We start from the raw sequence: 57,671 nt of genomic DNA on the forward strand, positions 1-57,671 counted from the left end.
TCTTCCGCTTTTCGACTTGCTTCAGGTTTTCGGTATCGGGCAATCCAATCATGCATACTTTTGTAACTAACGCCAAGTCGCTCAACCACTTAAGCGATCTTATAGCCGCGCTCAGTGAATTGTTTAACGGCTTTAATTTTGAAATCATCGGTATAGCGTTTTCCACTCATAATTCACCTCATTTTTACCTATTATTATATAGCTGTGAGATGTCTACAAAACTGGGTCCATACCAATTTATTACCAGTTCTATTCGAGCCAAATTTCCAAGTGCAAACAGTACGGCGAGCTTATTGTCATTCTTTGATAGCCCTTTATAAACCGCTTTTCGGAATCCGAACTGACATTTCAGTATCCGAAACGGATGCTCTACTTTCGCTCTGATACTGGCCTTTATGTACTCCGTGTTAATGGGCTGTTTGTTTATTCGTGGGTGCTTTTTCCATTCTCGTACTTTGCTTGGCATCTCTGCAACCAACCAATCCAACTTTTTATCTTTGTTTTCCTCACGCTTTTCTACGCCACGGTAGCCAGAGTCCATTTATGTTAGCTGTGGACAAAAAATTAACCTGATGTTAACTGGCTCTATAGCAAAAGTATGGGTTCAGTCTGAGTTGATGCCTTATATAAATGTTACCAACACAGCAAGTGGTGGAAGTGTGCGAGAGCTCTAGTCACTGCTTATATATAGACAAAGTCACAGCAAGAGGGGACAGCAAAGCAGGGTATCGGTGTACCGTTGTCGCGAGTGAAGAGGTTTGGCAGGAAACTTTTTTTAATTTTACCTTGAAAATTTGTGGCTGAATGCTGGTCAAAAAAAAAGCCCGCTATTTACGGGCTCTTTGACTCAAAAATAAATTAGATGAATTAATCTTTTGTGAAAATTAATGCAGCGCCTACTTTGAGTAATTCTCTTACTTGTTCTGCTGCTTTATCTCCATCATATCCAATTATAAAGTCTGTTCCGCTATTACGTTTAACAAGTTTGAATTTTGTACCTGATGCAAACATATACGTAAAGCCGAACCCAATTGCCGAGGATAGAGCTATTCTACCGTAAATAAAAGGTGAAGCGACATCTTGAGAAAGTGCTTTATCTTGCTTCTTAGGTTTAAAAGGGTATTCAACACCATCTGAGCGAGACTTTTCTTTATCTTCAACAGTCAAGTCAGTAATTAAAGATGCTTCAGCGATTAAACTAATAAGTTGAGCGTGGCTTTTACTAAGGTAATTGTGAGACTCTATCATTTGAATCAATTGATCGTTAACAGTTAATGGTCTGCCTTTAGTGACTGTCCATTCACCGTTTTCTAAAGTAACAGTACATTCCAGCTTAGTATCAAAATCATTTTCAGTGACTTCTGCACTATCGGTTGAAATACTGCTCATATCGAGTAGTTGATTACTTTCCCAGCTTCCAGTTGCTATGTAAAACTTCACTTTAGGTTTGATTTTATATGTTTCTCCGGGTTCTGGAGACCAGGAATACCCCATGAAACCTTGCTGACTTTGTACACCAAAGGTGAGGCTAGGATACCACGAGTATTTTTCTTCGTCGTTTTGTGCAAATGGATCCACTTCTACTTCCACTTTTCCAGGATCTGCCGTTCCTGATACTGGGCTCGATAGATCTGGGCCTAAGTGTTCATCTGAGATGGTAAATGCTGCAGTAAGACCATCTGTGAGATCTACTTTTTCTGTTATTGAGGATTCTATTACTGTATTTAGTCCTACAGCATTATTTGAACATCCAGCTTCAGTTGAGTATTGAAGTGGGATGGTAAAGCTATTTAATTGTTTGGTGTTATTCGGTTTGATTGTTATGTAGGCTGATGAGTTCAAATATAAGTCTGAAGAAAATGTATCTTCTGGTTCGCTTAAAAAAGCCCAGAATTGTTTTTTTGAGGAGGTTTTGTTAACGATAAAAATTTTATAATTATCCATGATTATATCCTTTAAATTCATTAATTATTATGGAGTGAATTCCAGTTTTTCTTTACCTCAGTATTGAGGAGATTTGATTATTGTATTTTTTTCAATTAAATAATTGTTTATATGTGGGTGTTTTTTGTGATTTTCTATATTTTAAAGGTGTTGTTCCCATTTGTTTTTTAAAACTATGATTGAATGCACTTTGGTCGTTGTATCCAATACGTAGTGCAACTTCAGAAATAGGAATGTCAGTATTGGATAATAACCAAATGCTATGATTGATTTTCAGCTTTCGGATATAATCCGATGCTGAACATTGGTGTTCAAATTTGAAGTATTTATCAATATGTGTAACGCTAACAGACAGGAAAGAAGCTATTGACTCTACTGTGATTGATCTGTCCATGTTTTGAGTTACATACATCGATACATGAGAGGAGAGACTGCTATTAATATCCCATAGATCAAGATAGCTTGTAATAGATAGTTGTTGAAGTGTTTGATTCAATTCTTCGTAATTTATCGGCAAAATTAGAGCTGTAACATTTTTATAATAATATGCTTCTTTTCGCTCATTGTTGTTTGATAAATACAGTATCCACCAAGTATTCGGAGAGCTCTCTTTTTTTTTAAAATATTCTAGTGTTGATATTATTATGGTTTTACCATCATGTTCTTTTTTTGATACTGCCTCTAGGTTTTCTTTAATGCATGTTTTTTTGATGTCATTGATTTTATAAATTATTTTCATGTTTTTAGCGTCCGTATCTTTTTTAAACAAAATATTTTATCAACTAAAACTTACCATATAATAATTCAATTCAATTTTTATTTAATTAACCTCATTTTTCTTTTATTAATTAATGTATGGTTTGCTTTTTTTTTATTTTTATATTGTGAAAAACATCATTTTTTTTGTGTTTTTTTCATAACACATAAAGAATGCTGCTAATAATTTTAGAGATTAATTTGCCAATTGACTCTATCCGCATCTGGGCTAGCATTCTTCATGGAGAACTTGGAGTCAAAACTTGGAGGCAAAACTTGGAGTCAAAACTTGGGGTCAGATGAAAAATAGCTCTGAATCTTCATCGGCTCCAAATAACTACGCCAAAGCTATGCCACTGCCCAACAAGCCTGCCAAGACGACCTCATCAAAAGCCAACGTCAAGGTACCAGCGTCACACACGACGCTCTTATTGACTAGATACGGGCAACCCAAACCTCCTCGCCAAGGGCATCCTTACCCTAAACGACACCTTCCCACCCGAAATGAAAGGCAACTGGTCCATCGACAAAATCACCGCAAGAGGCGACAGCAAAGCAGGGTACAGGTGTTCGGTTGTCGCGAGTGAGGTTGTTTGAGTTTGTGGGGATTGATGAAAATTTATGTATGCATATACAGTTTATTTTTTGAAGTGATCTCATTTTTGCGCGTTTAGCCATTTAAATGATTGTGCTATACGTTTTTTGTACTAATCTTGATTGATAAAAATATTTAGTGTTAATGGGTGAATGAAATAACGCACACGCTTTTTTTCCCAGTTTTAATTTCTTTGAATTGCTTTATATGATTTTTATTATTCAATGATTTATAAGGTTTTTGTGAAGGTCTTGAAACTTTCTAAACACGCATGCGCATTATTAAAATACTAGTGTTGTAATCAAACTATGGAGTGTAAAATGGAATTAGGTGCATTTTCAGTAAGTTTATCGGTTAATAATATCGAAGAGTCGAAAGTTTTTTATCAAAAGTTGGGTTTCGAGATAGTTGGTGGAGATCAATCTAAAAACTGGTTAATACTTCGAAATGGCGATCACATAATAGGATTATTTCAGGATAAGTTTGAAGGTAATATCATGACTTTCAATCCAGGCTGGAGTAGCAAATGTAAGCCATTAGAATCTTATACTGATGTTAGAGAACTTTTAAAAGAGTTTGAAGCTCAAGGTGTCAATATAATACAAGAATCTATTTCGGGTGAAAGTGGTCCTTCGAGTTTCTCTATTAAAGATCCTGATGGCAATTCAATCCTGATAGACCAGCATGTATAAACAACACTAACAAGCACTTCAAACGGAAGCAGCCACGGTTTATTTTCTCCATTGACCCGCCCCCAATCTTGATCTAGTATTTCTCTTGCACTGGCAAAATCCAGTGCCGGGATTCGAACCCCGTTTATACCGAAGCGGCCTAAAACACGCACCGCGTGTTTTTTTGTGGCCGGAGTCCGCCTGTTATGGTGGGTCTTTGTTGGGCAACCTTCGGGTTGGCCGTTCCTTCGGGCGGTAGTTCGAACCTGATTTAGACTCACCACCTTATTGAGATTCGAACCTCACGAGGTGGTCAAAACTTTGACCGAAGGAGGCCATCGATGGCTATGCAACTTATTCCGCTTCATACTCGCTCTATCAACGATCAAACCCTTGATACCGTAAACGCCCGTGAACTTCACGCCTTTTTAGAAGTAGGCAGATATTTTGCTAACTGGATTAAAGTTCGTATAGATAAATATGGCTTTGTAGAAGGCGAAGATTTTACGGTTATTTCCCGCTTGCCAAATTCGGCAAGCGGGAATCGTGGCGCTACAAAAGAGTATTTCGTCACCCTAGACATGGCCAAAGAACTTGCCATGGTCGAACGCAACGACAAGGGCAAACAAGCCCGCCGCTACTTCATCGACTGCGAAAAACAACTCCACGAGCAAAAACAACTTCCCGCCACCACGCCCAACACGGCAACCCTCGAAACCAGCTTCCAAGAAACAGAAAAGTACCAACTCCTCAACGACATGGTGAAAGCCATGAAACTGCAAAGCAACCCCGTCGTCATCCCCTCTAAAGAACTCGTCGACTTAATCCAAGCCGTCCGCATGTACCAAACCCAAATCGCCCAGCTACGCACACCAGACTGGGTAAACGACAACATCACCCGCGTCAAAGACCTCGCCCAACGCAACTTCACAGATTTCTAAACGACAGGCACAAAAAAGCCCACTTATGTGGGCTTTAGTTGTTGTTTTTAAATGCTTTTGACGTTATTTTCACTAACTTAAGTTGATGGTAATAGCCATTATTAAAAGTAACTATTTATGTTAATTAATTTAGAGGGACGTTATGTTTGAACAGCTTAGGGAAAAGTATCAGGAGCATGCAGATAGACTTGAAGCTTCATATATAAAATCAAATGAACTTGGGCTTTCGCCTTCATATCTCCCTTATAAAGAGTTTGATAAATCCGTTTTAGAGAATTTATATCAAATCGTTGATATGGTTAATCCTTTCTTAAACTATGACAATGTGCCTGGTGCCTGCTTGTATGCCCATTTTGAGTTAAAAAAAGCTTTTGCACATTACGGGTATCATTCTGAGTTGGTTTTTGGGGATGTTCTTGTAAATGGGGCTCCGCACATGGGGTGTGATATTGAAGATCTAGAATCCCAGTTAATCGAAGGTATCACTAATAAAGGTCAAAAGGTGCATTGCTGGCTGTTAATGGATAGCGGTTTATTTTTTGACGCTACACTAATTAGAGATGTTATTGGCGGAGAGCATGCGGGCGAATCCTTGGGTTTTGGTTTTTCGCGTTATGATGAGGGCATTGTTTTTGAGCATAAAGCGATGTTGGTAGGTGAAGAATTTATTCGAAGAACGAATCCATTGGTTTATAAATAGAGCCAATACAAGTGAATTTGCTCATTTCAGGCACAGAGAATAATAAAATGAGCACTTGTGCAAAAAGCTCAATAGTATGGGCTTTTTGTACAGACAGTGATTTCTTATGAGCACTTGTTAGCCTATATCTCATCCACAAATTCTGTGAGTTTGGGGCCAGATGAAAATTAGCGATACATCTTCATCTGACTTCTATTATCAGATATTACAGACACTCATTCGACCATATCGCTTCCACAAACTCAGGGTGATCGATAAACGGATTACTAAGAATTTGGGGTCAGATGAAAAATAGCACTGAACCTTCATTGATCCCAAATAACTACGCCAAAGCTACGACAACACAACCACCGCCCAACAAGCCTGCCAAGACGACCTCATCAAAAGCCAACGCCAAGGCACGCTAGATACGGGCAACCCAACTCGTCGCAGAAGGCATCCTCACCCTAAACGACCCCTTCCCACCGGAAATGAAAGGCAAATGGTCCATCGACAAAGTCACCGCACGCGGCGACAGCAAAGCAGGGTATCGGTGTACTGTGGTCGCGAGTGAGGTTGTTTGAGGTGTTTTGGTGCCAGAATGGCACCATGTTGACAGCTTTGTGCTTTTGGTGTCATAATGGCACCAAGTAGTATTCTTCTGCTTATTTTGTAATTTCTTTAACTAACTAGGAGTAATAAAAATGAATAGATTGAAAATGAAAGCCGTAACTTAGCGATTTTAGGAGTTGATACGAAACAGAAAACACACAGAAATTTTGGCTGAACTATGAGTAAGCCAAGGAGTAAGCGATGACTATATCTCATGTACAAGAAAATGTGCGACTCGTTGCTCGAGCGCCAAAAGATGTTCAAGAGATCATTACTAATGCGGCGGAATTGTCCGGTGCTTCAATGTCTCAGTTTATGATTGATGCAGCCTTAGATAAGGCAAAGGAAGTGGTAGAACGAAGTAGACTACTAATGCTGTCTATGGAAGGGGCTAACCGATTTTTTGAAGCATTAGACAATCCGCCAGAGATTAAACATCTTGATGACGCTTATGAAGCGCTAAAGGGTTATGAGAATGGCAGTGTCACCTTTAAAAGAAAGCCACAATCGTAAACGATTCGATTGTGGTAATGAACGAATTAACAAGTTTTTAAAAGAATCTGCGAACAGTGCAGCAAAGCGCAATCTGTCTAGGACGTTTGTTCTGGAAGGAAGCGATGAAACAGACATTGCGGGCTTCTACTCGCTCAGCAATATTGAGGTCAAAGTTCCTGTTCCTCATAAACTTTACAAGAAATACCCTAACCCATTGCCCGGCGTGACATTAGCGAGAATGGGCGTGGATGAAGATTACCAAGGGCAGGGCATCGCCAAGATAATGGTAATCGATGCAATGAGGCGAACATTGCTGATAAACGAGAACATGGGCGTCGTAGGGCTATTTGTTGACGCTAAAGACGATGACCTCGTTAAATTTTATCAACATCGCGGCTTTATCTTCCTTCAGAAGGAAGAACACACCTCCAAACTTTGGATGCCGATCAACGCCATTGTGACTTTCTTCAAAGATCGAAAATAACCTATTAAGGCATTAATCCATTGCGGGTTGCTGCCTTAACTATTTCCTATTAAAAGCCTACCTAAACGACACCTTACTGATAGATTAAGTCTGGCATGTTTTCTGGTGAGCATTGTTGCCAGCTTCATAGTGGAGCTTTAGGCAAAAAACGGTGCGTGTGATTTGGTCTTTAGAATTGAATTCTCTGATCGGGTGTCATTCGTTGAGTTTGTTATTTTTTACATACTCGAAAGCAATAAGCTGGTTTCACTGTTTAAGATGCCATTGACTTCTCGAACTCGGCGCAGTACGCGGTCGAATTCTCCTAGGCTGGTGGTTTGCAATTCGGCAATCAAATCCCAAGCGCCGTTGGTGGTATGTAGCGTCACGAGTTCAGGTATGCCGCGTAGTTTTTTGATGACTTGCGAGGTCGATTGTCCTGCAACTTCGATCATCATCATGGCGCGCACGGTTTCTTTTTCCACTTCCTTATGCACTCGCACCGTAAAGCCCAATATCACGCCGCTGGAAACCAGTCGATCAAGGCGGTTCTGTACGGTGGCTCGGGACACTTTCAAGATTTGAGAAAGATAGGAAATAGAGGCGCGGCCATCTTTGCGTAATTCGGCGATCAAGGCGCTGTCGAGGGAGTCATAAATATAGGGTGTCATGATTACCACTGAGCAAAAAGTTGGGTTAGCAATAAAATTGTACAATTCGATAATTGCGACATATCAAAGTGCAATAAATGCTGTCTAATTTTATAAATTACTGACATTTTAAACAACACTAGCACTCTTTAAGATGAGCATCCACTCCACTGATGCTATGAGAGATGTGTTACATGACAAACATTATTGTTCATTCCCAGCCACCAGAAGCCATTGTGATGGTCCGGCCTCACTGTTTCGTTTCCAACCCTGAAACCATGGCGGACAACGCTTTTCAGCGAATGAGTTATGCCGAGTCTGCCTCGCTTTCCGCTTATGACGAAGTAACTCAAGCGGTGGAAACTTTGAAAGCAGAAGGGGTGACGGTGCATTTGTTTGAAGATACAAGTAACGCCACACCAGACTCGGTGTTTCCTAACAATTGGTTTTCTACACATCATCACGGCACCTTGGTTAAGTACCCAATGTACGCACCCAATCGTCGTAAAGAATACCGCCAAGACGTCATGGATTATTTAATCGAAGCGTATGATTATTCCAGCATAATTGACCTTCGCGATGCGGCTGACCAACAGGCTTTTTTAGAAGGTACGGGGTCGATTGTGTTTGATCACCGGAATAAGGTTGCGTACGCCGCGGCGTCGAAACGCACACACGAACGTTTGTTTTATGAATTATGCGAGTCAATCGGCTATCACGGCGTGTTGTTTGATGCGTCGGATGAAAACGGTATTCCTGTGTATCACAGTAATGTGTTGATGTGCATTAGCAGTCAGTTTGTCATGATCGGCATGGACATGGTGGCGTCAAAAGATCGCGAAAGGCTTTATCAGTTATTTGAGTTGGGCGGTTTGTCTGTGATCGAATTGAGTCATCAGCAAATACGGCAATTCTGTGGTAACGCGATTGAGTTAAAAGGCAAAGCAGGGCGTTTACTGGCGCTGTCTTTAACAGCATTTAATGCGCTGACGGATTCACAAAAAAAGCAGATTCAGCAATCGAACACATTGGTGCCATTGGCGGTACCCACTATTGAATCGGCTGGTGGTTCGGTGCGTTGCATGATCGCCGGTGTGCATCGTCTTGTTGGTTAAATGAAATTTTTATAAGACGTGCTGCAAAGAATCCGTGAAAAGAAGCAGTAAAACAGCCAAAGCAACCGCGCCGAAGGTGGGGGTGATTTGCTTTGGCGGATCTATCAATCGTTGGTTTTGAACTTCATGGAAATGGAGTTCACGCAATGACGGATATTGTTTTCGGTGAGTCTTTCGCCTTCAAATACATGGCCAAGGTGGCCTTCGCAGTTCGCACAAACGATCTCGACACGACGACCATCTGCGTCTGGAACACGCTTGACGGCGTCTTTGATTTCATCGTCAAAACTCGGCCAACCGCAATGGGAAACAAACTTATGTTCAGAGGTATAGAGTGGCGCGTCACATTGGCGACAAACGTATAAACCGCCTTCCATTGTGTCTGTGTATTCTCCAGTAAACGGGCGTTCTGTGCCTTTATCAAGAATGACGCTGGCTTCGGCTGGCGTCAGTTGGTTGTAGGGTTTACTCATATCAATTCACTCTCTTGCCACGATGGCGGGACTTTATTAACGTAAATTATGGCATGCCTTATCTTAGGATACTAAGACAATAAAATGGACGATGAGTTCTATCCGGCAATAAAAAAGGAGCGCTCCCTCCTTCGATTGTACTTTGCCTATTTCGATTACACGGCAGGGCGTTCATCGTACTGTGGCTTGTCGTCGCAGATGTCGTACCATTCGGCTTTTGAACCGACAAAAATATGCGACGACGGTTTTCCTTCAATTTTGGTATCCAGCGTACCAATGCGTAAACGCAGTAATTCTGGCATGTGAGGTCGACGGCTATACAGTGGAGAGGCGCATTGTTTGCAAAAAACACGGAAAACATTTGGCGTTGACTCGTATTCTGCCAATAGCTCTTTGCCTTTCAAAAGTACAAATGCCGTGGTTGGAATGGCGGCATTGGCCGCAAAAGCAGAACCATTGGCTTTGCGGCATTTTTGACAATGGCACTGCATGATATCACCGAGTTCGCCACGAATTTCGTATTGAATACCATTGCATAAACAGCTTCCTGATAACATAAGGTTCTCCTGATGATTGCTGTGTTTCGTGTATTTTAAGGTGTGCTTTTATGGCTAAAGTAACATTGATTATTACGTTGGAACAACCGTACTTTGCATGATGTGGATTGCATAAAACCGTGTTTGTTACGTGTTTGTGACGCGCCTGTTCAGCTCGCTTGATTTCGCCATTGTTGACGAAACTTCAAAGGTGAAAGGCGTTTGAAGTTTTTAAACTGGCGGTTGAAGTTAGATTGATTTAAAAAGCCGCTTTTTTCTGCGATCAGTGCGACAGGCAGTTCGCTGCTGATCAATAAAGAGCAAGCGTGGCCGATCCTGACTTCATTAAGGTATTGATTAAAACTCTGCTGCATATTGGTTTTGAAAAAACGCACAAAATGACTGGTGCTCATGGCGCTCACTTTTGCAGCGTCGGCTAATTGAATGTCGTCTGCGAAGTGGTCATGTAACCAACGCAATACTTGGCTGAGTCTGTGTTGTTGGTTGGCGTTGGTTTGTTGAGTATGAAATTTAGAGCTAGCGAGTTTCTTGTGCGGCTCCTTTTGTAAACAGGCCAATATTTCAAGTAAAAGCGTGAGTTTTCGAGCGTCGTCCGCTTGAATCATGTCGATAAATCGAGGGCGAAGCTGGCGAGCAATGTTGTCTGAAAATTGGATACCCTGATGTGCTTGATTGAGCTTTTCTTTTAGCAAATTCAATTCTGGAAATAACGTCACCACATTGTCGATCCAAGCATGACTGAACCATAAAACGATCACGCTAATGGGTTTGTTGCTGTCGAGTTTGCGTTGAGAATGCCAAGTGTGTGGCAGGTTTGGACCGATCAGCGTTAAGTCGTTGTCCGCGTATTCTTCAATATTGTCTCCAATATAGCGCTTTCCTGCGCTGTTTATAGAAAACGTCAGCTCATATTCTGGATGAAAATGCCACTCGAACGGGATTTCGTCTAACTCCCTAAGCAAAAATTGCCAAGAAGTTTGCGCTTTGGATAAGAATTCTAAATGGGCTTTCATGACATTATTGGCACTTATCAATCATTGGTATCGATAATAATGATCAGATAGTACTTAAATGCAAGCGTATTTTGTCAAAATGACGGCTCAATCTCATTACACTTAACGTAAGAAGCACAGCATCAAAAATAAAAGGTAAATGCGATGTCAGATAACGTTAACACACCGGGGAATCGATCAGCGGGTCGTCATGTTGGCGCCGCGCTTAGCGATATTCAAAAACAAATGCCGTTGCGCGTTTTGTCTGAAGCACAATTCCGCCACTGGCAAGAAAAAGGCTATGTGGTTATTTCCAATGCGATTAGCGCATCCGATGTGCAAGCCACCGTCGACTTTCTTTGGGCGTTTCAGGAAATGTCTTCGTCCGATCCAGACAGTTGGTATGCACCTCAACGGTTAGATCACGCCATGACAGAACTGAACAACTCAGGAATGGTTGAAGCGTATCACCATCAAACATTGTGGAATAACCGCCAAGCACAACGTGTGTATGATAGCTTTGTGGATATTTGGGACAAAGAAGCCTTGTGGGTCACAATTGACAGAGCCAATTTGAATCCACCCAATCGAGCGGGTCGTGAGTTTTCGGGCTTTATTCATTGGGACAGCGACACGTCACAAACGCCGTTGCCGATTAGTGTGCAGGGTGTCTTGGCACTTTCTGATACCGATGACGAAACGGGCGGTTTTCAATGCGTACCAGAATTGTATCGGGATCTGACGGTTTGGCGAGAAAGCCAGCCGCTGGATCGTGACCCTTTTAAACCGGACTTAACCGGCTACCAAGCCGAGTCTGTTGCCATGAAGGCAGGTGATTTACTAATTTTTAATGGTTTGCTGCCTCATGGTATTCGCCCGAATACGTCTGACCGAGTGCGCCTCGCGCAATATATTTCGATGAGTCCCGCCTCGGATGATGAATCCGTTCGTGAGTGGCGATTGGACTGCTTCGAACAAAAATCGCCCCCAATAGGCTACGCGTTTCCTGGTGACCCACGACAATGGGAAAAAACGGCCTATCCCAGTGCGACATTGTCGCCTTTGGGTGAAAAACTGCTGGGGCAAAAGGCGTGGTAAATACTATTGAAGTTACCGAATAGAGGAAAGGGTCGGGTAATTCAAATACTAGGAGACTTAAAGCGCCGTTGAATGAGGTTGAGCGCGGATTTCGGTAATTACATTGATTTCACTAAGTTGTGCTGGTTACACTGGATGAAGACATTAGATTATCCAATATGATTCTAAGGAGCCACGTGTGAGCCAGACATTTGATTCAATATTTAAACAAGACGTTAAGCGGATTCATTATCAAATTGATGTATTAGATTCGAATAAAAGCCATATTCACGTTGTCATTTGGCCGACATTTTCTGGTTTGAGTGATTTTGAAAAAAGCGTCGCGGATCAGATCGCAGCGTTTGGCTTCTCAGTGACCGCGATTGACTTATACGGTCAAGACAAGAACCCTGTGGCGCTGGATGAAAAACGGGCAAAAATGGGAGCGTTGCTGGCAGAAGCAGAGCCTTTGCATGCGCTGCAACATGAACTCACACAGTCTGCTTGCGATGGCATACAGACTAAAACCATCGTTCATGTCGGGTTTTGTTTAGGCGGTCGATTGGCGTTAGAAGCTGGATTGCATTTTGAGGGCAGCGCAGGTGCGGCGAGTTTTCATGGGTTGATGAGCTTCTTTCGCGCTCAATCAGAAGACAAAGCCAATACCAAGGCCAAAATATTGGTGCTGAACGGACATCAAGACCCATTAGTACCAGAAGGCGATGCACAAGAAGCAAAACGCTATTGGACGAGTTTAGGAATGGATTTCCAGTTTGTGGATTTCAGTAACACCGTGCATTCATTTATGTTGCCAAGTGCCAACAACCCTGATCACGGAAGCCAATATAATCCGCTGACAGCGCAGCGTTCGTATCTTTATTTGGCGAATTTTTTAGAAGAGTTTGTTTAGGAGAAAATAAGTGAATTAACGCCTCGCATAGATGCTCTATGCGAGGCTTTTTATTCACTAACGTACTGGCACTGGACGGTTAACCAAGGCTTGGCCGTCACGATTAAACAAGTAGCAGTCTTCTTTTTTGATGCCAACTTGGACGTTTTCGCCATGTCGAGTCAGGTTTGAACCGCTGACTTCGATAGTGAGTTTGTGTCCTTCAAATTGACCATAAAGATAGGTTAAGCCACCAAGGTGTTCTGCGACGTCAATATCAATGGACAAAGTCACGTCTGCGTCTTGAGGGTTTTCTTTGACGTGTTCTGGGCGAATGCCCAGCTTGACGGATTCGTTGACGGAGATTTTTGTACCATCTACTTCGAGTGCCATTTGCTGTCCAGCAATCTCAATAATCGCGATGTCTTGGCGGTCGATGCTGATGACTTTACCATCGAGAAAGTTCATTTTTGGTGAGCCAATAAATCCTGCCACAAATTCGTTGGCAGGGTTGTGATAAAGCTCGAGAGGCGAACCAACTTGTTCCACATTACCGGCGCGCAATACCACGATTTTATCGGCTAAGGTCATGGCTTCTACTTGATCGTGCGTCACGTAAACCATGGTGGCTTTGAGTTTGTTGTGAAGTTGAGCGATTTGAATGCGCATGTCGACGCGCAATTCGGCGTCTAGGTTAGACAGAGGCTCATCAAACAAGAAGACTTCTGGTTGACGAACAATCGCGCGACCAATCGCGACACGTTGGCGCTGACCACCAGACAGTTGTTTTGGTTTGCGGTCAAGCAGTTCGTTGAGTTGCAAAATATTCGCTGCGTTGCTGACTTGTGCTTTAATTTTTTCAGGATCAACGCCGTTCATGCGCAAGCCGAAACTCATGTTTTCTTCGACCGTCATGTGAGGGTAGAGCGCATACGATTGGAACACCATGGCAACCCCGCGATCGGCTGGCGCAACGTTGTTCATGTTAACGCCATTGATCTCGAGTTTTCCGTTTGTGATGTCTTCAAGCCCAGCTATTAAGCGCAGTAGCGTGGATTTACCACAACCAGATGGGCCTACAAAGACCACAAATTCACCGTCGTTTAGGTCTAGATCGACGCCATGAATTGTCTCGATATCATGAAACCGTTTGATGACGTTTGTTAGTTTTATCGTCGCCATAATGGACTTTCCTATACTAGTTAGAGGCCATGGCCCCCATTCGGGTGGATACTTTCTTACAGGCGTCTTTGACCAATGTTTGAAAGTGTTGGAAGCGTGCTTCGTTTACTCGAAATTTTGGTGCAGTAATACTCAGCGCCGCAATGGGTTCGTTTCTGTGGTTCAAAATGACAGAAGCGGCGCATTGAATGCCTTCTTCGTGTTCTTCTAAATCCAACGATATTTTGCTTTCACGAATTCTGATAAGTGCATTTCTTAACATGGCTTCGTTAATAAGCGTGGCGTCTGTGTGCTTGATAAATGTTTGTTCTTTGATTGCGTCGGCCAGTAAATCTTCGCTGAGAAACGCCATCATGGCTTTACCAACACCCGTGCAATAAGCCGGGCCTTTTTTACCGACAGCAGAAAAAAGTCGCAAGCTTTTCTGGCTTTCCAGTTTGTCGATGTAAATCACATCGCCTCGATCCAGTACGGCAAGGTGAATGGTTTCGCCTGTCTCATTCCACAGATGTTTCATTTGATCCGCGGCAATGTCGCGCACATCAATTTTTGACCACGCTTGATGGGCCAGTTCTAACAATCCGTAACCTGGGTGATACAGCTGTGTGGCTTCGTCAAAACGAATCAAGCCTTTGTCCGTCAGCGACATCAATGTGCGATGCGCGGTGGCTTTTGGGAGGTCGGTTTTATCGACCAGTTCTGCAAAGCGTAATGGCACAGGCGTCATGCAAACTTCTTGCAATAGGCTAAGTGCTTTGTCTAGCGATGAGCCTCCGCTCTTAGTTTCCAAGTCTGCCATAGGTGTTTTCCTTGTTATTTTTATGGGGTCAAATTGGACCAAATTAGCGCGCTGAAAAAATGTTCTAAATTCAGTATTGCAAAAAATGGAACTTTATTCCATTATTTTATTAGACGAATTATCTGCCCTCACATTTAGCGTTGGATTACAGATAGTAAGTAGGGCAATAAATTAACGAATAAAAATAAGAGGTATGTGCGCCATGCAGAAACTGCATAGCAGACAACAACAATGGATGCCGGTTTTGTTCTTAGCGCCAGCTGTCATTTTGTTTGTGGTCTACGTTATTTTTCCGATTCTCCAGAGTATCTGGTTGAGTTTTTATGAGTGGGATGGCATTGGCGAAAAAACCTTTGTGGGTTTTAGCAATTACATCGAACTCTTCGATGACTACCAATTCTGGGTGGCACTAAAAAACAATCTCTATTGGATGGTGTTCTTCATGCTGGCGCCGCCAATTGGTTTGGGAATAGCTTTGTTTCTGAATCAAAAAGTCATGGGTATACGCCTTGTAAAATCCATGTTTTTCTTTCCTTTTGTCATTTCACAAGTTGTCGTCGGCTTAGTTTTTTCGTGGTTTTACGATCCTTCTTTTGGTCTTTTCAATAAAGCACTTGGCTTATTTGGTATGGAGCCAGTCGCCGTTCTGTCCGATGAAAATTGGGTGACATTCGGCATCATAGTCGCGGGGCTTTGGCCGCAAATTGCCTATTGCATGATCTTGTATCTCACGGGCTTAAATAACCTCAGTCCAGACCAAATCGAAGCGGCACGTTTGGATGGCGCGCATGGCTGGAAAATGCTTCGTCATGTGATTCTTCCTCAGCTAAAACCCGCCACATTCATTGCGATTGTGGTGACGGTGATTGGCGCGCTGCGTAGCTTTGACCTTGTGGCGACCATGACCAGCGGCGGGCCGTTTGGTACGTCCAGTGTGTTGGCTTACTTCATGTATGAGCAGTCCATTTTTAATTATCGAGCGGGTTACGGTGCGGCAATAGCAACTGTGTTGTTCCTGATTATGGATATTTATATTGCCTACTTCTTGTGGCGCATGCTGAAGAGTGAGAAAGCCTAATGTTTCCAACACCTATTGAAAAAAGATCCTTACCTTTTAATTTAAGTTATCGCGTTGCCGTATGGATTTCGCTGTTCCTGTGGTTGCTGCCATTGTTGGCGGTTTTGCTGACCTCAGCACGGTCAACCGCCGACATTAATGCCGGTAATTACTGGGGCATTCCGTCCGAATGGATGCTGTTTGAAAACTACACCATGGTGTTCACCGAAACGCCAATGTTGCGCTATTTATTGAACTCTATTTTGATCACGGTGCCGGCAGTCATTGGCGCGGTTGCCTTGTCTACCTTGGCGGGCTATGCGCTGGCCAAGTTCAAGTTTCGGGGCAATGTGGCTTTATTCGCGGCGTTTATCGCGGGAAATTTTGTACCATTTCAAATTCTAATGATTCCGGTGCGTGATTTAACCATTGGCATGGGGTTGTACGACACGGCGACGGGTTTGATCCTTTTCCATGTCGCGTTTCAAACAGGGTTTTGTACCTTGTTTATGCGCAACTTTATTGTGGGCTTGCCAGATGAATTGATCGAAGCGGCGCGCGTTGAAGGCGTGAGCGAATGGCAGATTTTCTGGCATGTTGTCTTGCCGTTGGTGCGTCCCGCTTTGGCGGCGTTGTCGGTGCTGATTTTTACCTTTATCTGGAATGATTACTTTTGGGCATTGGTGCTAGTACAGAGCGATGAAGTGCGTCCTATTACCGCCGGCATCAGTGCGTTAAAAGGTCAGTGGATGGCGTCTTGGCAGTTGATTGCAGCGGGCTCTATTGTCGCGGCATTGCCTCCGGTTATCTTGTTTTTCGCCATGCAACGACACTTTATTGCAGGCTTAACATTGGGTGCGACAAAAGGTTAATCATGATGAAAAATAATGTAGACATGAACTTTTATCGCCAAGATCAGCAGGGCAAAACCTTGGTCATTGCTTGCCCACAACAGGGCGCACCGGAGTTGGTTTTTTTTGGTGATGCATTGCCTGCGACAACCGATTTGGCGAGTCTGTATTTGTCGAAACAAATGGCCATTCCGCAAGCCATGTTGGACAAGCCCGCACCTATGTCTTTGATTCCCGAAGCGGGCCGAGGTTGGTTGCAATCGCCCGCGGTGGAAGCCAGCGCGGAAGATCGCCCTGTCTGGTCGGCGTGTTGGGTATTAGTTGACGTAAATGAAACCCAAGCTGGATTGTCAATTCGCTTAGAAGACAATGTGGCTCAGCTTGCACTTACACTGGATATTGGGTTGTTGTCATCGGGCGTGTTGCGACAACAATTAACCTTGACCAATCAAGGTCGGGGCGATGTGACGGTTCAGCGCTTGGCGTGTACTTTGCCGGTGGCGAGTCATTATGTTGAACGCATGGGTTTTTATGGCCGTTGGTGCCAAGAATTTCAGCAAGAGCGCAGCGATTGGCAATCGACTTGGTTGCAAGAAAACCGTAACGGCCGTAATTGTCATGCGAACTTTCCTGCGGTAATTGTCGGCGAACAAGGTTTTGGCGAACAGCAAGGCGAGCTGGTCGGCGCGCATTTAGCGTGGAGCGGCAATCACAGATTAAAAGCCGATTACACAGTAGAAGGCCATCGTTATTTGCAAGCGGAAGCCTTGTATTTGCCGGGCGAGATTGTTTTGGCGACGAATGAAACCCTTTCTACACCAGAATTTTTATCCAGCCACAGCGCTTCTGGTTTGAACACCATGAGTCAACAATTCCATCAAGAAGCGCGCCAGCGTTTGCATCTTTCAAAACCCCGTCCTGTGCATCTCAATACTTGGGAAGCATTCTATTTTGATCATGATATGACTCAACTGAAAGCCTTGGCAAAAGCCGCGGCAGACGTGGGCGTGGAGCGTTATATCCTCGATGATGGTTGGTTCCGTGGTCGTGATCATGACAAAGCGGCGTTGGGCGATTGGTTTGTGGATGAAACAAAATACCCAGACGGTTTGATGCCGCTGATCCGTTACGTCAAAGACGATCTCGGTATGGAATTTGGTTTGTGGTTTGAGCCTGAAATGGTCAATCCAGATTCCGATCTCTTTCGTGCGCACCCCGATTGGGCGTTGCAATTGCCTCAATACAGCGCCGCGTTGGCGCGCAATCAGTTGGTATTAAATCTCGCCAAACCAGACGCTTATCAATACATTCGTGAACGGTTGTTTGCCTTGTTTACGGAGTATCCGATTGATTATGTGAAATGGGATATGAACCGAGATTACACTCAGCCGAGTGGTGATATCGCCCCGCAAGCGCATGCTCAAGTAGGGGCTTTGTATCGGTTACTGGATGAGATAAACCAAGCGTTTCCAGACATGGAAATCGAAAGCTGTTCGTCCGGCGGAGCACGGGTGGACTTTGGTATTTTGAATTACACCAAACGTTTTTGGGCGTCCGATTGCAACGACGCATTAGAGCGCCAGAGCATTCAGCGTGGCTTTAGTTATTTCTTTCCGCCCGAGGTTATGGGCTCTCACATTGGCCCAGATAAAAGCCATACCACCAGCCGAATTCACGATGTGGCATTTCGAGCGGGCACAGCCATGCTTGGGCATTTAGGCATCGAATGGAACTTGTTAGACGCCAATGCAGAGCAAAAAGCGACGATTGCGAATTGGTTGTCTCATTACAAACAGCATCGTGACATTTTGCACCAAGGCAATAATTGGCGTTTATCGAGCGCCGATGGCCGAGCACAAACGCAATGGTCATTAAGCCAAGATCGCAGGCAAGGTTTGGCGGTTTACAGTCAGCTTGCCATGCCAAAACAAGCGCAAACGTTGCCGGTGCGTTTACCCAATTTATTGCCTGAACAGAATTATCGAGTGGTGGTGTTGGAACACAGCCCATTGCCAAGCCACCTTATGAAAGCCTTACCAGCGTGGTGGAAAAAAGACCTTGTTTTGAACGGTGCGAGCTTGAGTCAAGCGGGTCTCCAGTTGCCAATTTTAGACCCCGAATCCCTTATTTTATTAAGCATCCAAGCTGTGCCTTTGGCGGAGAATCATTGAATGAGCGACACGAATAATAAAGACAAAAAGCCACTGCGCAGTCAGCAATGGTACGGAAAACTAGACAAAGACGGCTTTATTCATCGCAGTTGGATGAAAAACCAAGGCTTACCAGATCACAGTTTTGATGGTCGACCAATCATTGGTATTTGCAATTCATGGAGTGAATTGACGCCGTGTAATGCGCACCTGCGTGAATTAGCAGAATACGTGAAACGTGGTGTGTGGGAAGCAGGCGGTGTGCCGCTTGAATTTCCTGTTATGTCCTTGGGGGAAACCCAAATGAAACCAACCGCCATGTTGTTTCGTAACTTGATGAGCATGGACGTAGAAGAATCCATGCGCGCTTACGGCATGGACGGCGTTGTGTTACTAGGCGGGTGCGATAAAACCACACCGGCACAATTAATGGGCGCGTGTTCGGTCGATTTGCCAACCATTGTGGTGTCGTCCGGCCCTATGCTGAACGGCAAATATCGTGGTAAAGACATTGGCTCTGGCACCGACGTGTGGAAATTCAGTGAAGCCGTTCGTGGCGGCAAAATGAGCCTAGACGAATTTATGCGCGCCGAATCGGGTATGTCTCGCTCGCGTGGAACCTGTATGACCATGGGCACCGCATCGACCATGGCGTGCCTAGTGGAAGCTTTGGGCATGTCGTTACCTGAAAATGGCACCTTGCCAGCGGTGGACGCGCGGCGTCAGGCGTTGGCGCACATGACGGGCGGGCGGATTGTCGAGATGGTCAAAGAAGACCTTAAACCGTCTGATATTCTGACCAAATCCGCGTTTGAAAACGCCATTCGTGCCAATGCAGCAATCGGTGGTTCCACCAATGCGGTGGTGCATTTACTGGCGATTGCCGGTCGAGTTGGGGTGGATTTGACCCTAGACGACTGGGATCGAATCGGGGCGGACATTCCATGTTTGGTGGATTTGATGCCATCGGGTCGATTCCTCATGGAAGATTTTCATTACGCGGGCGGTTTCCCCGCCTTGATCCAGCGCTTGAGTCATCTGTTTGATATGTCGGCCAACACCGTTTGCAACGCGAGCTTGGGCGAAATCACTGAAGGCGCAGAATGTTTCAATGAAGAAGTAATTCGTCCGCTTGATAAACCGTTGCGAGCCAATGCTGGCATTGCGGTATTGCGCGGCAATTTGTCACCACAAGGGGCGATTATCAAACCAAGCGCGGCGACGCCAGAATTACTGCAACACACCGGCAAAGCGGTGGTGTTTGAAAACATCGAAGACTACAAAGCGCGCATAGATACGCCGGAATTGGACGTGGATAAAGACTCTATTTTGGTTTTAAAAGGCTGTGGCCCAAAAGGTTATCCGGGCATGCCGGAAGTGGGCAACATGGCGCTGCCAAGTAAGCTATTGGAACAAGGTATTACAGACATGGTTCGCATTAGTGATGCACGCATGAGCGGCACTGCATTTGGTACTGTCGTGCTGCATGTGGCGCCAGAATCCACCATGGGCGGGCCATTGGCGTTGGTGCAGCACGGCGATGAAATTACCCTCGATGTGGAAGGGCGCGGTTTGCATTTGCACATCTCGGACGAAGAGATGGCCCGTCGTAAAGCGGCATGGCAACCAGAAAAAAGTGATTACCATCGCGGTTACGCAAAACTCTATATCGATCATGTAATGCAAGCCGATCAAGGAGCCGATTTGGATTTCCTCGTCGGCAGCAGTGGCTCGAAAGTGAGTCGGGAGTCTCATTAATGATAAATAATAAAAACAAGACGATTTATCCCAGTTTGGCTGGTCGACATGCGCTGGTAAGTGGCGGGGCGTCCGGCATTGGCGAAGCGCTGGTGCGAGCGTTGGCGCAGCAAGGTTGCTTGGTGAGTTTTTTTGATATCGACCAAGCGGCAGGCGATGCGTTGGCAAAAGAGTTGAAAGCGCAGGGTTATCAGGCGCATTTTGATCTGGTCGATTTGACGCAAATTGAAACGCTGAAAGACACCATTCATGGTCGAATGTCGGTGTGGGGAACGATTCGAGTTCTGGTGAATAACGCCGCGAATGATCATCGTCATACGCTGCAAGAGCTAACATCGGAACAATTCGATCAATGCATGTCAGTGAATTTGAAACATCACTTCTTTGCGGCGCAAGCGGTAGCGCCCGCCATGGCAGAAGCGGGTGGCGGCAGCATTATCAACATGAGTTCCAATTCGTGGATGCTTGGGCTGGCGGGTTATCCGGGGTATGTCACCGCCAAAGCGGGTATTTCTGGATTAACAAAAGGTTTGGCTCGTGAGTTGGGCGCGCAAAAAATTCGTGTCAATACGGTGTTGCCCGGTTGGGTGATGACCGAAAAGCAAAAGCGCTTATGGCTAACCCCAGAGGCCGAAGCGGAATTAATGACGCAGCAGTCATTGAAAGAAAAAATTGAGCCAGAAGACGTGGCGGATTTGGTGCTGTTCTTAGGCGCAGACGACAGCCGGATGATTTCTGGACAAAGTCTGGTGGTTGATGGAGGGCGCTTGTAATGACGTCATCAAATTCTGTTTCTCACTCTTTAAGCGGCAACGCGAGCTTTATCGCGGTGGATTGGGGAACCACCAATTTACGCGTTTTTCTGCTGAATCAGCATGGTGATATTCAGGCGCAACGCGACAGTGATCAAGGCATGTTGAAACTGGGCGCGTCGGAATTCGAGACCGTATTAGCGGATTTATTGGACGACTGGCTAACAAGCGATTTACCGATTTACATGGCGGGCATGGTGGGCAGTCGTGGAGGCTGGCAAGAAGTGCCATACCAGCGTTGTCCAATAAAACTTAGTGATTTATCCGAACACCTACATTGGTTAAAAACCGCTTTACCTAATCCCATTGCGATTGTGCCTGGTTTGCAAGGCCAAGGCGTTGCGGGGTATCACGATGTGATGCGTGGTGAAGAGACGCAATTATTAGGCGCAATGGATTGGTTGGAAGCGCAAGGTCGCACTGAGGAAGCCCCTGTTTTTTGTTTGCCCGGAACACACTGCAAATGGGTGCAAATCCAAAACGGTCACGTGACGCAATTTTCGACTTCGATCACGGGAGAGTTGTTTGCGCGTCTCAACGATGAATCCAGTTTGGTCAAAGGGTTGCCTAAGTCCGACGTGTTAAACGAAGGCGCGTTTAATCAGGGCGTATTGGCCAGCCAACAAGGCGGTGGCATTTTGCATCATTTGTTTAGCGCTCGCAGTCGGTTTGTGTGCGGTGAATTGGCTGCCGATGAAGTGAGAGACTACTTGTCTGGTGTGGTGATTGGTCATGATGTAAATGACATTTTAGAATCACTGAGCGCGCCAGAAAGCCCGGTTGTTATTGTCGGAAGCAAAGCATTAAGCGCGCGCTATGCGTTGGCGCTGGCTTCTCGTCAGCTTAAATCTGAGTTTTTAGACGCCAGCGAGGCGAGTATTCGCGGCTTAAAACGTTTGGCGAATAAAGGAGCGAAATGAACATGACACATTCTTTTGATGCACTGATGCAAGAGTTCCCCATGGTGGCCATTTTACGAGGCATTCGAAAAGACGAAGTGGTTGAACATACCCGAGCTCTGATTGACGCGGGCTTTCGTTTGATCGAAGTGCCGCTGAATTCGCCAGAACCGTTTGTCAGTATTCGCTTGTTGCAAGAGGCCTTTGGTGATCAGGCCGTGATTGGTGCGGGTACTGTATTGACCATGGGGCAATTGACCGAGTTGGTCGCTACGGGCGCAAAATTAATGGTGTGTCCGCACACGGATCCTGAACTGATTAAAGCCGCGAAAGTGGCGGGATTATTTGCTATGCCGGGGTTCTTTACCGCGAGTGAAGCGTTTGCGGCGTTGCACGCGGGCGCAGATGCGGTGAAATTGTTTCCGGCAGAAGCCTTACCAACGATCAATGTGGTGAAAGCCTTAGGCGCGGTGATTCCAGCAGACACTTGGTTGTGTCCGGTGGGCGGTGTGACGCCAGAGAATGTGGCCGATTATTTGAAAGTGGGCGCACGTGGTTTTGGTTTGGGTTCTGCCTTGTACAAAAAAGGGCAGTCCGTGGAAACGACGAAAGCCAATGCCTGCGCTTTTATGGCTGCTTGGAAAGCGTATCAGGCTTAATCCCTCGGATTTTCAGGAGAATAAAAATAATGAAGCAAATCAGTACTCAGCGCCATCAATTAGCAGAAGGGCCGTTTTGGAGCCAAGCCGAGCAAGCCTTGTATTGGGTCGACATTCCGGCTTGCCAAGTGTGGTGTTGGCATCAAGCGTCGAATGAAACGCAACATTGGACGCTGCCGAAAAAAGTCTCTGCGGTGTTTACCACTCAGAGCGATCGTCTGTTAGTCGCTCTGTCGGATGAGATTGCGTATTTAGACAAAGTGACTGGCGAGTTAGAACACCTATGTGAGTTAGACACCGACATTGCTGGCAATCGAAGTAATGACGCTAAGTGTGATCCGAATGGCGTGCTTTGGGTTGGCACGATGGACGACGCCGAAAAGGTCGCGTCGGGTCGACTGTGGAAAATCACACCAGAAGGCAAAAAAACGCTCATGTTAGAAGGTATTGGTATTGCCAATACACTGGCGTGGGACGAGTCACGCGGGCGCTTTTATTTTGGCGATTCCATGACGCGAAAGGTGCACGCTTTTCCGTATCCTGAGTTTTATGACGTGCGTAAACAAAAGCCATATTTCGAAGTAGAAGAAGGCATTGGTGCGGACGGTTCTTGTCTCGATTCCGACGATTGCTTGTGGAATGCAAATTGGGACGGCGCTCGCGTGGTGCGCTACAGCCCTGATGGCGAAGTGCTACAAACGATTGAATTGCCTTTTTCTAAGCCAACGTGTTGTGTGTTTGGTGGCGAGAATGGCATGACCTTATTTATCACGTCGGCCAGTGTGGCAACGAGTGATGAAACACTGGCGAATCAACCGTTGGCAGGTCATGTGGTGGCGATTGATTTAACCAAGATGAACATTGCCGGTGCGCCAAGCCAGCCTTTTTCAGGAGCATAGAAAATGAAATTAGGCGTTTGTTATTACCCTGAACATTGGCCAAAAAGCCGATGGGTGGAAGATGCGCAACACATGCAGCGCATTGGTATTGAATACGTTCGTATTGGTGAGTTTAGCTGGAGCACGATTGAACCAGAGCCCAATGAGTTGCATTGGCAATGGCTGGATGAGTCGTTGGACATTCTTCACGCTCATGGCTTGAAAGTGATTTTAGGTACGCCCACCGCGACACCGCCAAAGTGGCTGGTGGATCGTCACCCTTCTATGTTGGCAAAAGACGAGCAGGGGCGAGTGCGAGGCTTTGGCTCTCGACGTCATTACACGTTTGCCAGTCTTGAATATCGGGAAGCGTGTCGTCGAATAGTGACGTTAATGGCGGAGCGCTATGGTCAGCATCCTGCCGTAGCGTCTTGGCAGACCGACAATGAATACGGCTGTCACAACACTATTTTAAGTTACGCCGAAACGGATTTGGTCGCGTTTCGCATTTGGTTGACGGAGAAATACGGCACGATTGCGGCGTTAAATAAAGCGTGGGGCAATGTCTTTTGGAGCATGGATTATCGTTCGTTCGATGAAATTCAATTGCCAAATCTGACCGTGACCGAAGCCAATCCTTCCCATCGCTTGGACTTTCAGCGTTGTTGTTCAGACCAAGTGGTTGCTTTTAATAAGCTGCAAGTGGCTATTTTGCGAGAACATTCTGTGGGCCGTGATTTAGTGCATAACTACATGGGATTTTTTACGGCGTTTGACCATCACAAAGTCGGTCAAGATTTGGATGTGGCGAGTTGGGATACCTACCCACTGGGCTTTTTGGATCAAGAAGCCATTTATACCGAAGAAGAAAAATACACGTATTTACGTGTTGGTCATCCTGACTTTGGTGCGTTTCATCATGATTTGTATCGCGGGTGTGGGAAAGGGCGTTTGTGGATTATGGAGCAACAACCTGGGCCGGTGAATTGGGCACCACATAACCCAGCGCCGGCAAATGGCGCGGTGCGTTTATGGACATGGGAGGCCTTTTCTCATGGCGCGGAACTCGTCTCGTATTTCCGTTGGCGTCAGGCGCCTTTCGGACAAGAACAAATGCACGCGGGTTTATTGCGACCGGATGCACAAGAAGCCGAAGCCGCACAAGAAGCCGCTTTGGTTGCCGGAGAAGTGAAAGCCTTGGCCGAATCGCTTGGGTTGGACGAGGAAGCGTTGATGTCCTTGCCGAGCGCAGGAAAAGTCGCATTGATGTTTGATTACGACGCCTGTTGGTCGTTGGATATTCAGCCTCAATCTCGCGCTTATCGTTATTTATTCTGGTGTTATCGCCTGTATGAAGCCCTACGAGAGTTGGGCTTGTCTGTCGATATCATTTCCAGTGATGCGTCCTTGGATGCGTATGAGTTGCTGGTTTTACCGGCGCAGGCGCATATCTCGCCTGCGCTACAAGCAAGGCTGACTGCGTTTAACGGTGTGCTGTTGGCGGGACCAAGAACGGGCAGCAAAACCGATACGTATCAAATTCCTGACAACCTTGCGCCAGGGCCATTGGCGAGCTTATTGCCGCTGACGGTAGAACGTGTAGATGCGTTACCTAATCACACTCAGCCAGCAGTATCTGGCCGTTGGGGGGCAGGAAATCTAATGCATTGGCATGAACAAATTAAGACGGCGCTACCGTGCTTGCTAAAGGACGATGGTGGCAAACCTGTGTTGATGGGAGAAGGACGGCATTTTTATCTTGGTTCTTGCATCGACAATGGCTTACTAAAAGCGAGTTTGGCTAAGTTGGCCGAAGCCGCAGGGTTGTCGAGCGTTTACTTGCCGAAAGGGGTGCGTGTTCGTGAGCGTGGCAACGTTATTTTTGCTTTTAATTACGCGTCCCACGAGGTGTTTTTTGAACCAGAAGAGGCGGAGTTGGTCATTGGTGACCGCCATTTAGCGGCGGCGGGTGTGTCGATTTGGAAAAAACGTTAGAAAAGCGCAAAAATAAAGTGGAACTTAGTTTCTTTTATTGATTATTCGTTAAAGTTGGTCAATACTGAAACCTAGTTCCAATTAATAAAATACAATAAAAAGAGGGCTTAGTTAAATGAAAAAAATCCAATCGTTATTAGTCGGTGCCATGGCATTAACGGCCGTTTCCATTGCCAACGCAGGTACCTTGGTGATCAACTCAGATCAGGCCGACCCAGCACCGAAAAAAGCGTTTGCTGAAATCGTGCAAAAATTTGAAGGGGAAAACCCGGATATTACTGTCAAATACAACTTGTATGACAAAGAAGGTTATAAGACCGCTATCCGTAATTGGTTGTCGACCAGTCCACCAGACGTTGTTTTCTGGTATGCGGGCAATCGTATGAAGGCGTTTGTTGATCGCGGTTTGTTTGAAGACGTGAGTGATGTTTGGAAAAAAGAGGATCTAAAAGCCAACATGCCTTCTGCCACACCGGCGATGACGATTAATGATAAACAGTGGGGAGTTCCTTACACTTATTATCAATGGGGCATTTATTACCGAAAAGACATTTTTGACAAGTTAGGCCTTTCTGAACCGAAAACATGGGATGAATTCCTTGCGGTTAATGCCAAGCTAAAAGCCAATGACATCGCACCAATCGCAATTGGTACTAAGTATTTGTGGACCGCTGCGGGTTGGTTTGATTATTTGAACATGCGCACCAATGGTTTGGATTTTCATATTGATTTAATGGATGGAAAAATTCCTTACACGGATCCTCGTGTTCGTAAAACGTTTGAACACTGGAAGGTATTGGTGGATAACGGCTATTTCCTAGAAAATCATGCGTCTTATTCTTGGCAAGAAGCGCAACCATTTATGTACAACGGCAAAGCGGCGATGTATTTAATTGGTAACTTTATTGCGCCAAACTTCCCGAAAGAGCTTGATGGAAAAATGGGCTTCTTCCAGTTCCCACAAATTGATCCGGCGATTGGCATGGCGGAAGACGCACCAATGGATACTATTCATATTCCTGCTAAAGCAGCCAATAAAAAAGACGCACGTAAATTCTTAGAGTTTATGGCGCGTGCTGATAATCAGACCTTGGTGAATGCGGCGTTATTGCAAATTCCACCGCATAAAAAAGCCCATGCGCCTGATAATTACTTTTTGAATAAGGGCGTGGACATGCTAAACAATGCGTCTGGTACGGCTCAATTTTATGACCGTGATACGGATCCGAGCATGGCGCAAGAAGGCATGAAAGGTTTCCAAGAATTCATGGTGAAACCAGAACGTATGGACGCAATTTTGAAGCGCTTAGAAAGTGTGAGAAAACGTGTTTTCAAATAATGGATCCTTGTTTCCGGCACCATAGCGGATAACGTCATCCAGAAAATAAATCTAAAGCCGATTTCAATTTATTGAAGTCGGCTTTTTTTATGCCTTCATTTTTTGGGTTGGCTAGAAACGTCGTTTTCATCAAAGGCGCTTACAAATAATTGCCATGCATAAATATTATGTTATATCATAACTTTTTATGTTGTGGATAATCTTGATATGAGCGTAATGACTTCCTTTAAAAAAATATTGTCTGGGATTGTGGCACTGGGCTTTGTGCTGAGTATGGAGGCGCTGGCAAAGCCCACTGCGGCGAATACCTTGTCTATTAGTGCGGCATTTGAATTTACCAGTTTGGATCCGTCTAAAAATGGTTACATCTACAGTCGAATGCAGGTGTTAGAAACCTTGTTGGATGTGGATGCCAATGGCGTTTTGATACCCGCAATAGCAACACAATGGCGTGTGAGCGAAGATGCGAAAACATGGACTTTTCAACTGCGCGACGGCGTGCGTTTTCATGATGGCTCGTTGTTGGATGCAGCGGCCGTGGTCAACAGTCTGGAGATTGCCCAGAAGAAACACGGAGCGCTTCGTAATGCTCCTATTATGACGATTCGTGCATTGGACCGTCATTCTATCGCCATAACGTTATCTCGACCTTATACCTTGCTCGGTGCTGTATTGGCGAATTATGCCAACAGTATTTTGTCGCCAGCGGCTTATGGAAAAGACGGCGAGGTGTTGGCGTTGTCTGGAACGGGTCCTTATCAGCTTTATCAGTTTTCGCCGCCGCACAAGTTAGTGGTCGAAAAATTTGACGTTTATTGGGGCAAATTGGCCAGCATTCCTTATGCGAGTTATTTAACGGGGCATCGATCCGAGAGTCGAGTGCTGCAAGCCCGAACCGGTCAGGCCGATATTGTGTTTGGCTTGGATCCAGCAAGTCTCATGTCATTAAAGCATTTGCCAAGGTTGACCCTTTATTCGAATGCCATCCCTAGAACCATTGTGTTGAAGATGAACAGCGGACATCGATTTTTAAACGATGTGCGAGCACGACAAGCTTTGAGTTTAGCGATTAATCGCGAAGGCATAGCAAAAGGCATTTTACGCACACCAGGTTCTGAAACTGCGCAAATTATGCCTTCGTCTATGGCCAATTGGCATTTAGAAGGTGTGACTGCGCAAACAGAGGCGTCTGCTGGTACGCCAGGAAGTGTATTGGCAGCATTAGGTTGGTCAAAAAATGCGGAAGGTATACTGGAAAGGAACGGCGAGCGTTTTGAGTTGACGTTGATTACTTACGCCGATCGACCAGAATTGACCGCGGTGGCCACCGCGATTCAGGCGCAATGGCAAGCGGTTGGTGTGTCAACAAAAGTAGAGGTAACCAATTCCAGTGCGATTCCAATGGGTCATCAAGATGGTTCATTGGAGGTGGCGTTAATGGCTCGTAATTATGGTTTTATTGCCGACCCTTTGGGTGTCATGTTGTCGGATTTTGGTTCGAATGGCGGTGGCGATTGGGGGGCGATGAATTGGAATAACCCCGACATATCAGCGTTACTGTCTGCGTTGGAGCGTATTTCGGACCCATATCAATATCGAGTAATTGCACAGCGCAGCGCTCAATTAATTTATGACGAACGCCCTGTGATTCCCGTGACGTCTTATGTGCAACAGACGTCGGTGAATAAACGCGTTCAAGGGTTTCGTTTTGATCCGTTTGAACGCAGTTTTTATTTGAATGAATTGGAGTTTGTAAAACCGTGAAGACTCTGCTTTTTAAAAGGGCGCTTCAATTGTTGACCGTGGTCTGGGGGGTTGGAACGCTGACGTTTATTTTAATGCGTTCTTTGCCTGGTGACATGGCATATCGGATTGCCGCCAGTCGCTATGGTCAAGACAATGTGAACGCGCAAGCGGCTCAAATGGTTCGTGAAGAGCTGCAATTGGATCAAAGCGCTTTTGTGGCCTATTGGCATTGGCTGACCGATCTTTTGCAATTCAAATTAGGCGATTCGCTCGTCAGCGGTATGCCTGTCACGGAGACGCTCCAGCATATGTTGGGGCATTCGCTGTTACTTGCTTTGGCTGGCTTGATGGTGTCGATATTGATTGCTGTTCCGGTTGGTTTGCTGTGCGCTTGGCGAGGCAACCCTTTGGATTCTATTTTTATGGGGTTATCCAGTGTGATTCGGGCTCTGCCAGTGTTTGTGATTGGGGTGTTGTTCATTTTACTGTTTGCGTTGCATTGGCGTTGGTTTCCTGTCGCGGGCTTTGGCTCCTTTTCTCATCTCGTGTTACCTGCTTTCACGTTGGCCCTAAGCTTGGCGGCGGTGTCTAACCGCGTGGTGAGAGACTCTGCTAAGCGGGCTTTTAGCGCGACGTTTTATCAGTTTTCTAAGGTGAAAGGCTTGCCTGCTTGGCAAACATTTAGGCGCCATGGTATTCGGAATATTGCGGTGCCAGTGGTGGCGTTTTTTGGTATTCAATTGGTGAGTATGATCGAAGGTATTGTGATGGTTGAGTCTTTGTTTTCGTGGCCGGGGATTGGTCATGGTCTGGCTCATGCGATTTTTGCTCGCGATATTCCAGTGATTCAAGGCGCAGCGTTGGTGATGGGCGTGTTGTTTGTTTTTCTGAATACCTTGGTGGATATGTTGTGTCTTTGGATTGACCCTAGGGGAGCAAAAACGGAATGAAATTAACGACTTCACAATGGTTAGGGTTGAGTCTGTTGGTGGGTTTGATGGCGTTTGCGGTTTTAGGTTCCGTGTTTACACCTTATACCGTAGCGCAACAAGATTTGAATTCGGTGATGACACCACCTTCGTTGACGCATTGGCTTGGCACCGATCATTTTGGACGCAGTATGCTGTCGCGAATGGCGCACGCGGTCGGGTTGTCTTTTGCATTGAGTCTCGTGTGTGTGTTGACCTCGTCACTTATTGGTACTGCGTTTGGTGTGTGGGCGGTTTGGGGTGGGAAAAAGGTCGATAACGCACTCAGTGTGGCGGTGAATGTATTGCTCGCGCTGCCAGGATTGGTTGTGGTGTTGTTGTTTGCGGCGATCGCACCAGGGTCTTTCTTGGTGTTGTATTTGGCCATCTCTTTGGTGCAATGGGTTGAGTACTTTCGCGTAGTGCGAGCGATTACACAAAACGTGATTCAGAGCCCAGCAAGGCAGTCTTCTCAGATGATGGGCTTTGGCCGGTGGTATCAATTCAAGAGGCATATTTGGCCTGCTATTTCGCCTTCTGTGTTTACCTTGGCTGCGTTTGGTGGCGCGAATGCGATTTTGACCATGGCGTCGTTGGGTTTTGTGTCTGTGGGAATTCAGCCGCCATTGGCGGAACTTGGCCTAATGTCGGTGGCGTTGTTTCCTTATTACAGTGAGGCACCTTGGTTACTCGCTCAGCCTTTGGTTGTGATCGCATTGCTGATATTGGGGTTTCATTTACTGGCAGGGAAACGCGCATGAGTGTGTTATTGAAATTGATTGATGTGGCTGTGTATGTGGGCGACAGGTGTCTGTTGGCGCCGATTTCGCTTGAATTGACACAGGGTCAGCCGTTGACGATATTGGGAAAGACGGGATCTGGAAAGAGTTTGTTAGCGCAAGCGATTATGGGATTGTTGCCGACGGCGTTACGAGTATCCGGTGAGATACACGTTTATGGCAAACGGATGACATGCAGAGAGCGTCAGCAATTGTGGGGCAGGGAATTGGTTATGCTGCCGCAAGAACCGTGGCATTCGCTAGATCCAATAATGAAGTGTGTGGATCAGGTGACAGAAGTATATCAATGCGTGAAAGGGCAAAATAAACAAGACGCCTTAAGGAGTGCGGAAGAGGCGTTGTATCAGGTTGGATTGTCGCACATTGGCAATAAACGACCTGATGAATTGTCTGGCGGCATGGCGCAGCGACTGGCCATTGCGGCGGCAACAGCGGGTGGCGCCACGGTGATTTTGGCGGATGAACCTACCAAAGGGCTGGATGTGTCACGACGAGATGGCATTGTGCGATTATTGCAGTCGCGTTCTCGATTCGGCAGTTTATTGACGATTACGCACGATGTGACGGTGGCGCGCCAGCTTGGCGGAGCATTGCTGGTCATGAAAGATGGTCATTTGGTAGAGAAAGGCGAAACGATGGTCGTGCTTGATTCGCCGCAGGACGATTATACGCGAGCGCTCATTGCAGCAGAGCCGAGTGTATGGACAGATATTGCGCCGCATTCACAAAAACACGATACCGATGATATCTTGGTGGTGGATCAACTGAAGGTCGCACGCGGTGGTCGAACCTTGTTTGATGGCTTGTCCTTTTCTATTAAGCAAGGTGACGTTATCGGCGTGGTGGGTGACAGTGGCTGTGGTAAGTCGACGCTCGGTGACGCATTGCTCCACCTTGTGACCCCTTTGTCGGGGCGTATTGCGCGTTTAAATCAGGCGGCAAAACCGCATCAGTGGTTGAAGCTTTATCAAGATCCGCCGTCTGCCTTTTCAGCCAGTGTGTCATTGGGGCAATTGCTCGACGACATAATTCAGCTTCATGACATTGATAGGACTCGAGTTGCGCCATTAATGGCTAAGTTAAGCCTGCCGAATGGCATTCTTGAGCGGAATTGCTTGGCGGTGTCGGGCGGTGAATTACAACGCTTTTCGATCTTGCGTGCGCTGTTGTTGGATCCGGTGTTTTTATTTGCGGATGAACCAACCTCTCGATTGGATCCGATTACAGCGAAAGAAGTCACCACTTTGTTGGTGTCGTTGGCCAGTGAAGCGGGGTGTGCAGTTTTACTGGTGAGTCATGATGCGGCATTGATTCGTAAAACTTGCCATCAGGTCATTTCGTTATAGTGTGGTTTGACGTTACCGCTTTCGGTTTCACTTGTATTGATGAGTGTTCGAGCCGAAGGCTGGTGACGTTGTTGTCGTGACGTGAATGAGTAAAAGGCTCACAGAAAGAGCGCTTAAGGTTTAAATTCTTCCCATCCTATGGTCTAATTTTTTCTTTGTTACTTTCTACACTAGGAAAAATTATGTTGTTGAAATCCTCACTCTCAATTGCTTTGGTAAGTGCTGCTGTCTTCACTTCCAGTCATTCTTTTGCCTTTGATGACTATTGCACACCGAAGTTAAACACCTATTTGAAAAACGTCGAAAAAACCGTGGAGTCCAAATACGTTTCTCAACGTCAAAAGGATGTTGCTCAGAAAGTATTGGATAAAGTAAAAGCGAGTCGAAACGAGACGAAGGACTGTGTGTTAATCGATAAACTGCTGCCATAAGTTATTCATATTTATTATAGCGAAATACCCGTTTTCTGTTATCTTGTAAGGCGTTAGCAACGTTTTTTAGATGCTTCAACTATACTAAATCAATAATAAACGGGTAGTAGGGGAAACTGGATGGGTGAACTTGAGGCTTCTTTAAAAGTCGCTAAGTCTCTTATTGGAATGCCTTGTGCGGGGCTTATTTTTCAAGATGGTCGTGTTTCGTATTTAGGTGGCGTTGATGGCCTCCGCTGGGGCGATTTTTCTAGTGGACTTTCTTATTCTCACCTGCGGCTTTCTGCTCGTTATCTCGATGTTCAAAATACGCCTTCCGTTCCTCCAATTTTTTCTAATTTTTCTTGTTTGTCTACGGTCCTTGTTGAGCCCATTGTCGGTGCCGGGGCGACTTTATTTTTCTTAAGTGATAAGCCCTGTCCGCTCATCTCGTTATTGTTAGAAGAGCACATGGTTGTCTTGGTCGATTTATTTGCGACTCAGCTGGACGCTGCTTCTCAACCTACTCCGTTAAATAATGATCAAGACCTTATCAGCTATGAAGATCTGCTTAAGCTGAACAATAACGTGCCGGTTTTTATTGCTTTAGTGGGCAAAGACCTTCGTTATGAATTTGTGAATGATACGTATGAACGTCGCTTTTCAATCGCAAAAGAAGATGTGGTCGGCGTGCATGTTGAAGCACACATTCCTACGGATGTTTTCCCTGCGATTAAGGCAAAGCTACAGGAAGCGCTGCAAGGGAAACCAACACGTTTTCATTATGATGTGAATCAAGGTCTGGATGGTGAGAAACGATTCATCGAAGCCTACTATATGCCGCGGATCAACCAGGGAGAAGTCACGGGTCTTTATTTGTGCATGCAGGATGTTACGTCCCAAAGAAGAACGTTACAAACCCTAAAGCATTTGCACGAAGTGACCGCGAATACAGGCTTATCACTAGCGCAAAAACTACAAAGAATTTTACAGGTCGGTTCAGAGCAATACGCATTACCGATTGGTTTGATCAGTTCAATCAAAGGCGATGTGTATCAAGTGGAGTACAGCCATACGCCAAATGGCGAAGTCCTTCCGGGTGCTGTATTTGAGCTAGGTAATACTTATTGTGTACATACGCTTGGAAGCGACTTACCAACATCGTACTTCCATACAGCGATTAGCGATATTAAAGAACACCCTTGTTATCAAAATTTTGGCCTTGAGGCGTACATCGGCATTGTTATTTATGTTGATGGACAGCGTTGGGGAACGTTGAATTTTTCCAGTCCGAATCCTAAAGATCATGCGTTTGGTGATGATGATTACGAAGTGATGAAGTTGCTTTCTCAGTGGGTAGGTAATGAAATTACCCGCAATAAAAGCGATGCAAAGTTGATGACGTCAGAGCGCCAACAGCGCCTTATTTTAGAGGCGGTACACGAAGGAATATTGGGTGTTGATAATGATGGCGTCATCACGTTTGCTAACTCCGCAGCGTGTCGAATTTTGGATACTTCATTAGAGACATTACTGCATAAATCGTTGTTTCCTGTGCTTTCTCATCGAGATGAGCATGGCGATTTATATACATCCGCACTCAGCCCAATTCAAAAAACACTGATGACCGGTGAGAGCAGCCAATCTCGTGGTGAATACTTTGGTGTAGCCCCGTTTGTTTGTGAATACACCTGCATTGCCATGCGATCTTCACAAGGCGACATTGATGGCGCCGTGATTTCGTTTCAAGATAGAACGGAACAAGTTCAAGCGGAGCTCGATCTGCGAGAGCAGAAAATCTTTTTTGAATCCTTGTTCGTTAATGCCCCAGAAGCCATCATTTTGGTGGGCAGCGATCGTAAAATTAAGATGATTAATCCTGCCTTTACAGAACTGTTCGGTTATGAGCTTGAGGATGTTCTGGAAGAAAGTACTCAGATGCTGTACGTCAACGAAAGTGAATTTAAAAAACGCGGCACGGCTTATACCGTCGACCCAGAAAGTGTGTTGAGTCGCTATCGTGTGAGTTACAAGAATAAGCAGGGTGAAATTTTTCATACCGAAACGATTGGTAGCATGATTCCGAACCCAGACGGCAGTCTTGGTGGTTATATTGCTCATGTTCGTGATGTCAGTGAACGGTTAGAAGTGGAACAAAAAATGATAGACACGAACTTGCGGTTGTCTATTGCAACGGATGCCGCAGGCATTGGTGTGTGGGAACTTGATTTGTCCGATAACACCTTGCATTGGGATGATTGGATGTATCGTTTGTACAATGCCAGCAAGGATGAAGGCGATTCGCCACTTCAAATATGGGAAGAGTGTGTTTTTCCAGAAGATAAAGTTAGGCTACAGGATGCGCTGGTTCGACAAGATGACGGCGGTAGTTACTTTAAGAAAGGTGACGACATGTCGTCCCTTTCACAGTATTTAGATTCTGACTTTAGAATTGTACGAAAAGATGGACAAGCCCGCTATTTAAAGTCCAATGCCACCATTGTGTTTGATAAAGATGACAAAGCGACTCGTCTTGTCGGGGTTAATATGGACATTACCTCCGGCAAAGAAACGGAAGATGTGTTGCGTGATGCGAGCGAGCAGGCGCTTGCGGCCAGTAAGGCGAAAAGCGATTTCCTTGCCACCATGAGTCATGAAATTAGAACCCCTCTTAATGGCGTTCTTGGCATGGCCGAACTGCTTTCTACTACCAAATTGGATGGCGAACAGAGCGAGCAATTGCGTGTGCTGCAAGAATCGGGTGAGGGCTTGTTGGGTTTGATTAATGACCTTTTGGATTTCTCCAAAATTGAAGCGGGTCACCTTTCCATTGAACGAGTCGATTTTGATTTGGAAAGAGCCGTTTACGATGTTGCGCGTTTATTAATGGTGAAAGCGGAAGAAAAGGGGGTGGATTTGCTGGTCGAGTTTGATGGCAGTTGCCCACGCTTTTTGGTAGGAGATGTATTTCGGATCAAACAAATTTTGATCAATTTAATCAGCAATGCCATTAAGTTTACACACCTTGGTCATGTGTTGGTTTCTACAAAAGGCTCAGTGGATCTGCAGGGTATGGTCTCTGTCACCATTAATGTCATCGATACGGGTGTGGGGATTGCAGATGATGTTCAGCCTCATCTCTTTAATGCATTTGTTCAGGCGGACAGTTCGACCACGCGAAAATTTGGTGGTACAGGTTTGGGTCTTGCCATCACCAAACAACTTGTTGGTCTGATGCATGGCGAGGTGTCGTTATCGAGTGAATTGGGCGTTGGGTCGAATTTCACGGTTGATTTCGCGTTGCCAGAAAGTCACGCGATGTCCAATATGGATACAGTGATAGATGAATCGATCTTAGCGGGCAAAAAAACGTTAGTTATCGATGATAATGAAACCAATTTAACCATTTTAAAGAATCAACTTAAGTCTTGCGGAATTGATGCCGATATAGAAAGTAATTCTGTTAAGGCTTTGCCAGCGATTAAGCAAGCGATCAAAATTGGCAAGCCGTATGACATTATTGTATTGGATTACATGATGCCAGAGTTAGATGGTTTGATGTTGTCGAGCTTTATTCGGGCAGAGAGCAACTCGCTGACGCAACCTATTATTTTGATGACGTCTTCAGCGGGATTGCTATCACAAGAAGATTTGTCTGCTGCCGGCGTAAGTGTGTGCATTGCTAAGCCCATGGGAGGTGTATCGCTGAAGAAGGGGTTGATCTCCGCGATGGCGTCAGGCACCGTCGGCCAACAGTTTTCCAGTGGGGAATTGAGTCGACTTGATAACAAAGAAGACAAAACCAATGACGCCAAAGAAACACATTTAAGAAACGGTGTGATTCTGGTTGTCGAAGACATGAAAGCGAATATGGCGGTGGCGCGAGGGATTTTGGCTAAAATGGGTTTTGATGTCATTGAAGCGGAAGACGGCGCCATTGGAATAGAAAAGTGGCAGGCTCATCATCCTGATTTGATTCTGATGGACTTGCATATGCCAGTTATGGATGGCTTGTCTGCCATGCGCCGTATTAGGCAGGCAGAGAAAAAAGGCCAAGGTCAGCGAGTGCCAATCCTTGCTCTAACGGCGGATATTATGCCAGGAACCTTGTCTGAAGTGCTGCGTGCTGGTGGCGACGGTTTGGTGCCTAAGCCGTTCAAGCAAGTCAAACTGATGGAAGTGTTAGATCAATGGTTGCCGACCGGGAGTGTGTCGTTAATCTCAGAAACTAAAGAGGATATGCCGATGGTGTCTGCGTTTGATGTTCAGTCAACAATGGTGATTGATGAATCCGTTCTAGAGGGCTTGAAAGCCATTTTAGGTGACGATTCTTTGTTGCTCATTGATGCTTTTTTTAGTGATGCAGATGGCATCGTTGCGACCTTATCCACCATACTTGAAGAAGAAAACCTCTCCGACTTCCAGTCTCTATCACAGTGCTCACACAGTTTAAAATCCGTGAGTCAAAATGTAGGGGCAATGACATTGTCGGCTATGGCGGCTCAATTGGAAGAGGAAAGCCGTAAAAACGATATTGCCAATTTACCGGCAAAGTTGAACGAAATTATTGAGATGTACCAACACGTTAAAATTGAACTTAAGCGTATAGCGAAAACATTATGAAGGTATTAATCGTAGATGATACGAACACTGATCGTTTATTGCTTAAACTGCATCTGTCTAAGATGGGCTTTAGCGTTATTGAAGCAACCGATGGTCAAGAAGCCATCAATCAATTTGTCCTGAACGCGGAAGATTTGGACTTAATTCTTATTGATGTGCAAATGCCTAATGTGAATGGCATCGACGCTGTGAAAGCCATTCGTGACATTCAGAAGCAGCAAAAGCAAGAGTGGTTGCCAGTTATTTTTTTAAGCGCCAGCGCAGAAGATGAGGCTATTGAAGAGGCGATAACTGCGGGCGGAGATGACTATCTTATTAAACCGATCAGCCAGAAGATATTGGCGGCAAAAATGTTAGCCATGCAGCGAATTGCAGACATGAGGCGTCGACTAGTGGAATCCAACCGATTGTTTGAAGAAATGGCCTCAACAGATTATCTGACGGACGTGGCAAACCGTCGCTCGTTTGAAGTGTTATTAACGCATGAAATGTCCGCTAGTCGGAGAGGTCTAAGTTGTTTGGCGTGCGGAGTATTCGATTTAGACAAGTTTAAAGCGGTTAATGATACCTTTGGTCATGATGCTGGCGATGCCGTTTTGATTGCCGTTGTTGAGCGTATTAAACATGTTCTTAGGCAGAGTGATGTTATTGGGCGTTTGGGTGGCGAAGAGTTTGGAATCATTTTACCGAATATGGATATTAATGAAGTGTTAGTGGTGTTCGATCGCTATCGTAGTGCCATCGAAGAAAGCCCAATCGTACATGAAAACGTTGAAATTCCGGTCACGATTAGTATTGGTGTAACCGTATTTAATGGTGGAAATGAGACAAAAGAAGAATTGTTAAAGCGCGCAGACGAAGCGTTGTATGAAGCAAAAGAAACAGGGCGCAACAAGGTCGTATATCGACCGTAACAGTTAGGATTTTTAATAAAGAAAAACCGAGAATCCAGCGATGCTCGGTTTTTTTTCGTCTAGAACTTATGGTTAATTACGCAACAGCGGCGTTTTTACCTTGATCAATCTTCTGGTTAACAGTTGCTAATAATGCCTGAATGGAGGCTGAAACAATGTCGTTATCAATCGCCACGCCGTTGAAACGATCACCATTAATATTCGCTTGAACATAGGCAATCGCTTGTGAGTCACTGCCGACAGTCAAGGCGTGCTCTTGATATTGGATGATATCAACACGCATATTAAAGTGTTTGCCCAAAGCTTCACTGAAGGCAGAAAGTGCACCATTGCCATCGCCTGAAATTTTGATCGAGGTATTGTTGCCAATTAATTCAGCATTCACTGTATCAACATCGTCTTTCGCAAGGTCATATTTGCCCAACTGGTAGGGTGTTGTCCCCGTCATGAAACTGCTTTCGAATAAGTTTTTCATCGATTCTGCGTTTACTACGCCGCCGTCTTTTTCTGCGAACTGCTGAACGATTGGGCTGAATTCCACTTGTAACCAACGAGGCAATGCTAAGCCGTATTCTTGCTCAAGTGTATAAGCAATGCCGCCTTTACCAGATTGGCTGTTTACGCGGATGACTTCTTGGTAGCTGCGACCCACATCACGAGGATCAATAGGCAAGTAAGCGACGTCCCAAGGTTTGTCGTCGGTTTGGTTCGCCAAGCATTTCTTGATGGCGTCCTGATGGGAGCCAGAAAAAGCGGTGAACACCAATTCGCCTGCGTATGGATGTCGCGGGTGAACTTGTAATAAAGTGCAAGCTTGAACAACACTGATGATGCGGTCCATATCGCCCAACGCTAACTCTGGATCAATACCTTGGCTGTATATGTTCATCGCCATTGTGACGATGTCCATATTGCCTGTACGTTCGCCGTTACCAAGTAATGTGCCTTCAATGCGGTCCGCGCCAGCCATGATGCCCAGTTCCGCAGCTGCCACACCACATCCACGGTCATTGTGTGTGTGAAGGCTGATAAACATACTGTCGCGTTTTTTGACATTGCGGCAGAAATATTCAATTTGGTCGGCATAACGGTTAGGCGTAGATACTTCCACGGTGGCCGGTAAATTGATAATGATCTTGTTGTCTGGTGTGGGTTGCCAGACTTCCGCGACAGCGTCTACAACGTCGATTGCGTAGTCGATTTCTGTCCCAGTAAAGCTTTCAGGTGAGTATTGGAAAACCCACTCTGTTTCAGGGTGCTTTTCAGCGTGTTCTTTAACGCATTTCGCGCCATTAACGGCGATTTGCTTGATGCCTTCCATGTCCATACGAAACACTTGCTCGCGCTGTGTTGTGGACGTTGAGTTATAAACATGAACAATGGCTTTTTTAGCGCCTTTCAACGATTCGTATGTGCGAGCAATCAATTCAGGACGTGCCTGTGTTAATACTTGAATGTAAACATCGTCAGGTACTTGTTCCTCTTCGATCAACCAGCGTACGAAATCAAAGTCCAATTGAGACGCAGCAGGAAAGCCGACTTCAATTTCTTTAAAGCCTACATCAACCAGTAGGGCGAAAAATTGTTTCTTTTGTTCCACAGTCATCGGTTCTACCAATGCTTGGTTGCCATCACGCAGGTCAACGCTGGACCAGATAGGTGCCTTGGTGATGTCTTTGTCTGGCCAAGTACGGTTTTGTATTGAGACAGGCTTAAACGGCGTGTACTTTTTATGGTTAAAAGCGGTGTGGTCAAAAGATGTCATGATCTTTCCCTTCTTCATGTTATAGAGCTGGTAAGCTCGGGTTGTTATTTAACTCACTTGGTTGAGTGTTCTTCTATGTTTCTATCATAGCGAATTTTATTGGGTAAAAGATTGCGTTTTTTTATGGAAATATCAAGTAAAATAGCATTATATTGCGTCATGGTTGTTAATTTTGGCAGTGAGGAGTGCTTTAAGTGGGATTTGATAAGATCGATCTGAATATTTTGCGAGAATTACAGCAAGATTCTAGCTTAACGAATCAAGAATTGGCCGATCGAGTTGGCCTTTCAGCATCGCCTTGTTTGCGGCGTGTGAAAGCGCTGGAAGAGAGTGGCGTTATTGATCGAAGTGTGACCTTGTTAGATGAAAAAAAATTGGGTTTGAAGTTAACGGCGTTTATTCAGATCAGCATGGATAGACATACACCAGATCGCTTTGAGGTGTTTGAGTCCCTATTGGAATCGTATCCAGAAGTGAAATCATGCAACTTGGTCACGGGGCAATCGGCGGATTATCTACTGGAAGTCGTGGTGGAGGACATGGAGCGCTATCAGGAGTTTCTTCTTGGTCGATTGACGCGCATCGCTGGTGTAACGGGTGTTCATTCCAGTTTTTTATTACGAAGAATAATAAATCGTACGTCATTGCCACTTGATCACCTGGTTTAGTGGCTTATTTCCTTATTTAGCATTGATATTTTTGCATTTGACCAAATAAATGGGCGATATACTTAGTGAAGTAAAAATCCCTATAAAGAGAAGCAGTATGAGTGATTTAACAATAAAGCGTCGAGTTATGATTCCCGTGAGGGCGGGCGACGTGATGGCGGAATTTATTTCCTTTAACGGAGACGATTCCGGCAAAGAGCACATAGGGATATTTTTCGAAGGAAAGCAGGTGAAAAAGGACGGCGTTGCGCCATTGGTTCGCTTGCATTCAGAATGTTTAACGGGCGATGTATTTGGTTCGGGTCGTTGTGATTGTGGTGAGCAATTAGACGAAGCGATTGATCGTATTAATGAAGAAGGCGGCTATATTCTTTATCTTCGTCAAGAAGGCCGAGGTATTGGCTTGTACGCAAAGCTAGAGGCGTATGCGCTACAAGACCAAGGTTACGATACGTATCAAGCCAATGAAATGCTGCATCTTCCTGATGATGGCCGTGATTTTGGTATCGCGGCGAAAATGTTGCAGGCACTTGGCGTTTCAAAGGTAAGGTTGTTAACGAATAATCCAGACAAAGCACAGCAATTGACTGAGCATGGTATTGACGTTGCGGAGTTGGTCCCAACAAAAGTTCATGTGAATCAGCATAATCGTTTGTATCTAGAAACGAAGGCTAAACGCAAGTTACACACACTCAAGTTCGATTGATGCTTATTTAATAATGCGTGTGTGATCGTTCATGTTGAGAAGAAACAATAAAGGCGCCAAATGGGCGCCTTTATTGTTTTCGTCAATTGACGTTTTATTTCTTTGGGGCGGGTTTTTTCTTTTTCTTTTTCGCGCTCGGTGAACGAGCTTTCGTTTTTGGTTCAAGGCCTTCTATGCGGCCAAATTTAATGTTGGCTTGCATGAAACGTTGAATTTTTTCGATCATTGGTAAATCGTTGATGTCGATTAACGAAATACATTCGCCCGGTGCACCTTCACGAGAGGCGCGTCCTGCGCGGTGGATATAAGAATCCGCTTTGCGTGGTAAGCGAAGATTGATCACGGTATTGATTTCAGGAAGGTCAATGCCACGAGACGCGACGTCGGTTGCGACTAATACTTGCAAGCGACCGCGCTTCATTTGCTTCATGTGTTCACTTCGGTCGCCTTGCTTCATTTCGCCGTGTAAACCGTCACACATCAGGCCCATTTTACGAATGCGTTGTACCCAAACATCCACATGTTCCCGGTTTGAAACAAATAAAACGGCTTGTTGAACGCGTTCTTGTGTAAGAAGGTGTTTCAAGATCGCTTCTTTGTGTTCTTCGCTGTCTACGCGATAAGCGGATTGACGAATTTGGCTAGGCACTGTTCGAGAGGATTCACCCAAGCGAATTTGCTGCGTTTCGTTGTTTAAAAGTGCGCTAGCGAAGCGCCCCATTTTTTCGCCTTCTAATGTGGCGGAAAACATGAGCGTTTGATGTTCTTGTGGGAGTTCTTTCGCAATATGGTTGATGGCGTTTACAAAGCCCATATCCAGCATACGATCGGCTTCGTCGATGACAAAATAAGACACATCAGTAAGATCAAGCCATTGTTTCTCATCCAGTTCAACCAGTCGGCCTGGTGTAGCAACAAGTATGTCGCATGGTTCGCTCAATTGTTGCTGCTGCATGCCGTATGGCGTGCCGCCGATAATAAGGTGTGATTGGATTCGAGTGTGTTTTGTCAGTTGCTCTACCACGTTGTAAATCTGGCGAGCCAGCTCGCGGCTTGGTGCCAAGATAAGCACTTTCGGTGCCGTTGTAGATTGTTCGTCTCGATCAAGAATGTGCTGAATAGCCGGTGCGCAAAAGGCAATGGTTTTTCCTGTACCTGTTGGTGCAGTAGCAAGAAGATCAGAACCGTCTAAAGCGATCGGAATGGCTTGTTCTTGGATTTCTGTTGCGGTCTCAAAGCCAAGATCGCTAATGGCTTGTTCTATGGTGAAATCCAAATCTAAATCAGCAAATGACATGTAAACTCTCTGTAACGGGATAAATGGCACAACCATCTATGAATGTCATAAATTGACTATGATTATCATAATGAAAATGGTCGTAAACCACTATAAGGACTGTATTGTGATTCATGATACCTTGTTTTCTGGGGATTCGAAATCGAAACCTCTGTTGATGGCCTGATAAGTTAGACCCTTTGTGCGCTTTGCTCTAAAATACAAAAAAATATTCATAAGAAGACACGTTATGCTGCTATCGGATGAGTTGGTTACTGCTCAAACCATGAAATGGGTAAAAGAATTCATTGTGGCGTTAAATGTTTGCCCTTTTGCTAAACGTGAAATGGAGCGAGACAGTGTGCGCTGCATGGTGCTACGTTCTAAAAAAATGGATGTGGCGTTGGAAGAGTTGATGGCGGAAGTGCAATGGCTAGATGAGCACCCTGAAACAGAAACGACATTGCTGGTTTTCCCTACATTATTCAAAGATTTTCATCGCTATTTGGACTTTGTGGATGCGGCCGAAAATCTCATGTTTGATCAAGGTTGCGAAGGGGTTTATCAGTTGGCGACGTTCCACCCAGATTATTGTTTTTCTGGAGCGGAGTCAGACGATGTTTCGAATTACACCAATCGTTCCCCTTATCCCATGCTGCATCTTTTAAGAGAGGCGAGTGTGGATAAAGCGATTGAGTTTTATGGTGATACCTCTGAAATACCCAATCAAAATATTGAAAAAATGGAAACGCTTGGAAAATCGAAATTAGACGATATGTTTGCTGTTTGTATGAGAACAGAAAATAACGACTAATTTGTCATTTAAACCTGCCTGTATTGCGCTTATGAATGAAGTGCGTATAGTGCGAAAAAAATTGCTTGCCGGAGAATTCATGGCTACTCAAATTGGACGCTTAAATACATTAAGAGTCGTAAAAGAAAAAGATTTTGGTGTGTATTTAGACGCGGATGACCTCGGCGAAATTTTGTTGCCAAAACGTTACGTACCAAAAGACTTGTTGGTCGATGATACGATAGAGGTCTTTGTTTACTTAGACTCGGATGACAAGCTCATTGCGACAACCGAGTTTCCGAAAGCGCAAGTTGGTGAATTTGCCGCGTTAACGGCGATTGCCGTGAATCAGGTTGGCGCTTTTTTTGATTGGGGATTGCCAAAAGATTTGTTGGTGCCTTTTAGTCAGCAAAAAAATCGAGTGGAAGAGGGTGAAACACATTTGCTTTTCATCTATTTGGATAACATCACCAATCGAATCGTGGCAACAACACGAGTCGATGCGCTGTTAAACCGTGAAGAAGCACCTTATAAAGTGGGCGATAAAGTATCTATCATCATTGGTGATAAAACGAATATCGGTTTTAAGTGTGTTATCGATAATCGCTTTTGGGGGGTTTTGTTTTTTGAAGATGCCTTTAGACAGCTTCGTAAAGGTGAAAAAACCACCGGATTTATCAAGCAGATGCGCGAAGATGGCAAGATTGACTTAAGTCTTCAAGAAGTCGGCTATAAAAAAGTACGTAATATTTTAGATGATATCTTGGAGTATTTGGATGCGCAGGGTGGTGAATCGCCTTTGACAGACAAAGCCTCGCCAGAAGCCATTTACGCTGTCTTTAAAGTCAGTAAAGCGACGTATAAAAAAGCGATTGGCGCATTGTATAAAGAGAAAAAGATCCAGCTGACAAAAGAAAAGATCACGAAGATATAGGTGTTGGTACCGATTGACGTTTTAATAAAGCTGCTAAGTGATACTTAGCAGCTTTTTTTGTGTCTCTTCACGTTGCTCTGGAAAAGCGACGCCATTATAGAGAAGTTGTTGGATAGGTAAGTCTATTGGGCTGTTGTTCAGTAGAAATCCTGATATGAAGCTGTTTTCCGTTTGGCGTTGTAATCGGATGTCTTCGTGCATAGATGAGCGATTGAGCCGTGTCAGCTGAGCAATGGTATTGACACGATTTTTGAGGTTTTCAGGCGTTAAATGTTGGCTTTGATCAGCATAGCTAAACTTTGGGTGTGAAAATACACTCGCCAGTTCGGATAATGTTGCATTGACCAATGGCTTGAATTCATCGTTTAAAATATCGCCATTATGGATGCTGAAGATTGCTGTAATTGGATTAATAACCGCATTAACGGCCAGTTTTTCGATCATTCTTTGATGAATGTTGGTAACGGTTAATCCATCAATTGGAAATGCTTTGGCTGGTATGGATGGTTGCCATTCACCGAAGTAAGTGTCTCCTAATCCTGTGTGTTTGATGTGATTTGGTTCAATTTTCAAAACCCCTTCACTGGTTGTTCCTGCCCAGAGCGTTTGGTTTTCTGATAACGCATTCTGTAGCTCTTCTTGAGCGCCAATGCCGTTACATAAACATGCAATGTTTGCATCGTCAGTAATGTGTTGAGCCACTTGTAAAAAAGCATTTTTTAAATCAAAGGATTTTGTGCAAAGTAACACCTTGTCATAAGTGTCTGTCAGTTCGCTTGCGGCAACGCTTTTTATCTTATGTTTGGAAACCGTAATTTGCTGATCACCATTTTCATTGGTTAGTGACTCCAGTGTGATTTTTTTACCTGGATTCTCTGATCGGTACACTAGGTGAACTTTGTAGCCTAGTTCTTCGAGCTTACAGGCCCAAAAAAGACCGATGGCGCCAGCGCCAATGACTAGCCAAGGCGTGTTCTTCATAAATAGGTTTCCATTAGGTGTTTTATTTCAATCCCTGCTATTATCGCCCCAAAATACATGTTTGAAAATGCAAAGGAGCAGAAAATGCCATCATTTGACGTAGTATCTGAGCTAGATTGGCACGAAGTCAGTAATGCCGTGGATCAAGCTAACCGAGAAATTACAACTCGTTATGATTTTAAAGGTGTTAAAGCAAACTACGAAATTAAAGATAAAACCAGTGTTGTGATGGAGGCTGAGGCGGAACCTCAACTTCGTCAGATGTCTGATATTTTAAACCAAAAATTGGTTAATCGTGGTATCGACTTAAAAAGTTTGGAAAAAGAATCCGTTGTAAAAGGCAACATGCGAGCGTCACAAGCCGTCAGAATGAAAGAGGGCCTTGAAACGGATGAGGCGAAAAAAATCGTCAAATTGATCAAAGAGAGTAAAGTAAAAGTTCAGGCGCAAATTCAAGGTGATCAACTGCGTGTAACAGGTAAGAAGCGTGATGAATTGCAGCAGGTTATGGCATTGTTGCGTGGTGCTGATTTAGCGCAGCCAGTGCAGTTTACAAACTTCAGAGATTAAGTTTTTCTGCTCAATATAAGGAAGGTGGTGTTGTGTTTCATCGACTACCTTCCTTTTTTTCATTTACGGTAAGTTTTGTCCCGACTACTGTCCAGCCTTCTTGTTCAAGTTTCGCTCTTTGTCTTAAGTAGGCATCCGTGTTTTCTGCGAAACTGATTCGTTGTTGTGAATTAATGACTCGGTGCCAAGGCAGTTTGGTGTCTTTGGGTAGGTTTTTCATTAAATGCCCCACTTGACGAGCGTAGCCGGGAAAACCTGCTTTTTTCGCCAATTCACCATAAGCAATGCATTCACCCTTTTTTACATCGTGCAAAGTAAGGAATACTTGATATTTAAAATGATCCATCGCTTGATTAGTCACAAGTTTGCCCATAAATAGAAGTCATTAATCGAATTCAAGAATGAAATAAAGAAGGTGTTTATGAGATTTGCTCTATTACTGTTTATCCTAGTGCCCATTGTCGAAATGACGGTGTTGATTCAAGTCGGTAGTGAAATTGGTGCGCTAGCAACGGTTGGTTTGGTCTTTCTCACGGCTATTGTAGGCGTGACATTGATCCGTAAGCAAGGGCTTGAAACGTCTTTAAAAGCGCAAGAGAAAATGCGCCGTGGTGAATTACCAGCATCAGAAGTGGCTGAAGGCTTGATGCTTATTTTTGCCGGTTTGTGTCTGTTGATTCCTGGTTTTGTCACTGATGCCATTGGTGCGCTGCTATTAATCCCGTCATTAAGAAGATTGTTTGCCGCAGGTTTGATTGTTAAGTTTATTAGTTCGATGATGGCTCGTGGTAACCAATGGCGTGGTGGTCCGGGTTATGCGCCTCAACAAGAGGGCGATATCATTGAAGGTGAATATGCTAATGAAGATAATGATTTAATAGATAAAAAATAATTTTTTGCTTGGGTTGAAATACGGATTACTAGCCGTATATAAAGCCGATAGAGATTCTTGTGTATATCACGAGTTTTTAATCCTGCCAGGGGAATCCTGGTATTGTTTTGATTGGAGAAAATGATTGATGAATATTCGTCCTCTGCACGATCGTGTCGTTGTTCGCCGTAAAGAAGAAGAGACAACAACCGCATCTGGTATCGTATTGCCTGGTTCTGCTACAGAAAAACCTACGCAAGGCGAAGTGTTGGCTGTGGGCACTGGTCGTATTCAATCTAACGGTGACGTTCAGGCGTTGGCTGTTAGCGTTGGTGATACTGTCTTGTTTGGTCAGTACTCAGGTCAGACAGTTAAAATCAATGGTGAAGAACTGCTTATCATGAAAGAAGATGAAATCTACGGCGTTGTTGAAGCCTAATTTGTCTTTGTAGTTCGTATTCGATTTGTAACATTTGAAACAGTTATTTAAAGGTATAAAACATGTCAGCTAAAGAAGTTAAATTCGGAGACAGTGCTCGTCAGCAAATGCTGAAAGGTGTCAATGTTCTTGCAGACGCAGTTAAAGTGACATTAGGGCCAAAAGGTCGCAATGTTGTTATTGAAAAATCTTTTGGTTCACCGCTTGTGACAAAAGACGGCGTTACCGTAGCCAAAGAAATTGAACTTGAAAATAAGTTTGAAAACATGGGCGCACAAATGGTGAAAGAAGTTGCTTCTCAAGCCAATGATGTAGCTGGTGACGGAACAACAACGGCAACAGTGCTTGCTCAGGCAATCATTGCTGAAGGTTTGAGAGCGGTTGCGGCGGGCCGTAACCCAATGGACCTTAAACGTGGTATTGATCAAGCAGCTGCGGCAGTAGTTAAAGAGATCGCTGCACTTTCTACGCCTTGTAAAGATACTCGTGCAGTAGAGCAAGTGGGTACTATCTCTGCTAACTCTGATTCATCTGTGGGTAAGATTATTGCAGAAGCAATGGAGCGCGTTGGTAAAGAAGGCGTTATTACTGTTGAAGAAGGTTCAGGTTTTGATGATGAGCTTGATGTTGTGGAAGGTATGCAGTTTGATCGAGGCTACCTGTCTCCTTACTTCATCAACAACCAAGAGACAATGAGCGCTGAATTAGAAAACCCATTTATCCTTCTTGTTGATAAAAAAGTGTCTAATATCCGTGATTTGCTACCAGTATTGGAAGGCGTTGCTAAAGCGTCTCGTCCTTTGTTGATTATCGCAGAAGACGTTGAAGGCGAAGCATTGGCAACCTTGGTTGTGAATACAATGCGCGGTATTGTGAAAGTGGCCGCGGCGAAAGCCCCTGGTTTCGGTGATCGTCGTAAAGCGATGCTAGAAGATATTGCTATTTTGACAGGTGCTACCGTAGTTTCTGAAGAAGTTGGTTTCAGTCTTGAAACAACGACTCTTGAGCACTTAGGTACAGCGAAGCGTGTTACTTTGACAAAAGAAAGCACAACCATTGTTGATGGTGCTGGTGTTGCAGCTAATATCACCGGTCGTGTTGAGCAAATTCGTGCAGAAATTGCGAACTCTTCTTCTGATTACGATAAAGAAAAACTTCAAGAGCGTGTGGCTAAATTGGCAGGCGGTGTTGCGGTTATCAAAATCGGTGCAGCTACTGAATTGGCAATGAAAGAAAAGAAAATGCGTGTCGATGATGCGCTTCATGCTACTCGTGCAGCCGTTGAAGAAGGCGTTGTTGCTGGTGGTGGTGTTGCTCTTGTTCGTGCACTGACTAAAGTGGTTGATTTGAAAGGCGAGAATGAAGACCAAAACGTTGGTATTGCGCTTGCTCTTCGTGCAATGGAAACGCCAATGCGTCAAATCGTTACAAATGCGGGTGCTGAAGCGTCTGTTGTTGTAGACAAAGTGAAGCAGGGTGAAGGTAACTATGGTTACAACGCAGCCACTGGCGAATACGGCGATATGTTGGAAATGGGCATCCTTGATCCTGCAAAAGTGACTCGTTCGGCGCTTCAAGCAGCGGCCTCTGTTGCGGGTCTTATGATCACAACAGAAGCCATGATTGCGGATGTGCCAAAAGATGATGCTGCTATGCCTGATATGGGTGGCATGGGTGGAATGGGTGGTATGGGCGGAATGATGTAATTTCTCTCTAACTCATTGAAATGAAAGAAAACCTCGCTTTTTAGCGGGGTTTTTTTTTATAATTAAACTTACTGTTAATGAGTTTCATTATCGATTATTTTGGCGGGATTTTATTAATGAGTGTGTTGTCGCAAAAAGTGTTGTTGGAGTTGGTAGAAGCGAAGCGGTTTGGTGTGGAGTATCAACCTATCGTTGAGTTGAAGACGGGAGACATTTTTGCTTATGAGGCGCTTTCTCGGTTCAGGACGGTCGGTGGTGATTATATTCGCCCAGATTATGTTTATGCCGCGCTACACGACAACCCTTTGCTGTTGTTTCAAGTCGAGTTGGCGCAAAAAAAGATTCAACTTGGCGGCCTTTCTAGTAATGAAAAAGTGTTCGTGAACCTCGATCAGGATGCTTTTTATGCTTGTGGGCAGAGTGTTGAGGATAACCCTTTTGTTAAACTGATTCAGAATGATGATCGCGATAGGGTTGTGGTGGAATTGATAGAAAACTCCGAGATGAGTGATGCGTTAATGAGTCTGTCTATGATTGAGGTTTTTAATCAGCTTGGCGTATCAACTGCGTTGGATGATTTGTGCAATCCAAAATCGATGCTGTCGGTTGCTGTGTTGCAGTTGGTGGAATGGGTGAAGCTAGATAAGTGTGTGCTAGAAAAGCGATTAGATGCTAATTTTATGGTATTTGTTTCTAAAATAATTGATTTTGCGCACGCTACAGGTAAGCGGGTGGTGTTAGAGGGGGTCGAATTAGAGGCTGACTTGGATTTTGCGCGACGCATTGGGGTTGATTTTGTGCAGGGCTTTTATTTTCGAGGTCAATTTTTAAACTATTAGTGCCAGATGGTGTGTTACTTTTCGCTTTTTTTAACCTCTCTTGCGTTAAGTGCAAACCATTGATTCTAAAGCTATTGATAAATGCTCACCTGTGTAAGATACTTGATAAGATATTTATGTCCATTTTTTGTAGATAAAGGGAAGCTTATGCTCAGAAAAACCCTCGTTAGTATTGCTGTATCAGGCGCGCTTTATGTGTCCAGCAGTTACGCATTAGAGCTGGGTGAGTTAACCTCTCAATCAAATTTGGATGAGCCTTACCGCGGTAAAATTGAACTCACCGATGTCGGGACACTAACAAGCGATGATATTTTAATTCGTTTGGGCAGTGAGAGTGAATTTCGACAGGCTGGATTTGCGCCAACTCGAGTTTTGTCTCAGCTTAAATTTGATGTCACTCGTGAGGGTGGTGATTTGATTGTGGCGGTATCTTCTAACAGTCCTCTTCGAGTGGATGAACTTCATTTTATTCTTGCTGCTCGTTGGCCAAGTGGTCAAGTGGTAAGGGAGTATCAAACGCCACTTAATCAATCCGCTTTGGTTAAAAAATCTCAAAATGAAGTAGTGCAATCCGCACCCGTTACATCTGCATCTAAAGGCTCTGTATTTCGTCAAGCGACCCTGTCTGCGGAGAAAATGTCTACGAAAGGTCAGCTGAATGTCGTCAAAGGCAATACGCTTTGGTCTATTGCTGGACAGAATCGCCCAACAAATCAGCTCACTATTTATCAGACAATGATGGCGATACAAGCGCTTAATAAAGATGCATTCTACTCTGATAATATTAACCTTTTAAAAGAAGGGGCTATTTTGCGTTTGCCGACGCAGGATCAAATAGCGCTTTTCAATCAGTCTATTTCAAAAGAAGAGTTCCAGCGCCAGCATGATGCTTGGATGGCGCTTAAAGGGGCAAAAGGTAAATCTTCGGTAGAGCAAGCCCAATTAAATACACAAGCCAAAGCAAAAGGCGCGTCTAAAGGTGTTGAAAAGGGGGGGGATAAACTTACCCTTGCATCCGGACAAAGTGTTTTACCTGAAAATGTGGCAAGCTCAAATGCAGGTGATGATAACAGTGCGGCTTTGAACGCTTTGCAAGGCGAATTGTCTGCTTCACAAGAAATGTTAGACAAAGAGCGCAGAGAAAAAGGTGAATTGTCTGGGAAACTAAGTGATTTAAATAATCAGCTGGCGACGCTTGAAAAGCTGATTAGCTTGAAAGACAAACAAATGGCGGATTTGCAGCAGCAATTTACCAGTGCGCAGCAGTCTCTGCAGGAGCAAAAAAATACGGTTGACCAGCTTTTAGAAGCCGATCAAATTCGTAGAGAGAAAGAGCAAGCAGAAGCTGACTCATTGATGAACAAAATTTTCGGTAGCCCAATTGTTGTTTCGATTGGGGCCGTTGTTTTATTGTTGCTAGGGTTCTTGATTGGCATGGTGATGCGTCGAGCCGGTAAAAAGCAAGAGGAGCCTGTTGAGTCAAAAAAGGATGAATTTGATCTTTCTTCTTCGGCAGCTGTAGCGCCTGTCGCCGCTGTTGCTGCAGCAGAATATGTTGCTGATGAGGTGGAGGAGAAAGAAGAGCTTCAAGAAGAGGATCCGTTTGCATTTGATTTTGATACCCCAGATGAAGACGATAACCTAGATGATTTCGGCTCGTTTGACGAAGATATTGCTTCGGTTGATATGCCTGATCAAATAGAAGAAGAGATTGACCTTTCTGAAGACCCTGAAAGTGAGCTTGAGAGTGCATTAGATGAAAATCTCGATGATCCAGATGATATCTTCGCTTCTTTTGATAGCGTTGATGATCTGCCTGAGCCAGAAATCAATGTCTCTGAAGAAGACATGTTAGACGAATTAGAAGCGGTTGTTGAGGATGAAATTCCAACAATGACGGCGGAAGAAATTGAACCTGAAGCGAGTGTGGAAGAAGAAGTTGAAAGCGAAGAAGAGTCTTTCGTTTCTAGCTTGTTGAACGATACAGAGCAAGAAGATGTTGATGAGTCTGCCATTTTTAGCGGCATGTCGGACGATGCGCTAGCAAGTTCGATAGAAGAGTCGTTGGCTGAAGCGAATGAGGGTGACGTCGAAAGTGAAATTGAGGTACCTTCTTTTGGTGAGGCTGAAGCGGCTGAGGATGAAGAAGTCAGTGATGATGAAGAAGAGTTTGATTTCTTTGATGCAAGCGGCGACGAAGTGGCGACAAAATTAGATTTGGCTAGGGCTTATATGGATATGGGTGACGAAGAGGGTGCTAGAGTTATCCTTGAAGATGTCATTGAGTCGGGTAATGAAAAACAAATTGCTGAAGCGCAAAATATGATGGAGCGAATGTTCCCAAGTGACTAAAAAAGTTGTACTGGTTATTGAATATGATGGCTCTGAATATAAGGGCTGGCAAGCACAAAAATATGGTGTACCAAGTGTTCAAGAAAATTTAGAAAAAGCATTGGCGGTTATCGCAAATCACCCTGTTAAGGTGATTTGTGCCGGCCGAACCGACTCCGGCGTTCATGCGAGTGCTCAGGTTGTTCATTTTGAAACAGATGTTGAGAGAAATGATCGCGCATGGACGTTGGGCGTAAATACTTACCTACCTTCCGATATTCGAGTCGTTGCTGCTCGTTATGTTGCTGATGATTTTCATGCACGATTTAGTGCATTAAGTCGCCGTTATCGGTATGTGATTTATCAGTCTGCATTTTGCCCAGCGATACTGGCTAATGGTGTAACATGGACGTATAAGACACTTAATGTTGAGAAGATGAAAGAAGCGGCCGCCGTTTTTCTGGGTACTCATGATTTTTCCTCCTTTCGCGCGATTGGTTGTCAGGCCAATACCCCCATCCGAACGATTCTAAACTTTGATGTTCAGCAGATAGGTCAATATATTGTGCTTGATGTTAGGGCGAATGCTTTTTTGCATCATATGATTCGAAATTTCGCGGGCGTGTTGATGTCAATCGGCGCTGGTGAAAAGCCTGTTTCCTGGGCGAAAGTTACTTTGGATGCAAAAGATCGCACCAAAGGAGGAATTACCGCACCACCTACAGGCTTGTATTTTGTTGATGTACAATACCCTGATTCATTTAATGTTCCTGTCTGTCAATTGGGGCCTCATTTTTTACCTTATGTAGAAGAGTCTGATTATGACGTGTCGAGTTAAAATCTGTGGAATTACTAATCATGAAGACGCGCAGATGGCGTGTCGTTATGGTGCGGATGCGTTGGGTTTTGTGTTTTATGAAAAGAGCCCGAGATATATCACGCCTGAAACCGCCAATTCTATTGTTGCCAGCTTGCCTCCGTTTGTTACCCCTGTCGCATTGTTTGTTGATGCCAACTCGGACGTCATCGATTCTGTGATAAAAGGCAGTTCTCGTTGGATGATCCAGTTTCATGGCACGGAAAGTGAGTCTGAATGCGTGTCTTACCAGCGCCCTTATATGAAAGCCCTTAGAATTAAGAAAGGCGATGATGTAGCGGCATTGGTGAGCGGTTTTCTAAGTGCTACTGCGATATTGCTTGATGCATACAAAGCAGGCGTACCGGGAGGAACCGGAGAGGTTTTCGATTGGTCTCTTATTCCTGGTGAGCTGCCTAAGCCGGTTGTATTGGCAGGAGGGCTCACGCCCGAAAATATTAAAGAAGCGATTAAGCAAGTTGCACCGTATGCTGTAGATGTGAGCGGTGGTGTTGAATTGTCTAAAGGCATTAAGAGTGAGCCTAAGGTTCAAGAATTTATTAGTGGAGCAAAATGTGGATAGCAAAGATATTAATTTAGATTTACCTGATTCTCATGGTCATTTTGGTCCCTATGGTGGTGTGTTTGTTTCGGAAACATTGATGTCGGCGTTAGACGACCTGACCAAAATGTATGAAGCACTATCAAAAGACAGTGACTTTCAAGCGGCATTTGATTATGACCTAGCGCATTATGTTGGTCGTCCATCGCCTTTGTATTTCGCGCAACGTCTTACAGAAAAGGCTGGCGGCGCAAAAATTTATTTGAAGCGTGAAGACTTAAACCATACTGGTGCGCATAAAATTAACAATACCATTGGCCAAGCGTTACTTGCTAAGCACATGGGGAAGCCAAATATTATTGCCGAAACGGGAGCTGGTCAGCATGGTGTTGCATCGGCAACGGTCGCTGCGCGTTTGGGGTTGAAGTGTAAGGTTTTCATGGGGGCAGAAGATATTCGTCGCCAGTCGCTGAATGTTTATCGCATGAAATTATTGGGCGCTGAAGTCATTCCAGTCGAATCGGGTACCAAAACGTTAAAAGATGCGCTCAATGAAGCGATGCGTTATTGGGTAAGCAATGTTGATGATACGTTTTATATTATTGGTACTGCAGCGGGTCCACACCCGTACCCTAAATTAGTTCGAGATTTTCAAGCGGTGATCGGTCGTGAAACCAAGGCGCAATGTCTCGCACAAGAAGGTCGTCTACCAGATGCGCTTGTTGCTTGTGTTGGCGGAGGCTCAAATGCCATTGGTATGTTCCATCCTTTCATTAAAGATGAAAGTGTTGCTATGTATGGTGTTGAAGCAGGTGGTGATGGCATTGAAACAGGCCGTCATGCGGCGCCTTTGTCAGCTGGTCGTCCAGGTGTGTTGCATGGCAACCGTACTTACGTAATGGCGGACGATGATGGTCAAATCATTGGCACACATTCAATATCAGCCGGTTTGGATTATCCGGGCGTTGGTCCAGAGCACGCTTGGCTCAAAGATATTGGTCGTGCTAACTATGTGGCAATTAATGACGATGAGGCAATGGACGGTTTTCGAGATCTTACTCGTTTGGAAGGCATTATGCCTGCGCTTGAATCGAGTCACGCTGTTGCTTACGGTATGAAATTAGCGGCGACGATGGAGAAAGATAAGATCGTAGTGATTAATCTTTCAGGTCGTGGTGATAAAGACATTCTTACTGTTGCTGAATTAGACGGGATTGAAGTATGAGTCGCATTAAACAATGTTTCGAAAACTTAGAAAAAACTGGCAAAAAAGCGCTCATTCCGTATATTACCGCGGGCGATCCTTCTCCAGATCACACTGTAACAATGATGAATGCTTTGGTTGAGGCTGGAGCAGACATAATTGAGATTGGGATGCCTTTTTCGGACCCGATGGCCGATGGTCCAGTCATTCAGTTGGCTTGCGAGCGTAGCTTGGCAGCGGGTACCAGTGCAAAGAAAGTCTTGAAAATAATCGCTGATTTTCGTGAAACCAATAAGGTAACGCCTGTTGTATTGATGGGGTATTTAAACCCGATTGAATTTTTTGGTTATCAAGCATTTTCAGATGCGGCAAAAGAAGCGGGTGTTGATGGTATTTTATTAGTGGATCTGACTCCTGAAGAGGCGACAGATGTAGTAGAATGCTTCCAAGACAACGAGATTGATCTTATTTATTTGCTGTCGCCAACGACAACGCCGGAACGCGCAAAGAAAATTTGTGATCTAGCATCAGGCTATGTTTACTACGTTTCGGTAAAAGGTGTGACAGGATCGGCTGAATTGGATGTCGACAGTGTCAAAAAACATGTTGATTCATTGCGTGCGATTACTGCATTGCCTATTGGTGTCGGTTTTGGTATCCGTGATGCAAAAACCGCAGCCGCCGTCAGTAAATGTGCTGATGGTGTGATTGTAGGCAGTGTTTTAGTAAACGCTATTGCAGAAAATAAAGATCATCAAAAAGAATTTATAGCTGACGCTCTAGGGGCCATTTTGTCACCCATGCGTAGTGAAATGGACGCCTAAGCGGCAGCAAACGAGAAATATGGAGAAGTAAATGAGTAGCTGGTTAGATAAATTTGTACCTTCCATTGTGCGTAGTGAATCAAAGCGCGGTACAGCAGGCACCGTGCCTGAAGGTCTTTGGAAAAAATGCCCAAAATGTGAAAATGTTTTGTACCGTCCAGAGTTAGAGAAAAACTTGGATGTGTGCCCAAAATGTAATCATCACCTTCGTGTTGGTGCTCGTCGCCGTTTGGATATTTTCTTAGACAAAGAAGGCCGTCATGAAATTGGCGCGCACCTTGAGCCAGAAGATAAATTGAAATTCAAAGATACGAAGCGTTATAAAGACCGTATTGTTGATGCTCAAAAGAAAACGGGTGAAAAAGATGCTTTGGTTGCAATGCAAGGTGAATTAAACGGAATGCCTGTTGTGGCTGTTGCGTTCGAATTTAGCTTTCTTGGTGGCTCAATGGGTGCGATTGTTGGTGAACGTTTCATTCAGGCCGTTAATGTTTGTTTAGAAAAACGTATTCCGCTTATTTGTTTCTCAGCATCGGGTGGCGCTCGTATGCAAGAAGCGCTTATCTCTTTGATGCAAATGGCAAAAACCAGCGCGGGTTTAGAGCGCATGAAACAAGAAGGCATTCCTTATATTTCCGTCATGACAGACCCTGTTTTTGGTGGTGTATCGGCTTCTTTGGCAATGCTAGGTGATTTGAATGTTGCAGAGCCAAACGCATTGATTGGTTTTGCTGGCCCTCGAGTGATTGAGCAGACGGTACGTGAAAAATTGCCTGAAGGCTTTCAACGTAGTGAGTTTTTGTTGGACAAGGGCGCGTTGGATATGATCATCAAGCGTGAAGAAATACGCGATCGTTTGTACAACATATTGTCTTTGCTTACCAATAAGGTTGCATAATTAAATGACGCACACGTCATTAGCGAGTTGGCTCTCATACATTGAGAGCCAACACCCCTCTGAAATAGAGCTTGGTCTTGAAAGAGGGAGTAAAGTATTAGCTAGATTGAATTTATCTAGACCAAAAAATAAAGTCATCACAGTGGCAGGTACGAACGGTAAAGGTTCTACTTGCGCGATGTTGACTCAATACCTCTGTACGCAAAACCATTCGGTTGGGACTTATACCTCCCCCCATTTTCTTATTTTCAATGAGCGCATAGCCCTAAACAATGCGCCTTGTGATGACGATATTATTTGTCGAGCATTTGAGGCGATTGAAGCCGCACGGGAAGACATTGCATTAACCTATTTTGAGTTTAGTACGCTTGCAGCCTTATGGATTTTTGATCAATCCAATTTGGATTATTGGGTGCTTGAAGTTGGGTTAGGTGGGCGGTTAGATTCTGTCAATATGATCGACACGGATGTGGCTGTTGTGACCTCCATTTCTTTAGATCATATTGATTGGCTTGGTGACAATCTTGAGGTTATTGCTCGTGAAAAGGCAGGCATAGCGAGAAAAGACAAACTGCTGATTAGCGGTGTGGTTAATCCGCCTAAGTCGATTGCGATTACAGCGACGGAGGTGGGGGCGCATTTACGCCAAAAGGGTGTCGATTTTAGTTTTGTGTCCGATCAAAACGAATGGTGTTGGTCCGGAAATGGCTTCCAGTACGATCATTTGCCAATACCTTCTTTACCCTTGCAGAATGCAGCGACCGTGATTGCTGTCTTAGTTTATATGGGGTTTTCACCTGCTCAAGATGATCTTGCTGTTTTATTTCAAACTGCGCAGTTGACGGGGCGCTTTCAACAGGTGGCTTCTTCTCCTGATGTGTATATCGATGTGGCTCATAACCCAGAAGCCGCAACAGAACTAGCTCAGAGAATAGGGCGCCTTTCACCTAAGCCCATTGCTGTCTGCGGCATGTTAAAAGACAAAGATATTAGTCGAGTTATGTCGCATTTAGTCGATTGCTTTTCGGATTGGTTTTGTTGTGATTTAGAAGGTGTGAGGGGCGCAAAAGCCGAAGAGTTGGTGAAAAACATCACGCGATTTTCCCCCGATCTTGTTTCGAATGTTCATGCTTGTCTTTCTGTGAAAGACGCGTTTGAAGCGGCCTTATCTACAGCGCGAGTCGAGCAACGCGCCATTGTTGTCTTTGGCTCTTTTGTCACTGTCTCCGATTATTTGATGCTGGATAAATTGAAGAGTGATTTATGATAGATAGAACCATAACATACAGATTAATTGGCGCCGGTATTATGGTGCTATCTGCTGCCGTTATACTGCCCTTAATTTTAGATGGT

54 protein-coding genes and 2 pseudogenes (1 of these 56 running past the window's edge) are annotated in these 57,671 nt (G+C 44.8%); 42 read left to right on the top strand and 14 right to left on the bottom strand.

Features of this window, described 5'->3' with window-relative positions:
• The 4 genes and pseudogenes from D104_RS37515 to D104_RS21305 form a co-directional block, all read right to left on the bottom strand.
• Window positions 1-170 (bottom strand): annotated as a pseudogene (locus tag D104_RS37515) (transposase); the annotation flags it as partial.
• A 14-nt stretch (window positions 171-184) separates the two neighbouring features.
• A pseudogene (locus tag D104_RS21300) lies at window positions 185-538 on the bottom strand (transposase); the annotation flags it as partial.
• Between the two features lie 329 nt (window positions 539-867).
• Complete coding sequence (locus D104_RS36945; protein ID WP_051997726.1) at window positions 868-1,944, bottom strand: hypothetical protein; 1,077 nt, start codon at window positions 1,942-1,944, stop codon at window positions 868-870.
• 91 nt (window positions 1,945-2,035) lie between these two features.
• Window positions 2,036-2,683: a helix-turn-helix domain-containing protein gene (locus D104_RS21305; RefSeq protein WP_024022667.1), complete on the bottom strand. Its 648-nt coding sequence runs from the start codon at window positions 2,681-2,683 to the stop codon at window positions 2,036-2,038.
• A 932-nt stretch (window positions 2,684-3,615) separates the two neighbouring features.
• Between D104_RS21305 and D104_RS21310 the strand changes: the two genes are divergently transcribed.
• The 5 genes from D104_RS21310 to D104_RS21320 all read left to right on the top strand — a co-directional run bounded on the left by D104_RS21310 (window position 3,616) and on the right by D104_RS21320 (window position 7,177).
• Window positions 3,616-3,987, top strand: a complete 372-nt coding sequence (locus D104_RS21310; RefSeq protein ID WP_024022668.1) for a VOC family protein — start codon at window positions 3,616-3,618, stop codon at window positions 3,985-3,987.
• A gap of 320 nt (window positions 3,988-4,307) precedes the next feature.
• Entirely contained in the window at window positions 4,308-4,907 is a 600-nt protein-coding gene (locus D104_RS36950) for an antA/AntB antirepressor family protein (RefSeq protein ID WP_051997727.1), read from the top strand.
• A gap of 142 nt (window positions 4,908-5,049) precedes the next feature.
• Window positions 5,050-5,607 carry a hypothetical protein gene (locus D104_RS21315; protein ID WP_024022669.1) on the top strand — a complete coding sequence of 186 codons (558 nt, stop codon included), beginning with the start codon at window positions 5,050-5,052 and terminating at the stop codon, window positions 5,605-5,607.
• A gap of 792 nt (window positions 5,608-6,399) precedes the next feature.
• On the top strand, window positions 6,400-6,711 hold the full coding sequence (locus tag D104_RS0118610) for a type II toxin-antitoxin system TacA family antitoxin (RefSeq protein ID WP_024022670.1): 312 nt from the start codon (window positions 6,400-6,402) through the stop codon (window positions 6,709-6,711).
• Window positions 6,674-7,177: a GNAT family N-acetyltransferase gene (locus D104_RS21320; protein WP_024022671.1), complete on the top strand. Its 504-nt coding sequence runs from the start codon at window positions 6,674-6,676 to the stop codon at window positions 7,175-7,177. The genes D104_RS0118610 and D104_RS21320 overlap by 38 nt, the downstream gene beginning before the upstream one ends.
• A 218-nt stretch (window positions 7,178-7,395) precedes the next feature.
• On the opposite strand, the gene D104_RS0118615 is transcribed toward D104_RS21320, so the two are convergent.
• The gene (locus D104_RS0118615) at window positions 7,396-7,827 is read right to left on the bottom strand and encodes an Lrp/AsnC family transcriptional regulator (protein ID WP_031214427.1); all 432 of its coding nucleotides are present in this window, start codon (window positions 7,825-7,827) and stop codon (window positions 7,396-7,398) included.
• Between the two features lie 173 nt (window positions 7,828-8,000).
• Here D104_RS0118615 and ctlX point away from each other — a divergent pair, with 173 nt between their 5' ends.
• A complete protein-coding gene (gene ctlX, locus D104_RS21325; RefSeq protein ID WP_024022672.1) occupies window positions 8,001-8,921 on the top strand; it encodes a citrulline utilization hydrolase CtlX in 921 nt (306 codons plus the stop codon).
• Window positions 8,922-9,025: 104 nt separating this feature from the next.
• On the opposite strand, the gene D104_RS21330 is transcribed toward ctlX, so the two are convergent.
• The 3 genes from D104_RS21330 to D104_RS21340 all read right to left on the bottom strand — a co-directional run bounded on the left by D104_RS21330 (window position 9,026) and on the right by D104_RS21340 (window position 10,964).
• A complete protein-coding gene (locus tag D104_RS21330) occupies window positions 9,026-9,394 on the bottom strand; it encodes a methionine-R-sulfoxide reductase (protein ID WP_024022673.1) in 369 nt (122 codons plus the stop codon).
• Window positions 9,395-9,549: 155 nt separating this feature from the next.
• Window positions 9,550-9,951 (bottom strand): GFA family protein, encoded by a 402-nt coding sequence (locus D104_RS21335; protein WP_024022674.1) that lies wholly within the window; start codon window positions 9,949-9,951, stop codon window positions 9,550-9,552.
• 149 nt (window positions 9,952-10,100) lie between these two features.
• On the bottom strand, window positions 10,101-10,964 hold the full coding sequence (locus D104_RS21340) for a helix-turn-helix domain-containing protein (RefSeq protein WP_024022675.1): 864 nt from the start codon (window positions 10,962-10,964) through the stop codon (window positions 10,101-10,103).
• Between the two features lie 144 nt (window positions 10,965-11,108).
• Between D104_RS21340 and D104_RS21345 the strand changes: the two genes are divergently transcribed.
• Window positions 11,109-12,041 carry a phytanoyl-CoA dioxygenase family protein gene (locus D104_RS21345; RefSeq protein WP_024022676.1) on the top strand — a complete coding sequence of 311 codons (933 nt, stop codon included), beginning with the start codon at window positions 11,109-11,111 and terminating at the stop codon, window positions 12,039-12,041.
• A 178-nt stretch (window positions 12,042-12,219) separates the two neighbouring features.
• On the top strand, window positions 12,220-12,930 hold the full coding sequence (locus D104_RS21350) for a dienelactone hydrolase family protein (protein WP_024022677.1): 711 nt from the start codon (window positions 12,220-12,222) through the stop codon (window positions 12,928-12,930).
• A 57-nt stretch (window positions 12,931-12,987) separates the two neighbouring features.
• On the opposite strand, the gene D104_RS21355 is transcribed toward D104_RS21350, so the two are convergent.
• Entirely contained in the window at window positions 12,988-14,091 is a 1,104-nt protein-coding gene (locus D104_RS21355) for an ABC transporter ATP-binding protein (protein ID WP_024022678.1), read from the bottom strand.
• 16 nt (window positions 14,092-14,107) lie between these two features.
• The gene (locus D104_RS21360; RefSeq protein WP_024022679.1) at window positions 14,108-14,890 is read right to left on the bottom strand and encodes an IclR family transcriptional regulator; all 783 of its coding nucleotides are present in this window, start codon (window positions 14,888-14,890) and stop codon (window positions 14,108-14,110) included.
• Between the two features lie 202 nt (window positions 14,891-15,092).
• Here D104_RS21360 and D104_RS21365 point away from each other — a divergent pair, with 202 nt between their 5' ends.
• From D104_RS21365 to D104_RS21440, 17 genes are all read left to right on the top strand, one after another.
• On the top strand, window positions 15,093-15,968 hold the full coding sequence (locus D104_RS21365) for a carbohydrate ABC transporter permease (RefSeq protein WP_024022680.1): 876 nt from the start codon (window positions 15,093-15,095) through the stop codon (window positions 15,966-15,968).
• The gene (locus D104_RS21370; protein ID WP_024022681.1) at window positions 15,968-16,819 is read left to right on the top strand and encodes a carbohydrate ABC transporter permease; all 852 of its coding nucleotides are present in this window, start codon (window positions 15,968-15,970) and stop codon (window positions 16,817-16,819) included. The genes D104_RS21365 and D104_RS21370 overlap by 1 nt, the downstream gene beginning before the upstream one ends.
• 2 nt (window positions 16,820-16,821) lie before the next feature.
• Window positions 16,822-18,969: an alpha-galactosidase gene (locus D104_RS21375; RefSeq protein WP_235075879.1), complete on the top strand. Its 2,148-nt coding sequence runs from the start codon at window positions 16,822-16,824 to the stop codon at window positions 18,967-18,969.
• On the top strand, window positions 18,970-20,706 hold the full coding sequence (locus D104_RS21380) for an IlvD/Edd family dehydratase (RefSeq protein WP_024022683.1): 1,737 nt from the start codon (window positions 18,970-18,972) through the stop codon (window positions 20,704-20,706).
• Entirely contained in the window at window positions 20,706-21,479 is a 774-nt protein-coding gene (locus D104_RS21385; RefSeq protein WP_024022684.1) for an SDR family NAD(P)-dependent oxidoreductase, read from the top strand. The genes D104_RS21380 and D104_RS21385 overlap by 1 nt, the downstream gene beginning before the upstream one ends.
• On the top strand, window positions 21,479-22,438 hold the full coding sequence (locus tag D104_RS21390; RefSeq protein WP_024022685.1) for a 2-dehydro-3-deoxygalactonokinase: 960 nt from the start codon (window positions 21,479-21,481) through the stop codon (window positions 22,436-22,438). The genes D104_RS21385 and D104_RS21390 overlap by 1 nt, the downstream gene beginning before the upstream one ends.
• A 2-nt stretch (window positions 22,439-22,440) precedes the next feature.
• Window positions 22,441-23,076 (top strand): 2-dehydro-3-deoxy-6-phosphogalactonate aldolase, encoded by a 636-nt coding sequence (locus D104_RS21395; protein ID WP_031214429.1) that lies wholly within the window; start codon window positions 22,441-22,443, stop codon window positions 23,074-23,076.
• A 29-nt stretch (window positions 23,077-23,105) separates the two neighbouring features.
• A complete protein-coding gene (locus D104_RS21400; RefSeq protein ID WP_024022687.1) occupies window positions 23,106-23,975 on the top strand; it encodes an SMP-30/gluconolactonase/LRE family protein in 870 nt (289 codons plus the stop codon).
• Between the two features lie 3 nt (window positions 23,976-23,978).
• Window positions 23,979-25,949, top strand: a complete 1,971-nt coding sequence (locus D104_RS21405; protein WP_024022688.1) for a beta-galactosidase — start codon at window positions 23,979-23,981, stop codon at window positions 25,947-25,949.
• A gap of 115 nt (window positions 25,950-26,064) precedes the next feature.
• A complete protein-coding gene (locus D104_RS21410; RefSeq protein ID WP_024022689.1) occupies window positions 26,065-27,288 on the top strand; it encodes an ABC transporter substrate-binding protein in 1,224 nt (407 codons plus the stop codon).
• Window positions 27,289-27,495: 207 nt separating this feature from the next.
• Window positions 27,496-29,052: an ABC transporter substrate-binding protein gene (locus D104_RS21415; protein WP_235075880.1), complete on the top strand. Its 1,557-nt coding sequence runs from the start codon at window positions 27,496-27,498 to the stop codon at window positions 29,050-29,052.
• Complete coding sequence (locus tag D104_RS21420; protein WP_024022692.1) at window positions 29,049-29,984, top strand: ABC transporter permease; 936 nt, start codon at window positions 29,049-29,051, stop codon at window positions 29,982-29,984. The genes D104_RS21415 and D104_RS21420 overlap by 4 nt, the downstream gene beginning before the upstream one ends.
• The gene (locus tag D104_RS21425) at window positions 29,981-30,763 is read left to right on the top strand and encodes an ABC transporter permease (RefSeq protein WP_024022693.1); all 783 of its coding nucleotides are present in this window, start codon (window positions 29,981-29,983) and stop codon (window positions 30,761-30,763) included. The genes D104_RS21420 and D104_RS21425 overlap by 4 nt, the downstream gene beginning before the upstream one ends.
• Complete coding sequence (locus D104_RS0118620; RefSeq protein ID WP_031214433.1) at window positions 30,760-32,148, top strand: ABC transporter ATP-binding protein; 1,389 nt, start codon at window positions 30,760-30,762, stop codon at window positions 32,146-32,148. Before D104_RS21425 ends, D104_RS0118620 begins: the two co-directional genes overlap by 4 nt.
• 182 nt (window positions 32,149-32,330) lie before the next feature.
• Window positions 32,331-32,579, top strand: coding sequence for a hypothetical protein (locus tag D104_RS21430; protein ID WP_024022694.1), 249 nt, complete (start codon window positions 32,331-32,333; stop codon window positions 32,577-32,579).
• 120 nt (window positions 32,580-32,699) lie between these two features.
• Window positions 32,700-37,181, top strand: coding sequence for a PAS domain S-box protein (locus D104_RS21435; RefSeq protein ID WP_024022695.1), 4,482 nt, complete (start codon window positions 32,700-32,702; stop codon window positions 37,179-37,181).
• Complete coding sequence (locus D104_RS21440) at window positions 37,178-38,095, top strand: GGDEF domain-containing response regulator (protein WP_024022696.1); 918 nt, start codon at window positions 37,178-37,180, stop codon at window positions 38,093-38,095. Before D104_RS21435 ends, D104_RS21440 begins: the two co-directional genes overlap by 4 nt.
• Before the next feature lie 76 nt (window positions 38,096-38,171).
• Here D104_RS21440 and leuA read toward each other — a convergent pair whose 3' ends face one another.
• Window positions 38,172-39,860, bottom strand: a complete 1,689-nt coding sequence (gene leuA, locus D104_RS21445; RefSeq protein ID WP_024022697.1) for a 2-isopropylmalate synthase — start codon at window positions 39,858-39,860, stop codon at window positions 38,172-38,174.
• Window positions 39,861-40,054: 194 nt separating this feature from the next.
• Between leuA and D104_RS21450 the strand changes: the two genes are divergently transcribed.
• Window positions 40,055-40,528, top strand: a complete 474-nt coding sequence (locus tag D104_RS21450; protein ID WP_024022698.1) for an Lrp/AsnC family transcriptional regulator — start codon at window positions 40,055-40,057, stop codon at window positions 40,526-40,528.
• 97 nt (window positions 40,529-40,625) lie between these two features.
• A complete protein-coding gene (ribA, locus tag D104_RS21455) occupies window positions 40,626-41,234 on the top strand; it encodes a GTP cyclohydrolase II (protein WP_024022699.1) in 609 nt (202 codons plus the stop codon).
• Between the two features lie 94 nt (window positions 41,235-41,328).
• On the opposite strand, the gene D104_RS21460 is transcribed toward ribA, so the two are convergent.
• Window positions 41,329-42,531: a DEAD/DEAH box helicase gene (locus tag D104_RS21460; RefSeq protein WP_024022700.1), complete on the bottom strand. Its 1,203-nt coding sequence runs from the start codon at window positions 42,529-42,531 to the stop codon at window positions 41,329-41,331.
• Window positions 42,532-42,760: 229 nt separating this feature from the next.
• Between D104_RS21460 and D104_RS21465 the strand changes: the two genes are divergently transcribed.
• Window positions 42,761-43,324, top strand: a complete 564-nt coding sequence (locus D104_RS21465; protein WP_024022701.1) for a DUF1415 domain-containing protein — start codon at window positions 42,761-42,763, stop codon at window positions 43,322-43,324.
• 79 nt (window positions 43,325-43,403) lie between these two features.
• On the top strand, window positions 43,404-44,237 hold the full coding sequence (locus D104_RS21470) for a CvfB family protein (protein WP_031214434.1): 834 nt from the start codon (window positions 43,404-43,406) through the stop codon (window positions 44,235-44,237).
• A 33-nt stretch (window positions 44,238-44,270) separates the two neighbouring features.
• Here the strand turns inward: D104_RS21470 and D104_RS21475 are convergent, their stop codons facing one another.
• A complete protein-coding gene (locus D104_RS21475) occupies window positions 44,271-45,218 on the bottom strand; it encodes a ketopantoate reductase family protein (RefSeq protein WP_024022703.1) in 948 nt (315 codons plus the stop codon).
• Window positions 45,219-45,302: 84 nt separating this feature from the next.
• Here D104_RS21475 and D104_RS21480 point away from each other — a divergent pair, with 84 nt between their 5' ends.
• Window positions 45,303-45,788, top strand: a complete 486-nt coding sequence (locus tag D104_RS21480) for a YajQ family cyclic di-GMP-binding protein (RefSeq protein ID WP_024022704.1) — start codon at window positions 45,303-45,305, stop codon at window positions 45,786-45,788.
• Window positions 45,789-45,825: 37 nt separating this feature from the next.
• Here D104_RS21480 and D104_RS21485 read toward each other — a convergent pair whose 3' ends face one another.
• Window positions 45,826-46,149: an MGMT family protein gene (locus D104_RS21485; RefSeq protein WP_327024842.1), complete on the bottom strand. Its 324-nt coding sequence runs from the start codon at window positions 46,147-46,149 to the stop codon at window positions 45,826-45,828.
• Window positions 46,150-46,209: 60 nt separating this feature from the next.
• Between D104_RS21485 and D104_RS21490 the strand changes: the two genes are divergently transcribed.
• The 12 genes from D104_RS21490 to D104_RS21545 form a co-directional block, all read left to right on the top strand.
• Window positions 46,210-46,680: an FxsA family protein gene (locus D104_RS21490; RefSeq protein ID WP_024022706.1), complete on the top strand. Its 471-nt coding sequence runs from the start codon at window positions 46,210-46,212 to the stop codon at window positions 46,678-46,680.
• Window positions 46,681-46,807: 127 nt separating this feature from the next.
• Window positions 46,808-47,098 (top strand): co-chaperone GroES, encoded by a 291-nt coding sequence (locus D104_RS21495; RefSeq protein ID WP_024022707.1) that lies wholly within the window; start codon window positions 46,808-46,810, stop codon window positions 47,096-47,098.
• Between the two features lie 62 nt (window positions 47,099-47,160).
• Window positions 47,161-48,804, top strand: coding sequence for a chaperonin GroEL (gene groL / locus D104_RS21500; RefSeq protein ID WP_024022708.1), 1,644 nt, complete (start codon window positions 47,161-47,163; stop codon window positions 48,802-48,804).
• 77 nt (window positions 48,805-48,881) lie between these two features.
• A complete protein-coding gene (locus D104_RS21505; RefSeq protein ID WP_024022709.1) occupies window positions 48,882-49,643 on the top strand; it encodes an EAL domain-containing protein in 762 nt (253 codons plus the stop codon).
• Window positions 49,644-49,790: 147 nt separating this feature from the next.
• The gene (locus D104_RS21510; protein ID WP_024022710.1) at window positions 49,791-51,995 is read left to right on the top strand and encodes a FimV/HubP family polar landmark protein; all 2,205 of its coding nucleotides are present in this window, start codon (window positions 49,791-49,793) and stop codon (window positions 51,993-51,995) included.
• Window positions 51,988-52,812 carry a tRNA pseudouridine(38-40) synthase TruA gene (gene truA, locus D104_RS21515; RefSeq protein WP_024022711.1) on the top strand — a complete coding sequence of 275 codons (825 nt, stop codon included), beginning with the start codon at window positions 51,988-51,990 and terminating at the stop codon, window positions 52,810-52,812. The genes D104_RS21510 and truA overlap by 8 nt, the downstream gene beginning before the upstream one ends.
• Window positions 52,796-53,413 (top strand): phosphoribosylanthranilate isomerase, encoded by a 618-nt coding sequence (locus D104_RS21520; protein WP_024022712.1) that lies wholly within the window; start codon window positions 52,796-52,798, stop codon window positions 53,411-53,413. Before truA ends, D104_RS21520 begins: the two co-directional genes overlap by 17 nt.
• On the top strand, window positions 53,406-54,617 hold the full coding sequence (gene trpB, locus D104_RS21525; RefSeq protein WP_024022713.1) for a tryptophan synthase subunit beta: 1,212 nt from the start codon (window positions 53,406-53,408) through the stop codon (window positions 54,615-54,617). Before D104_RS21520 ends, trpB begins: the two co-directional genes overlap by 8 nt.
• Window positions 54,614-55,420: a tryptophan synthase subunit alpha gene (trpA, locus tag D104_RS21530; protein ID WP_024022714.1), complete on the top strand. Its 807-nt coding sequence runs from the start codon at window positions 54,614-54,616 to the stop codon at window positions 55,418-55,420. Before trpB ends, trpA begins: the two co-directional genes overlap by 4 nt.
• Window positions 55,421-55,451: 31 nt before the next feature.
• The gene (gene accD, locus D104_RS21535; RefSeq protein ID WP_024022715.1) at window positions 55,452-56,318 is read left to right on the top strand and encodes an acetyl-CoA carboxylase, carboxyltransferase subunit beta; all 867 of its coding nucleotides are present in this window, start codon (window positions 55,452-55,454) and stop codon (window positions 56,316-56,318) included.
• A 4-nt stretch (window positions 56,319-56,322) separates the two neighbouring features.
• The gene (gene folC, locus D104_RS21540; protein WP_024022716.1) at window positions 56,323-57,585 is read left to right on the top strand and encodes a bifunctional tetrahydrofolate synthase/dihydrofolate synthase; all 1,263 of its coding nucleotides are present in this window, start codon (window positions 56,323-56,325) and stop codon (window positions 57,583-57,585) included.
• Window positions 57,582-57,671 carry the beginning of an SPOR domain-containing protein gene (locus D104_RS21545; protein ID WP_024022717.1) on the top strand. It continues 489 nt past the right edge of the window, so 90 of the gene's 579 nt are visible here — the first part of the coding sequence; the start codon lies at window positions 57,582-57,584; its stop codon lies beyond the right edge, outside the window. The genes folC and D104_RS21545 overlap by 4 nt, the downstream gene beginning before the upstream one ends.

The organism is Marinomonas profundimaris, assembly GCF_000508165.1.
Classification (GTDB): Bacteria; Pseudomonadota; Gammaproteobacteria; order Pseudomonadales; family Marinomonadaceae; genus Marinomonas; species Marinomonas profundimaris.

Coding starts and splice junctions, on each gene's coding strand:
- D104_RS36945 (WP_051997726.1), bottom strand. CDS start 1,944: ATGGATAATTATAAAATTTTTATCGTTAACAAAACCTCCTCAAAAAAA.
- D104_RS21305 (WP_024022667.1), bottom strand. CDS start 2,683: ATGAAAATAATTTATAAAATCAATGACATCAAAAAAACATGCATTAAA.
- D104_RS21310 (WP_024022668.1), top strand. CDS start 3,616: ATGGAATTAGGTGCATTTTCAGTAAGTTTATCGGTTAATAATATCGAA.
- D104_RS36950 (WP_051997727.1), top strand. CDS start 4,308: ATGGCTATGCAACTTATTCCGCTTCATACTCGCTCTATCAACGATCAA.
- D104_RS21315 (WP_024022669.1), top strand. CDS start 5,050: ATGTTTGAACAGCTTAGGGAAAAGTATCAGGAGCATGCAGATAGACTT.
- D104_RS0118610 (WP_024022670.1), top strand. CDS start 6,400: ATGACTATATCTCATGTACAAGAAAATGTGCGACTCGTTGCTCGAGCG.
- D104_RS21320 (WP_024022671.1), top strand. CDS start 6,674: ATGGCAGTGTCACCTTTAAAAGAAAGCCACAATCGTAAACGATTCGAT.
- D104_RS0118615 (WP_031214427.1), bottom strand. CDS start 7,827: ATGACACCCTATATTTATGACTCCCTCGACAGCGCCTTGATCGCCGAA.
- ctlX (WP_024022672.1), top strand. CDS start 8,001: ATGACAAACATTATTGTTCATTCCCAGCCACCAGAAGCCATTGTGATG.
- D104_RS21330 (WP_024022673.1), bottom strand. CDS start 9,394: ATGAGTAAACCCTACAACCAACTGACGCCAGCCGAAGCCAGCGTCATT.
- D104_RS21335 (WP_024022674.1), bottom strand. CDS start 9,951: ATGTTATCAGGAAGCTGTTTATGCAATGGTATTCAATACGAAATTCGT.
- D104_RS21340 (WP_024022675.1), bottom strand. CDS start 10,964: ATGAAAGCCCATTTAGAATTCTTATCCAAAGCGCAAACTTCTTGGCAA.
- D104_RS21345 (WP_024022676.1), top strand. CDS start 11,109: ATGTCAGATAACGTTAACACACCGGGGAATCGATCAGCGGGTCGTCAT.
- D104_RS21355 (WP_024022678.1), bottom strand. CDS start 14,091: ATGGCGACGATAAAACTAACAAACGTCATCAAACGGTTTCATGATATC.
- D104_RS21360 (WP_024022679.1), bottom strand. CDS start 14,890: ATGGCAGACTTGGAAACTAAGAGCGGAGGCTCATCGCTAGACAAAGCA.
- D104_RS21365 (WP_024022680.1), top strand. CDS start 15,093: ATGCAGAAACTGCATAGCAGACAACAACAATGGATGCCGGTTTTGTTC.
- D104_RS21370 (WP_024022681.1), top strand. CDS start 15,968: ATGTTTCCAACACCTATTGAAAAAAGATCCTTACCTTTTAATTTAAGT.
- D104_RS21375 (WP_235075879.1), top strand. CDS start 16,822: ATGATGAAAAATAATGTAGACATGAACTTTTATCGCCAAGATCAGCAG.
- D104_RS21380 (WP_024022683.1), top strand. CDS start 18,970: ATGAGCGACACGAATAATAAAGACAAAAAGCCACTGCGCAGTCAGCAA.
- D104_RS21385 (WP_024022684.1), top strand. CDS start 20,706: ATGATAAATAATAAAAACAAGACGATTTATCCCAGTTTGGCTGGTCGA.
- D104_RS21390 (WP_024022685.1), top strand. CDS start 21,479: ATGACGTCATCAAATTCTGTTTCTCACTCTTTAAGCGGCAACGCGAGC.
- D104_RS21395 (WP_031214429.1), top strand. CDS start 22,441: ATGACACATTCTTTTGATGCACTGATGCAAGAGTTCCCCATGGTGGCC.
- D104_RS21400 (WP_024022687.1), top strand. CDS start 23,106: ATGAAGCAAATCAGTACTCAGCGCCATCAATTAGCAGAAGGGCCGTTT.
- D104_RS21405 (WP_024022688.1), top strand. CDS start 23,979: ATGAAATTAGGCGTTTGTTATTACCCTGAACATTGGCCAAAAAGCCGA.
- D104_RS21410 (WP_024022689.1), top strand. CDS start 26,065: ATGAAAAAAATCCAATCGTTATTAGTCGGTGCCATGGCATTAACGGCC.
- D104_RS21415 (WP_235075880.1), top strand. CDS start 27,496: ATGAGCGTAATGACTTCCTTTAAAAAAATATTGTCTGGGATTGTGGCA.
- D104_RS21425 (WP_024022693.1), top strand. CDS start 29,981: ATGAAATTAACGACTTCACAATGGTTAGGGTTGAGTCTGTTGGTGGGT.
- D104_RS0118620 (WP_031214433.1), top strand. CDS start 30,760: ATGAGTGTGTTATTGAAATTGATTGATGTGGCTGTGTATGTGGGCGAC.
- D104_RS21430 (WP_024022694.1), top strand. CDS start 32,331: ATGTTGTTGAAATCCTCACTCTCAATTGCTTTGGTAAGTGCTGCTGTC.
- D104_RS21435 (WP_024022695.1), top strand. CDS start 32,700: ATGGGTGAACTTGAGGCTTCTTTAAAAGTCGCTAAGTCTCTTATTGGA.
- D104_RS21440 (WP_024022696.1), top strand. CDS start 37,178: ATGAAGGTATTAATCGTAGATGATACGAACACTGATCGTTTATTGCTT.
- leuA (WP_024022697.1), bottom strand. CDS start 39,860: ATGACATCTTTTGACCACACCGCTTTTAACCATAAAAAGTACACGCCG.
- ribA (WP_024022699.1), top strand. CDS start 40,626: ATGAGTGATTTAACAATAAAGCGTCGAGTTATGATTCCCGTGAGGGCG.
- D104_RS21460 (WP_024022700.1), bottom strand. CDS start 42,531: ATGTCATTTGCTGATTTAGATTTGGATTTCACCATAGAACAAGCCATT.
- D104_RS21465 (WP_024022701.1), top strand. CDS start 42,761: ATGCTGCTATCGGATGAGTTGGTTACTGCTCAAACCATGAAATGGGTA.
- D104_RS21470 (WP_031214434.1), top strand. CDS start 43,404: ATGGCTACTCAAATTGGACGCTTAAATACATTAAGAGTCGTAAAAGAA.
- D104_RS21475 (WP_024022703.1), bottom strand. CDS start 45,218: ATGAAGAACACGCCTTGGCTAGTCATTGGCGCTGGCGCCATCGGTCTT.
- D104_RS21480 (WP_024022704.1), top strand. CDS start 45,303: ATGCCATCATTTGACGTAGTATCTGAGCTAGATTGGCACGAAGTCAGT.
- D104_RS21490 (WP_024022706.1), top strand. CDS start 46,210: ATGAGATTTGCTCTATTACTGTTTATCCTAGTGCCCATTGTCGAAATG.
- D104_RS21495 (WP_024022707.1), top strand. CDS start 46,808: ATGAATATTCGTCCTCTGCACGATCGTGTCGTTGTTCGCCGTAAAGAA.
- groL (WP_024022708.1), top strand. CDS start 47,161: ATGTCAGCTAAAGAAGTTAAATTCGGAGACAGTGCTCGTCAGCAAATG.
- D104_RS21505 (WP_024022709.1), top strand. CDS start 48,882: ATGAGTTTCATTATCGATTATTTTGGCGGGATTTTATTAATGAGTGTG.
- D104_RS21510 (WP_024022710.1), top strand. CDS start 49,791: ATGCTCAGAAAAACCCTCGTTAGTATTGCTGTATCAGGCGCGCTTTAT.
- D104_RS21520 (WP_024022712.1), top strand. CDS start 52,796: ATGACGTGTCGAGTTAAAATCTGTGGAATTACTAATCATGAAGACGCG.
- trpA (WP_024022714.1), top strand. CDS start 54,614: ATGAGTCGCATTAAACAATGTTTCGAAAACTTAGAAAAAACTGGCAAA.
- accD (WP_024022715.1), top strand. CDS start 55,452: ATGAGTAGCTGGTTAGATAAATTTGTACCTTCCATTGTGCGTAGTGAA.
- folC (WP_024022716.1), top strand. CDS start 56,323: ATGACGCACACGTCATTAGCGAGTTGGCTCTCATACATTGAGAGCCAA.